This is a genomic window from Pseudomonas sp. ICMP 10191, from assembly GCF_001467335.1.
GTDB lineage: Bacteria > Pseudomonadota > Gammaproteobacteria > Pseudomonadales > Pseudomonadaceae > Aquipseudomonas > Aquipseudomonas cerasi.
The window spans coordinates 114034-161424 of the sequence record NZ_LKGW01000046.1; the positions used below are offsets into that span (position 1 = coordinate 114034).

General features: G+C 58.9%; 42 protein-coding genes and 2 tRNA genes (1 of these 44 only partly in view). 19 read left to right on the forward strand and 25 right to left on the reverse strand.

Annotated features, from left to right (window positions below; genetic code table 11):
* Nucleotides 1-684, forward strand: the 3' portion of a protein-coding gene (locus tag AO388_RS05510) for a shikimate 5-dehydrogenase (RefSeq protein WP_054081494.1). It extends 132 nt beyond the left edge of the window; the window shows 684 of its 816 coding nt (coding positions 133-816); the start codon falls outside the window, past its left edge; it ends in the stop codon at nucleotides 682-684.
* Between the two features lie 22 nt (nucleotides 685-706).
* Here the strand turns inward: AO388_RS05510 and AO388_RS05515 are convergent, their stop codons facing one another.
* A complete protein-coding gene (locus tag AO388_RS05515) occupies nucleotides 707-1381 on the reverse strand; it encodes a YceH family protein (RefSeq protein WP_054081493.1) in 675 nt (224 codons plus the stop codon).
* 153 nt (nucleotides 1382-1534) lie between these two features.
* Between AO388_RS05515 and AO388_RS05520 the strand changes: the two genes are divergently transcribed.
* The gene (locus AO388_RS05520) at nucleotides 1535-2044 is read left to right on the forward strand and encodes a DUF1993 domain-containing protein (RefSeq protein WP_003369297.1); all 510 of its coding nucleotides are present in this window, start codon (nucleotides 1535-1537) and stop codon (nucleotides 2042-2044) included.
* A 432-nt stretch (nucleotides 2045-2476) separates the two neighbouring features.
* Nucleotides 2477-3631: an MFS transporter gene (locus AO388_RS05525; protein WP_003434173.1), complete on the forward strand. Its 1155-nt coding sequence runs from the start codon at nucleotides 2477-2479 to the stop codon at nucleotides 3629-3631.
* Here the strand turns inward: AO388_RS05525 and nhaR are convergent.
* A complete protein-coding gene (nhaR, locus tag AO388_RS05530) occupies nucleotides 3628-4530 on the reverse strand; it encodes a transcriptional activator NhaR (RefSeq protein ID WP_003369301.1) in 903 nt (300 codons plus the stop codon). The two genes, AO388_RS05525 and nhaR, sit on opposite strands and share 4 nt — an antisense overlap.
* A 131-nt stretch (nucleotides 4531-4661) precedes the next feature.
* Here nhaR and AO388_RS05535 point away from each other — a divergent pair, with 131 nt between their 5' ends.
* Together AO388_RS05535 and AO388_RS05540 are read left to right on the forward strand one after the other, a co-directional pair.
* Complete coding sequence (locus tag AO388_RS05535) at nucleotides 4662-4904, forward strand: hypothetical protein (RefSeq protein WP_003369303.1); 243 nt, start codon at nucleotides 4662-4664, stop codon at nucleotides 4902-4904.
* Between the two features lie 34 nt (nucleotides 4905-4938).
* Nucleotides 4939-5697, forward strand: coding sequence for a TerC family protein (locus AO388_RS05540; protein WP_003369306.1), 759 nt, complete (start codon nucleotides 4939-4941; stop codon nucleotides 5695-5697).
* Nucleotides 5698-5817: 120 nt separating this feature from the next.
* Here AO388_RS05540 and AO388_RS05545 read toward each other — a convergent pair whose 3' ends face one another.
* Complete coding sequence (locus AO388_RS05545) at nucleotides 5818-6000, reverse strand: hypothetical protein (RefSeq protein WP_044309624.1); 183 nt, start codon at nucleotides 5998-6000, stop codon at nucleotides 5818-5820.
* A 220-nt stretch (nucleotides 6001-6220) separates the two neighbouring features.
* On the opposite strand from AO388_RS05545, the gene AO388_RS05550 reads away from it, so the two are divergent.
* A complete protein-coding gene (locus AO388_RS05550) occupies nucleotides 6221-6916 on the forward strand; it encodes a hypothetical protein (RefSeq protein ID WP_003434171.1) in 696 nt (231 codons plus the stop codon).
* Nucleotides 6917-6975: 59 nt separating this feature from the next.
* Here AO388_RS05550 and AO388_RS05555 read toward each other — a convergent pair whose 3' ends face one another.
* Nucleotides 6976-8259: an NAD(P)/FAD-dependent oxidoreductase gene (locus AO388_RS05555; protein WP_003369311.1), complete on the reverse strand. Its 1284-nt coding sequence runs from the start codon at nucleotides 8257-8259 to the stop codon at nucleotides 6976-6978.
* A 182-nt stretch (nucleotides 8260-8441) separates the two neighbouring features.
* Here AO388_RS05555 and AO388_RS05560 point away from each other — a divergent pair.
* Together AO388_RS05560 and AO388_RS05570 are read left to right on the forward strand one after the other, a co-directional pair.
* Nucleotides 8442-8518, forward strand: a tRNA-Val gene (locus AO388_RS05560).
* 660 nt (nucleotides 8519-9178) lie between these two features.
* A tRNA-Val gene (locus tag AO388_RS05570) sits at nucleotides 9179-9255 on the forward strand.
* 119 nt (nucleotides 9256-9374) lie between these two features.
* On the opposite strand, the gene AO388_RS05575 is transcribed toward AO388_RS05570, so the two are convergent.
* The 3 genes from AO388_RS05575 to AO388_RS05585 all read right to left on the reverse strand — a co-directional run bounded on the left by AO388_RS05575 (nucleotide 9375) and on the right by AO388_RS05585 (nucleotide 12305).
* Nucleotides 9375-10436, reverse strand: a complete 1062-nt coding sequence (locus tag AO388_RS05575) for an SDR family oxidoreductase (protein WP_003434169.1) — start codon at nucleotides 10434-10436, stop codon at nucleotides 9375-9377.
* Between the two features lie 89 nt (nucleotides 10437-10525).
* Nucleotides 10526-10924: an NUDIX hydrolase gene (locus AO388_RS05580; protein ID WP_003369317.1), complete on the reverse strand. Its 399-nt coding sequence runs from the start codon at nucleotides 10922-10924 to the stop codon at nucleotides 10526-10528.
* Between the two features lie 304 nt (nucleotides 10925-11228).
* Complete coding sequence (locus tag AO388_RS05585; protein WP_003434168.1) at nucleotides 11229-12305, reverse strand: NAD(P)-dependent alcohol dehydrogenase; 1077 nt, start codon at nucleotides 12303-12305, stop codon at nucleotides 11229-11231.
* Between the two features lie 230 nt (nucleotides 12306-12535).
* Here AO388_RS05585 and AO388_RS05590 point away from each other — a divergent pair, with 230 nt between their 5' ends.
* Complete coding sequence (locus tag AO388_RS05590; RefSeq protein WP_063613802.1) at nucleotides 12536-15445, forward strand: bifunctional diguanylate cyclase/phosphodiesterase; 2910 nt, start codon at nucleotides 12536-12538, stop codon at nucleotides 15443-15445.
* 168 nt (nucleotides 15446-15613) lie between these two features.
* Nucleotides 15614-16168 (forward strand): hypothetical protein, encoded by a 555-nt coding sequence (locus AO388_RS05595; protein WP_003434165.1) that lies wholly within the window; start codon nucleotides 15614-15616, stop codon nucleotides 16166-16168.
* A 101-nt stretch (nucleotides 16169-16269) separates the two neighbouring features.
* Here the strand turns inward: AO388_RS05595 and AO388_RS05600 are convergent, their stop codons facing one another.
* From AO388_RS05600 to AO388_RS05635, 8 genes are all read right to left on the reverse strand, one after another.
* Nucleotides 16270-17181 (reverse strand): carbohydrate kinase family protein, encoded by a 912-nt coding sequence (locus tag AO388_RS05600; RefSeq protein ID WP_058416165.1) that lies wholly within the window; start codon nucleotides 17179-17181, stop codon nucleotides 16270-16272.
* Between the two features lie 22 nt (nucleotides 17182-17203).
* Nucleotides 17204-18685, reverse strand: a complete 1482-nt coding sequence (gene xylB, locus AO388_RS05605; protein ID WP_058416166.1) for a xylulokinase — start codon at nucleotides 18683-18685, stop codon at nucleotides 17204-17206.
* 10 nt (nucleotides 18686-18695) lie between these two features.
* Nucleotides 18696-20177, reverse strand: coding sequence for a mannitol dehydrogenase family protein (locus AO388_RS05610; RefSeq protein ID WP_058416167.1), 1482 nt, complete (start codon nucleotides 20175-20177; stop codon nucleotides 18696-18698).
* A gap of 17 nt (nucleotides 20178-20194) precedes the next feature.
* Nucleotides 20195-21301, reverse strand: a complete 1107-nt coding sequence (locus tag AO388_RS05615) for an ABC transporter ATP-binding protein (RefSeq protein WP_003434157.1) — start codon at nucleotides 21299-21301, stop codon at nucleotides 20195-20197.
* A 30-nt stretch (nucleotides 21302-21331) separates the two neighbouring features.
* Nucleotides 21332-22165 (reverse strand): carbohydrate ABC transporter permease, encoded by an 834-nt coding sequence (locus AO388_RS05620; RefSeq protein WP_003369336.1) that lies wholly within the window; start codon nucleotides 22163-22165, stop codon nucleotides 21332-21334.
* 10 nt (nucleotides 22166-22175) lie between these two features.
* Nucleotides 22176-23108, reverse strand: coding sequence for a carbohydrate ABC transporter permease (locus AO388_RS05625; protein ID WP_003369337.1), 933 nt, complete (start codon nucleotides 23106-23108; stop codon nucleotides 22176-22178).
* An 87-nt stretch (nucleotides 23109-23195) separates the two neighbouring features.
* Nucleotides 23196-24518, reverse strand: coding sequence for an ABC transporter substrate-binding protein (locus AO388_RS05630; RefSeq protein ID WP_003434156.1), 1323 nt, complete (start codon nucleotides 24516-24518; stop codon nucleotides 23196-23198).
* Nucleotides 24519-24758: 240 nt separating this feature from the next.
* Entirely contained in the window at nucleotides 24759-25664 is a 906-nt protein-coding gene (locus AO388_RS05635) for an AraC family transcriptional regulator (RefSeq protein WP_003434154.1), read from the reverse strand.
* Between the two features lie 119 nt (nucleotides 25665-25783).
* On the opposite strand from AO388_RS05635, the gene cobF reads away from it, so the two are divergent.
* Nucleotides 25784-26542 carry a precorrin-6A synthase (deacetylating) gene (gene cobF / locus AO388_RS05640; RefSeq protein WP_058416176.1) on the forward strand — a complete coding sequence of 253 codons (759 nt, stop codon included), beginning with the start codon at nucleotides 25784-25786 and terminating at the stop codon, nucleotides 26540-26542.
* On the opposite strand, the gene AO388_RS05645 is transcribed toward cobF, so the two are convergent.
* Nucleotides 26539-27873 (reverse strand): glycosyltransferase, encoded by a 1335-nt coding sequence (locus tag AO388_RS05645; RefSeq protein WP_058416168.1) that lies wholly within the window; start codon nucleotides 27871-27873, stop codon nucleotides 26539-26541. The two genes, cobF and AO388_RS05645, sit on opposite strands and share 4 nt — an antisense overlap.
* Nucleotides 27866-28237: a response regulator gene (locus AO388_RS05650; protein WP_058416169.1), complete on the reverse strand. Its 372-nt coding sequence runs from the start codon at nucleotides 28235-28237 to the stop codon at nucleotides 27866-27868. The genes AO388_RS05645 and AO388_RS05650 overlap by 8 nt, the downstream gene beginning before the upstream one ends.
* Nucleotides 28238-28569: 332 nt before the next feature.
* Here AO388_RS05650 and AO388_RS05655 point away from each other — a divergent pair, with 332 nt between their 5' ends.
* The 5 genes from AO388_RS05655 to AO388_RS05675 all read left to right on the forward strand — a co-directional run bounded on the left by AO388_RS05655 (nucleotide 28570) and on the right by AO388_RS05675 (nucleotide 35224).
* Nucleotides 28570-32088 (forward strand): response regulator, encoded by a 3519-nt coding sequence (locus AO388_RS05655; protein ID WP_058416170.1) that lies wholly within the window; start codon nucleotides 28570-28572, stop codon nucleotides 32086-32088.
* Nucleotides 32089-32137: 49 nt separating this feature from the next.
* Nucleotides 32138-32959 (forward strand): CheR family methyltransferase, encoded by an 822-nt coding sequence (locus AO388_RS05660; RefSeq protein ID WP_046720287.1) that lies wholly within the window; start codon nucleotides 32138-32140, stop codon nucleotides 32957-32959.
* On the forward strand, nucleotides 32956-33570 hold the full coding sequence (locus AO388_RS05665) for a chemotaxis protein CheB (protein ID WP_003369357.1): 615 nt from the start codon (nucleotides 32956-32958) through the stop codon (nucleotides 33568-33570). Before AO388_RS05660 ends, AO388_RS05665 begins: the two co-directional genes overlap by 4 nt.
* The gene (locus AO388_RS05670; RefSeq protein WP_003434146.1) at nucleotides 33564-34745 is read left to right on the forward strand and encodes a hybrid sensor histidine kinase/response regulator; all 1182 of its coding nucleotides are present in this window, start codon (nucleotides 33564-33566) and stop codon (nucleotides 34743-34745) included. The genes AO388_RS05665 and AO388_RS05670 overlap by 7 nt, the downstream gene beginning before the upstream one ends.
* Nucleotides 34746-34846: 101 nt before the next feature.
* Entirely contained in the window at nucleotides 34847-35224 is a 378-nt protein-coding gene (locus tag AO388_RS05675) for a response regulator (protein WP_003318062.1), read from the forward strand.
* A 69-nt stretch (nucleotides 35225-35293) separates the two neighbouring features.
* Here the strand turns inward: AO388_RS05675 and AO388_RS05680 are convergent, their stop codons facing one another.
* Entirely contained in the window at nucleotides 35294-37318 is a 2025-nt protein-coding gene (locus tag AO388_RS05680) for a response regulator (protein WP_003369363.1), read from the reverse strand.
* Nucleotides 37315-38799 (reverse strand): ATPase domain-containing protein, encoded by a 1485-nt coding sequence (locus AO388_RS05685; protein WP_032609592.1) that lies wholly within the window; start codon nucleotides 38797-38799, stop codon nucleotides 37315-37317. Before AO388_RS05685 ends, AO388_RS05680 begins: the two co-directional genes overlap by 4 nt.
* Before the next feature lie 220 nt (nucleotides 38800-39019).
* On the opposite strand from AO388_RS05685, the gene AO388_RS05690 reads away from it, so the two are divergent.
* Nucleotides 39020-39832, forward strand: coding sequence for a crotonase/enoyl-CoA hydratase family protein (locus tag AO388_RS05690; RefSeq protein WP_003369367.1), 813 nt, complete (start codon nucleotides 39020-39022; stop codon nucleotides 39830-39832).
* Nucleotides 39833-39870: 38 nt separating this feature from the next.
* A complete protein-coding gene (nudC, locus tag AO388_RS05695; protein WP_003369368.1) occupies nucleotides 39871-40707 on the forward strand; it encodes an NAD(+) diphosphatase in 837 nt (278 codons plus the stop codon).
* On the opposite strand, the gene AO388_RS05700 is transcribed toward nudC, so the two are convergent.
* The 6 genes from AO388_RS05700 to AO388_RS05725 form a co-directional block, all read right to left on the reverse strand.
* Nucleotides 40675-41454, reverse strand: coding sequence for a TSUP family transporter (locus AO388_RS05700; RefSeq protein ID WP_003434141.1), 780 nt, complete (start codon nucleotides 41452-41454; stop codon nucleotides 40675-40677). The genes nudC and AO388_RS05700 overlap by 33 nt on opposite strands.
* A gap of 92 nt (nucleotides 41455-41546) precedes the next feature.
* The gene (locus AO388_RS05705; RefSeq protein WP_058416171.1) at nucleotides 41547-42695 is read right to left on the reverse strand and encodes a Gfo/Idh/MocA family protein; all 1149 of its coding nucleotides are present in this window, start codon (nucleotides 42693-42695) and stop codon (nucleotides 41547-41549) included.
* 103 nt (nucleotides 42696-42798) lie between these two features.
* Nucleotides 42799-43566 carry an SDR family oxidoreductase gene (locus AO388_RS05710; RefSeq protein ID WP_003434139.1) on the reverse strand — a complete coding sequence of 256 codons (768 nt, stop codon included), beginning with the start codon at nucleotides 43564-43566 and terminating at the stop codon, nucleotides 42799-42801.
* A gap of 27 nt (nucleotides 43567-43593) precedes the next feature.
* On the reverse strand, nucleotides 43594-44661 hold the full coding sequence (locus AO388_RS05715) for a phosphotransferase family protein (RefSeq protein WP_044308207.1): 1068 nt from the start codon (nucleotides 44659-44661) through the stop codon (nucleotides 43594-43596).
* Nucleotides 44662-44875: 214 nt separating this feature from the next.
* Nucleotides 44876-45193 carry an SCP2 sterol-binding domain-containing protein gene (locus tag AO388_RS05720; RefSeq protein WP_003369381.1) on the reverse strand — a complete coding sequence of 106 codons (318 nt, stop codon included), beginning with the start codon at nucleotides 45191-45193 and terminating at the stop codon, nucleotides 44876-44878.
* Between the two features lie 55 nt (nucleotides 45194-45248).
* The gene (locus AO388_RS05725) at nucleotides 45249-45959 is read right to left on the reverse strand and encodes a histidine phosphatase family protein (protein WP_003369383.1); all 711 of its coding nucleotides are present in this window, start codon (nucleotides 45957-45959) and stop codon (nucleotides 45249-45251) included.
* Between the two features lie 205 nt (nucleotides 45960-46164).
* Between AO388_RS05725 and sohB the strand changes: the two genes are divergently transcribed.
* Complete coding sequence (gene sohB, locus AO388_RS05730) at nucleotides 46165-47187, forward strand: protease SohB (protein ID WP_058416172.1); 1023 nt, start codon at nucleotides 46165-46167, stop codon at nucleotides 47185-47187.
* The last annotated feature ends 204 nt before the right edge of the window (nucleotides 47188-47391 follow it).

The window sequence follows — 47391 nt, forward strand, 5'->3', positions numbered from 1 at the left end:
CCCAAAGACCTCGCCGCCGCCGTGGCCGGCATACGCTCGCTGGGGATTCGTGGCAGCGCAGTTTCGATGCCCTTCAAGGAGGCCTGCATCGAGCTGGTCGACGAACTGGACGCCTCGGCTGCCGCTATCCAGTCGATCAATACCATCGTCAACACCGATGGGCATCTGAAGGCGTTCAACACCGATTACATCGCTGTCGCTCAACTGATGGAGAGCCATGCGGTGCCGCGCAGCGCGTTTGCCCTGCGTGGAAGCGGGGGAATGGCCAAGGCAGTCGCGTTCGCGCTGCGTGATGCGGGTTTCACCGAGGGGCTGATCGTGGCCCGTAACGAGCAGGCCGGCCGGCGTCTCGCAGAGGCGTGCGGCTTTCGCTGGCAAGCGGAGCTGGGCAGCGCGCGGCCACCCTTGCTGGTCAATGTCACTCCATTAGGGATGCAGGGCGCGCAAGCTGACGAGCTGTCGTTTGACCTGCAAGCCATCGACGCCGCTGAAACGGTTTTCGATGTGGTGGCTACCCCGGCCGACACGCCGCTGATCCAGGCTGCACGTCGCCTGGGCAAGCGTGTGGTGAGTGGTGATGAAGTGGCGGCGATCCAGGCACTGGAGCAGTTTGTGCTCTATACCGGGGTGCGCCCGACCGACGAGCAGTATCAGCAGGCGGCCGCCTTCGCCAGAGCCGGCTAGCCGGCAGGTCGGGCAGGGCGCGTTACTCCTCGGCGTGCTCCAGTCTGGCCAGTCGTTCTTCAAGGGCCGCGACCCGTGCCTCCAGCTCATCGATACGCGAGTTGGCCGCCGGACTTGCCGAAGGTCGCTCCGGTGTGTGCTGGCGGGCGGCAAGCAGCTCCTGCAGGGATTCCGGGTCGCCCAGCAGGTGCATGTAACGGTCTTCGCGCTGGCCCGACTGGCGCGGCACGAGCATCGCCAGACCTCTGGCGATCAGACGTTCCAGCTGGTGCACGACCTGCTCGCTGTCCTCGAAGTCGTGCATGCGGTTACTGCGGGTAAGCAGCTCGTTGACGGTCTGTGGCCCGCGCAGCAGCAACAGGCCAGTGAGTATCACCTGCGCCGGGACCAGCTCGAGCCCCTTGTCGACCCTGTGTTCCCAGCGATCGGCGCGACTGCCCATGACCAGCCGCGTCAGACCGCGGCCTTCCAGGGCTCGCAGGCTCTGGCCGACCTGACCCTGGGTGAGGTTCATGACCGGGTCACGACTGGTCTTCTGGTTGCAGGCAATCACCAGTGCATTGAGGGTCAGCGGATAGGTTTCCGGGTTGGTCGCCTGTTTCTCGATCAGGCAGCCCAGAATGCGCACTTCAACGCCGTTGAGTTGTAACGCCTCGGCATTCGGGGAGGATTCGGTGGAGGACGATTCGATGGACATGGCGCTTCCCTGAGTGATGGCGGTGGATCAGCGTAGGGCGTGGCGGACATTATTGCCAGTGTCTGCTGCACGGATCTGCAGGGGCGCTGAAAGTGTCACGGCGTTTGGCGTCATGTGGGTCTATAATTGCGCCTTTCTCAATCAGGATATGTCATGTCTATTTCCCTGTACGCCGCTTCCATTCCTGTCTTTCAGCAAATGCTCAACGCGCTGAGCGACGTTCTGACCAAAGCCGAAGCCTACGCGACCGAGAAGAAAATTCAGCCGCCAGCCCTGCTACAGGCACGTCTGTTCCCGGATATGCTGCCGTTCACCCGTCAGGTGCAGATCGCCGTCGATTTTGCCAAGGGTGCTTCCGCACGCCTGGCAGGCGTCGAGATCCCGCAATACGATGACACCGAAACCACCTTTGCCGAGTTGCAGGCTCTGCTTGCCAAGACACTCGCGTTCATCGGCAGCATCACCCCTGATCAGGTCGACGGCAAGGAAGGCATCGAAATCGTCCTGCGTCCCGGCACTGAAAAGGAAAAGCGCCTGAACGGTCAGGCCTATCTGCTCAGCTACGCCTTGCCGCAGTTTTTCTTTCACGTCACGACTGCCTACGATCTGCTGCGCCACAACGGCGTTGAAATCGGCAAGCGTGATTTCATGGGCAAGTTCTAAAACGCCCGAAATAAAGGGCTTACAGGCTTCTGCCCGAAGGGTGTGGGAGTGACCGGGGCGGCGATCCGTATTGCTCACGAAGTCGATGCATCGAGCGCCCTCTTTCCTGAGGGCTGTACCGGCCTCTTCGCGAGCAGGCCCGCTCCCACGGCCCTCGGCCAGAATCAAAAACGGGCTGGTTTACACCGACGCGTGCTCAGCGTATGGGTGCAGTTCGTTACGCTTTCACGGAGCTTTGGCGTGAGCTTCGGCTCTTACAGGATGCACTGTTTAGTCACTGCCTTGCCGGATTGAGAAGTTTCGACGCAGAGCCTCACGAAATGCACGCCAATGCGCAGCATTGGCGTGACACTCATCTTCAAGCCGCTTTAATTGTCCTCCCGCAGGCCGCGCTGTTGCAGCGGGCTGTATTGATGTTGTTCTGGAGTATTCATGTTGTTGCCCATCCTTCTGTTGTCAGCCGCCGGGTTCACCGTGCTGACTACAGAATTCGTTATCGTTGGCCTTTTGCCAGCCGTTGCCCGCGACCTGAATGTCACGGTCTCGCAGGCCGGGCTGCTGGTGACGTTGTTCGCGTTCACCGTCGCCGCCTTTGGTCCCTTTCTGACCGCCTACTTTTCGCGCTTCGAGCGCAAGCGCCTTTTTGTCAGCATCCTGGTACTGTTCGGCTTTGCAAATGTGCTGGCGGCGCTGGCGCCCAATATCGCCGTGATGGGTATCGCCCGGCTGATTCCCGCGTTGGGCTTGCCGGTGTTCTGGGCGCTGGCCAGCGAGACCGCCGTGGACATTGTCGGTCCTCAGTTTGCTGGGCGGGCGATTGCCAGGATCGGTTTCGGCATCGTTTGCGCCACGGTGTTCGGCATCCCCATCGGTACCCTGATCTCCGACGCGTTCGGCTGGCGCACGGCCTTTCTGGTGCTGGCCGGTCTGGCGTTCGCCAAGGCACTGTTGTTGACGGTCTATCTGCCGAAAACGGTTGCCCGGCCGAACCCGGTCTCGATCCTTGAACAGTTCGGCATCTTGCGCAGCCGGATGATGCAGGGGCACGTGCTGCTCTCGGTGCTGGTGTTCAGCGGCATGTTCACGGCCTATACCTACCTGGCGGACATGCTCGAGCGTCTTGCCGGTTTCGACGGCGCTCTGGTGGGCTGGTGTCTGATGGGCTTTGGTGCTGTCGGCTTGCTGGGCAACTCGCTGGGCGGGCGCATGGTCGACCGCCATCCGTTGATTGCCAGCCTGGTGTTCTGCGCTTTCATGGTCGTCGGCATGGTCGCGGTGGTGCCGAGCATTCATTCGGTGGTGGCCTTGCCACTCGCGCTTGCCGTTTGGGGCATTACCCAGGCGGCCTTGTTTCTGGTCAGTCATGTGCGGCTGATCAAGGCCGCGCCACAAGCACCTGCATTCGCGGCATCACTGAACATCGCCGGCGCCAACCTTGGCATTGGTATCGGCGCGTTGATCGGCGGCAGGGTCATTGATCACCTGGGGCTGGGCAACGTCGGTTTTGCCGCTGCGGGCATCATTGTGCTGGCGATTGTGCTGGCGCTGTTGTTGATCAAGCGTGATCCAGGGCCGCTCCCGGCTTAGCCTGCATCGGTAAACAGCTGGTTCCGAGCACTTTCGGCGATGGCGACAACGCCGGGGTGCCTGACCTTGCGCTCCACGGTAATGGCGTAGAACGATTCGGTCACCGCGTCAGTGTGGCCAACCACTTGTACGCCATACTGGTTCTGCACTTCGTCGGCGATCACGCTGGGCGCCACGAACACGCCGCTGCCGGATTTGCCGAACGCCTTCATCAGCGCGCTGTCATCGAATTCGCCAATGATGCGCGGCTGAATGCTCTGTTCGGCAAACCAGCGCATCAGTCGGCCTCGAACCACGGTTTCCTGGCCTGGAATCAGCAGCGGTGCGCCATGCATGCACTGTGGAAAATCCGTCCCGATACGCTCCGCCATTTCACGCGTGGCGAAAAAACTGACCCCGCATTCGCCCAGCTTCTGGCTATACCCCTTGATGTCCAGATGCGGCGGCATGGGGCTATCGGAAATCACCAGGTCGAGACGCTGAATGGCCAGGTCTGCCAGCAGTCGTTCCAGCTTGTCCTCGCGACAGGTGATGCGGATTGACTCTTCCAGCGTCATGGTCGGTGCGATCAGGCGGTAGACAATGGACTTGGGCACGACGTCGGCCACCCCGATGCGCAACAGCAATTGCTGTTCATCCGGTTGCGAACGCAGCAGGTTTTCCAGGTCATTGCCCAACTGAAACATTTGTTCGGCGTAGGGCAGGGCGAGGCGACCTGCTTCGGTCATTTCCAGTTGCCGACCGACGCGCTGAAACAGATCGACCCCCAGTGACGCCTCCAGCAGACTGATCTGCCCGCTGACGGTCTGCGCGGTCAGATTCAACTGTTCACAGGCGCGCACGATGCTGCCGGTCTTGGCCACGACCCAGAAGTAGTGAAGCTGGCGGTAATTGAGCATATTTTCTGCCGATTCGGTAAAACCGAAGTATATGCCTTATAAAATCGAATTTTCCTTATGTTTCAAGATGTCTAGAATTCGCTCCAATGCCGGGCTGAACAGGCCGCCCGGCTTCACCGACCGAGGAGCCCATGAACAAAGCCCTTTACGCTGTATTACTGAGCGGTTCGCTGCTGGTAGTGGCGGGATGCGATCAGCTAGAGTCTTCCACCAAGCAGGTGGTGAACGCCGCCGCCGACAGTGCAAAACAGGTGGTCGATGACACCCATAAAGCCGCGACCCAGGCACTGGACGAGGCCAGGCAGGAACTTTCGTTGCAGGAGCCACCACCAAACTCGGCTGAAACCGAAAACACGTCTGATAAAGAAATCTGACTTATAACTATTGGCGCAGGCAGGGCAGTGATCTATGGAATACCTATTGGAACTCGCAACAAGTCCGGCAGCCTGGATCGCACTGGCGACACTGGTGGTGATGGAAGTTGTACTGGGCATCGATAACCTGATTTTCATCTCGATTCTCACTAACAAGCTGCCTGAACATCAGCGCGAGAAGGCTCGCAAGCTGGGTATCGGCATGGCGCTGGTGATGCGTCTGGGCCTGCTCAGTACCGTTGCGTACATCGTGCAGCTGACAGAGCCGGTCTTCGAGGTATTTGGTCAGGCGTTCTCATGGAAAGACATGATCCTGATTGCCGGTGGTCTGTTCCTGGTCTGGAAGGCAACGACGGAAATTCACCACAGCATGGACGTCAAGACCGAGGAAGAGAAAGCCTTGGGTTCGGTGGTGGCGCTGAGCATGAGCGCGGCTATCGTGCAGATCCTGATGCTGGACCTGGTGTTCTCCATCGACAGTATCATCACTGCCGTGGGTATGACCGAGCACCTGCCGATCATGGTCATCGCGGTCATCTCTGCTGTCGTGGTGATGCTTGTCGCCGCCAACCCGCTGGCCAAGTTCATCAACGACAACCCGACGGTGGTCATGCTGGCCCTGGGCTTCCTGATCATGATCGGTATGACGCTGATCGCCGAAGGTTTCGGCGCCCATGTGCCCAAGGGTTATATCTATGCGGCCATGGCCTTCTCGGCAGCCGTTGAAGCCTTGAACATGCTGGTACGCAGGGCAAGACGCAAGAAAGCCGCTACTCAGGTGTCCACGCACTGATAGCTGGCGAAACTGTAAAAAAGGTCGGCCCTGGCAACAGGGTCGACCTTTCGCGTTCAAGGTGCTGGCAAATGCGCTGATGAGGGCAGATCAGCTAAACGCTGCTCACGCCCTTGTAAGTCAGTTGGCTGCTACAGCGGGAGCCTTGAGATGTTTTGCAAGGACTGGCCGCTTTGCCACGCGCGACTCGACGCTGCGTGGCTGGTGATGGCGACGGGATACGCGCATCACCCCCCACAGCATCGCACTGGCAACGGCAAGCCACGAGGCGATCAGCATCACGATTGTCAATTCCAGGCTCATAAGTGCCTCCACATTCCTGCTTTTTGTTGCGGTCTTGATAACTGACAGTCTAGTACGGGGCATGTTTCGGTTAATTGACCAGTGGCATCGGGCTATGAATTATTTTCGCCATTCCGCTGACCGGGGTGCTGCGCGCGGCTATACCCGGAACCCGGTCGGCTCTATCATCGGTGCTCAGGTCGGGTCGCGGGTTGCCCGATAACAGTTGAAGTGGGTGAACATGCTGTCGGTTTCTTTCAATACCGGTACTGCCGGTGCACTGCGTTCATGGTTGATTGCGGCCTTGCTGACGGGCCTTGCTGGTTGTTCGTCGATGGTTACGCCGGAGATGAAACGCCTTCCGGACCGGGTCGAGCTGACGTCGATTCCGTTCTTTCGGGGTAATGCCTATCAAAGCGGCCCGATGGTGCTGGCTAGCATGCTGGCCAACCAGCAGGTGCAGACAACGCCCGGTTTGCTCGACAAGCCGCTGCAACTGCCGGGTGCCGAGGACCGGCTCGAACAGAACATGCAGAAAGTCGCGCGTGAATACGGGTTCATGGTTTACCCGCTTGATGGCCAATTACAGGACCTGCTGACTCAGGTCTCGGCGGGTTATCCGGTCATGCTGCGTTTTGCCCAGGGCTCTGCGCTGTGGAAAGGGCCGCGTTATGCGGTGTTGATCGGCTATAACCGCATCAAGGAGACCGTGCTGCTCAACGCAGGCATGGATCGTCGCTATTCAATGAGTTTCAGCAGCTTCGCGTCGGCCTGGAAGGACGCGGGCAGTTGGGCGGTACTGATTCAGTCGCCCCGGCAGTTGCCGGCCAATGTCGATGCGCAGCGCTGGCTGCAGGCGGCCGAAGCGTTATCGACATCAGGACAGGAGCAGGCGGCGGGCGAGGCGAAAAGAACGCTGGCACGCGGCGTTAAATGAAATCAACGCGGCAGGAACAAAAACGGCACCGAGAAGGTGCCGTTTTACGTTCAGCAAATCTAGAAACCGAGTCGGTCACGCAGGCTGTAATACCATGCGCCCAGCGCGGTCAGCGGGGTGCGCAGCAGCTGTCCGCCGGGGAACGGGTAGTGGGGCAGGTCGGCGAACGCATCGAAGCGCTCTGCCTGACCGCGTAGCGCCTCGGCCAGTACCTTGCCGGCCAGGTGGGTGTAGGTCACACCGTGTCCGCTGCAGCCCTGCGAGTAATAGATGTTGTCGCCCAGTCGTCCGACCTGGGGCAGACGAGACAGGGTCAGCAGGAAGTTGCCGGTCCACGCGTAGTCGATCTTCACGTTCTTGAGCTGCGGGAACGCCTTGAGCATTTTCGGCCGGATGATGGCTTCGATATTGGCAGGATCTCTGGCACCGTACACCACGCCGCCGCCGAAGATCAGGCGCTTGTCGGCGCTGAGGCGGTAGTAATCCAGCAGGTAATTACAGTCTTCGACGCAGTAATCCTGCGGCAGAAGCGTCTTGGCCAGTTCATCGCTCAACGGCTCGGTGGTGATGACCTGAGTGCCGCACGGCATCGACTTGGCCGCCAGCTCCGGGACCAGATTGCCCAGGTAGGCATTGCCGGCCACGATAATGAACTTGGCCCGGACCCTGCCTTGCGCCGTATGCACCACAGGGTTTGCCCCGCGCTCGATACGAATGGCCGCTGATTGCTCGTAGATCGTGCCACCCAGTGTTTCAACGGCCGCCGCTTCACCCAGCGCCAGGTTGAGGGGATGAATATGTCCACCGGTCATATCCAGCAACCCGCCGATGTACTGATCACAAGCCACGACTTCATTGATCCGGCGCTTGTCCATCAACTCGAGGCCGGTGTGCCCATACCGCTCCCAGAGCCGCTGCTGGGCTTCGAGATGCGCCAGTTGCTTGCTGGTCAGCGCTGCGAATACACCACCATCTTTCAGGTCGCACTGAATGCCGTAACGGGAAACCCTATCGCGAATGATGGATGCGCCTTCGAAGGCCATCTGCCCGAGCAACTGCGCCTGGCGTGGCCCCACGGTTCGCTCGATGACATCGATGTCGCGGCTGTAGCTGTTGACGATCTGCCCGCCATTACGCCCTGATGCGCCGAAGCCGACCTTGGCCGCTTCCAGCACCGTGACCCGAAATCCGTTTTCCAGCAGGAACAGCGCGCTGGACAAGCCTGTGTAACCGGCTCCGATGACACACACGTCAGTTTCGACTTCGCCCTGCAGCGCGGGACGTTCCGGGGCAGCATTGGCTGAAGCCGCATAGAAGGACTGCGGGTAGGGCGTGTTTGCCATCCTGAGACTCCGTTTAATATTCTTGACGATGGCGGCAATCGTACCCGAGATATAAAAGCTCTGCCAGCAGCAGGCGAAAAGAGTCGTTGCCTGTAGTTTGGCAAAAAACGCTGTATTTCATAGGGTTAGCAAAAAAACAGATTGACAGGTATTCGCATATCCGTAGAATGCCGACCCACAGCAGGCACGTAGCTCAGTTGGTTAGAGCACCACCTTGACATGGTGGGGGTCGTTGGTTCGAGTCCAATCGCGCCTACCAGACAAAATCCGCTCTGCTGGGCGGTGTCAAAAGGGTCAGCCGAGAGGCTGGCCCTTTTTTGTGTTGCCAATGATCGAGTAAACGCGCGTGTTGCGCAGTCCTCCCTGAATGCTCATGCGATCCTGTCTAAGCGTGCCTTCGTACTCAAATCCGACCCGCTCGGCGAGTCTCTGGCTGGCTTTGTATCTACCTTGCATAGTTTCCAGTCCGGCGTCGGGGGCGGGCCCAGGATGTCTTGAATCATAATGACGATCCCGTCACTTCTCAGCCTTGCATAGCGATTCGTGATAGCGGGCCCGTCTTCGGAGGCAGCGTTGCTTTCATTGTCGCTCTGAACCGGGCCTGATCCGTTATCAACCACCAGTGCGGCCACGTCATCGTCCATGATTTTTTCTCCTGAGTGATGCATAGGTCGACGCCTATGACACTAGCAAGCGTTATTAGGGCTGGATGATGAGTGATACTGGTAAATATGCTAGGTAAGGTTTCAAAAGGTGGGTGAACACAAGAAGGCCGCACGATCAGCGTGCCGGTAAGGCGAAAGGAATCCGATGTCGCGTGATCACTGGCAGGAGCCTTAAAAAATTCACGTATTCAGAGAGTTACTGCAAAAAAGCGTTTGACAGGCAATCGAATATCCGTAGAATGCCGACCCACAGCAGGCACGTAGCTCAGTTGGTTAGAGCACCACCTTGACATGGTGGGGGTCGTTGGTTCGAGTCCAATCGCGCCTACCAAACAAAATCCGCTCTGCTGGGCGGTAAAAAAAGGGTCAACCGAAAGGTTGGCCCTTTTTTGTTGTGCTTGCGTTACCCGTAGAAAGTGCCAGCTCTCGTGCCAATGCGAGCATTGGCNTTCAGGGAATCAGGCGGTCACGACGCAGCTTTTCAAACACGTCGAAGAACGCATCGTCACTGGCCTGAAATGCCGTGAAGCCCAGTTTGCGGCTCTTCGACATGTCAGTGACTACTTCAATCGGACGGCCGAGATCGGCATCGCTGTGCCATGGCGAAATCAGGCGGTTGATGTCACTTTCCTTGAGCTGATGCTCGCGAACAATGTCATCCCAGATTGCTTGATCGTTGGCCATCTGCGTTTCCAGCGGGGCTGGCTCGCTCGGGAAATCGGCTGGCTGCAAGCCGAAGTATTCGGCGATCTGTCCCCACATCCAGCTCCAGCGGAACACATCGCCGTTGGTGATGTTGAACGCCTGATTGGCCGCTGCAGGTGTGGTCGCGGCCCACAGTTGCTGGCGGGCCAGCTGCCGCGCATCGGTCATGTCGGTCAGGCTGTCCCACTGCACACGGGAGCCCGGGAACACGAAAGGTCGGCCCGTGGCTTTACAGATCGAGGCGTAAACGGCCAGAGTCGTCGCCATGTTCATCGCGTTGCCGACGGCGACACCGGTCACGGTGTGCGGACGATGGACGCTCCAGGTAAAGCCATCCTTCTCTGCGGCAGCGAAGACTTCGTCTTCCTGAGCGTAGTAAAAGTTCTCGATATCGAGGCGCGCCTGCGATTCCCTGAACGGCGTTTGCGGCAGGGTGCCTTTGCCATACGCTTCAAACGGGCCGAGGTAATGCTTGAGGCCGGTCACCAGCGCGACATGCTTGACACTGCCTGCGGGCCGCACAGCGTCCAGCACGTTACGCACCATCGCGGCATTGACTCGGATGTTTTCTGCTTCAGTGGCCTGACGCGACCATGTCGTGATGAAAACGTGGGTGGGCTTTAAATCAGCCAGAGCCACACGTACGGACTCCGGGTTCTGCAGGTCTGCAGCAACCGGGATCACGCCGGGCCGCGCTGACGGGCTACGGGAGAGGGCGGCAACCTGCCAATCGTTTTCCAGTAACAACTGCGTGATTGCGCTGCCGACAATGCCACTTGCGCCAACAACCAGGGCGGTCTGAGTCATAGGGGTCTCCTGAGACGGGGAAGAAAGTAATGAACCGTCTGCTGTCTCAGAACAGAATCAGGCCATACCGTTCAACCCGATTGTCCCGATTACCCCGTCACGTGGCTCCGTGCACCGGAAACGTCTTCGGACTCGTTGGCATATGACTTGACGATGGTTTTGGTCGCACTGCTGGCTTTCAGGTCGTCAAGTTTCTGCGGCGCAAGCCATTTGCAGGCGGCAATTTCGTTCTGCGGCGATGGCTCGCTGGAGGCTGGAACCTGAGCGGTAAAAACGTAGTGGGCCACTTGATCCTTCTCGTACACATCGAGGTACAGAAGATCAAGGTCGGCAAGCCCGGTTTCCTCGCACAGTTCACGCACTGCGGCCTGGAAGGGCGTTTCACCCGCTTCAATCCTGCCGCCGGGCAATGCCCAGCGGGATTTCGGTTTGCGCACGTAAAGGACCTGGCCGTCACGTTTGCAGATGACTGTCGCGCGTTGTTTCATAATCCGTTCACCTGTTAAACGTCCGTTGACATGAGTATCTGCAAGGACTGCGTGAACTTGAGACTCAAAGACAGTCAGTGGTAGTCACCAAAATGTAATAAATAGTTCATTTTGGCGGGTGCGCCGCTCAGGTCTTAGCGTGAAACAGCCAGAGCGAGACGCACAGCAGGCGGGTTGCCGAGGTCTGCAACCCGTTTGCTGCATTAGAGTATGGACATCAGTGGGCGGTTAGCCGCGTTCGGTTCACCGGGGGCGACGTACGGCATGTCCGTGCGCTCAGCCTTCCCTGGCTGTTGGCTGCACGTCAGGCAGCGTTCGAGTCGGCAGCCGCTTCCTGCTTGAGGCTGTCCATGTCGATGACAAAGCGATACTTGACGTCGCCCTTTAGCATCCGCTCATAAGCCTCGTTGATGTCCTGCATGTTGATCATTTCGATGTCGGAAACGATGCCGTGCTCGGCGCAGAAATCCAGCATTTCCTGGGTTTCCTGAATGCCTCCGATCAACGAGCCAGCCAGGCTGCGACGTTTGAAGATCAGGTTGAACACCGCTGGTGACGGATGCGGTTCTGCCGGCGCGCCGACCAGTGTCATGGTGCCGTCGCGCTTGAGAAGAGACAGAAAGGCGTCCAGATCATGCGGCGCTGCGACCGTGTTGAGGATAAAGTCCAGGCTGTTGGCCTGAGCGGCCATCTGTGCCGCGTCTTTGGATACGACTACTTCGTCGGCGCCCAGGCGCAAGCCATCTTCTCGCTTGTTGGGGGAGGTCGTGAACAGCACAACATGTGCGCCCATGGCGTGGGCAATCTTGACGCCCATGTGGCCGAGACCGCCAAGCCCGACAATGCCGACTTTCTTGCCCGGGCCGACCTTCCAGTGGCGCAAGGGGGAATAGGTGGTGATACCCGCGCACAACAGCGGCGCTACGGCGGCCAGGTTGGCATCATGAGAGATGCGCAAGACGAACTTTTCCTTGACCACGATCTTGTCGGAGTAGCCGCCGAATGTGTTCTCGCCGCCAAATACCGGGCCATTGTAGGTGCCGGTGAAGCCGCTCTCGCAATATTGCTCGTCACCCTCGGCGCACGATGTACATTGCTGGCAGCTGTCGACCATGCAGCCGACGCCAGCCAGGTCGCCGACCTTGAATTGCTTGACGTCGGAGCCGACCGCCGTGACCCGACCGACGATTTCGTGACCCGGAACAGAAGGATAGAGTGTGTTGTGCCACTCATTGCGCGCAGTGTGCAGGTCCGAGTGGCACACGCCGCAGTAAAGGATGTCGATCTGAACATCGTCAGCGCCGGGCGAGCGACGTTCGAATTGATGGGGTTTGAGTATGTCTTGGGCAGATTGCGCTGCGTAGCTGTACGTCTTGACCATTACTGTCACCTGTTCAATTGAATAAATGTAACGCCGTACGACAGCATAGCCGAGCCTCGCTGCGCGGCAATGCACCTGAATCTGACACATGAGGGAGCCGTGTAGTGCCCTGCGTCACACAAGCGTCATAGGGGAATACAAGGGTCTGCCAAAAAGGTATGAACTTTGCAACAATGCCTGACACGCTTGTAATCTCTGGTCATTATTTTAAGGATGACCGCCGTCGGCTCATGCATCTGGGTGTTTCCATGACAGTCTCACTTCTGGCCACGGGCCTTTGCCCAAGCGTAGCGTGCACCTCACGTACTCCCGGCAGCGCCTCGGCAGCCAACCGCGACCGATTCTCCTGTCACGCGTCTATCGAAGCACTCATCAGCGCCGCACGCGAGCAGACAGCGGATATTGCCTGGGCTGCATACGCCGCTGGCGAACTGAAATGCCTGCTCGGACAGGGCGACAACACCGTTGTCTGGCCAGTACACATCGCGGCTGAAGACTTCGAAGCGTATTGCGCTCAATTGCAGCTGCATTGCCGGGTCGCAGGGCAGGGCGAGGGCGTGCTGGGCTGGGTGTTGGCACCGATGGCCGACAAAGACCACCCCCTGCTGGTGGATCTGGCCGCCAGACTGGGCTCGCTGTTGCAGACCGCCGCGTTGATCCGCGCGCAGAACACTCAGCGGGTTCTGTATGAAATCAGCCTGCTGGCCAGCTCCACGCTGGACCGCGGCGCTTTTCTGCAAGGCATTCATGAGCAATTGGGGGCGCTGATCGATGCCGAGAACTTCTACGTTGCGCTGTATGACCGGCAAAGCGGCAAGATCACGTACCCTTATTACATTGACCGTTTCGATGACGAAGCGATGGCTCACGAGACGTTCGAGTTTATCGACGCTGACCGGATGTCGCTGACCGGGTATGTCTTGAGCAGCGGGCAGCCTTTGTTTCTCGATGCCGCCTGCATCGAACTGGCCAAAGCCGAGAACCGCTTTTACTGCGTCGGACGTCTGCCCGAGTTCTGGATGGGCGCGCCCTTGAAAAATGCATCGGATGAAGTCTTCGGCATGGTCGCGATGCAGGTTTACGATGTGTCTCGTGTCTACAGTGCCCAGGATCGTGCATTGTTCGCCGTCGTGTCGCGCCATGTGGCGATGGCACTGGACCGGCAGTTGCGCCGAACTGACCTGGAACAGGTGGTAGCCCTGCGCACGCAACAACTTTCTGCAGCCAATGACGCGTTGCGTCAGGAAGTCAGGGATCGCGAGCGTGCCGAGCATCTGCAGAGTGCCCTGTTCCAGATTGCCGAGCTTTCCAGTCAGCCCGGCGACATGAACGAGCTTTTCCGCAGCCTGCACATGATCGTCGGCGAGCTGCTGGTGGCGCTCAATTTCTACATCGCGCTTTACGACAGCGCGACGGGCGAAGTGACCTTTCCGTATTACATTGACGAGTTCAAGCCCACGCCGCCGCGTTCACGACGCGGGCAGCGAGGGTTTACCGAGTATGTGATAGGCCAGCGGCGACCGTGCCTGATCGATTACGATGAAGCCCGCAGGCTGGAAAGCCTTGGCGAGATCGAGGTCCAGCGACAATCCGGTCGTTGTTCTTCATGGCTGGGCATTCCGCTGTTCGACGGCGGACAGGTTCGCGGCGTGCTGGTGGTGCAGAGTTATTCCAAGGACGTCAGCTATACCTTGCGCGATCAGGAACTGCTCACCTTTGTTTCTCGTCACATCGATACGGCACTGTCCCGGCGCAGCGCGGCAGACGCGATCCATACCGCCAATGTTTTGCTTGAAGCCAGGGTTCGAGACAGGACCCGTGAGCTGGATCGGGCCAACGCCAGACTGCAGCACGAAAACTCCCACGACTCGCTGACCGGGCTGCCCAATCGCAGCCATTTGCAATATCGCCTGAGGCATGCCTGGCAGGACTTCTGCCGCGATGGCCAGCAACTGATCGTCATGTTCATCGATCTGGATCGCTTCAAGATGATCAATGACAGCCTTGGCCATCACTGCGGCGACATCCTTCTGGTGCAGGCCGCCGAGCGTTTGCGCAGTTGCATGCGCGAAAAGGACCTGTTGGCGCGGCTGGGCGGTGACGAGTTCGCCGTGTTGAGCATCGACACGCCGTTGCAGACCGGCACGGAGATTGCCCAGCGAATACTGACGGCGTTCGAGCAGCCGTTCGTGATCGATGATCACACGGTTTTTTCTTCCTGCAGTATCGGTGTGGTGGGCGCCGACAGCCGCTTCCATCAGGAGCCGGCTGACCTGCTGCGCGATGCCGATACCGCCATGTACCGGGTCAAGAATGGCGGCCGGGACAGCTTCGCGGTGTTCAATCAGGCGTTGCGTCGCGAGGTATCGGATCAGGTCGAGCAGGAGGGCGCCTTGCGCACGGCGCTGAAACGTACGGATCAGTTGATTCCCTATTTTCAGCCGGTGATTTGCGTCAATAGCGGAAAGTTGCTGGCGTTCGAGGCGCTGATCCGCTGGTGCATGCCGGATGGGCGAGTCGTCGGGCCAGAGAGCTTTCTACCTGCGCTAGAGGGGCTGCGTCTGATTGGCCGTCTGGACTTTTACATGCTCAAGCGTGTGGTTGCCATTCTGGCGCAACCCGAAAACGGTCATTGGCCACCCGTGCATGTGAACTGTTCGAGTTACAGCATCACCCGTCCGGCATTCGCGGCGGAAGTGCTGGCGATGCTTGCCGAACACAATGTTGCGCCCGAGCGTCTGTGCCTGGAGCTCACCGAAGGCGCACTGGTGGCCGATCCCGAGCAGGCACGCCTGTCAATGAAGCTTCTGGCCGAGCACGGCATGTCGGTCATGCTCGATGATTTCGGCGCGGGCTTCTCTTCGCTCAGTTACGTGCACCAGTACCATTTCAGCGGATTGAAAATCGACAAGTCGTTTATCTTCGGCCTGGCTTCCAGTGTGCGCAGCCGCGCGATTGTGCGTGCCATCGTGCGCATGGCCGAATCCCTCGATCTGACCGTGGTTGCCGAAGGGGTCGAGGACCGTGAAACCCTTGAGCTGCTGCGTGAGATTGGCGCCACACAGGCGCAGGGCTACTACTTTTCCGAGCCGCTGCCGATTGAGCTGTTGAATATCAACACCGGCCGTGCGGCAGGCTGAAGCTCGGCCAATGCTTGCCGCAGGCGGCCGGATGCATCCGTTTTTTGACGCGATATGTATGCCCTGTTTTTATTTAATCTTTAAAAATCAACAGGTTAATTATTTGTAGGGCAGTTGGCACTGGACTTGCTGTTGAACCTGCGCAACAGGTTCATCAGGAGGTGAGAGATGATTATTGGCACGAGTGCGCTTGAGCAGCTTGTTTCCCGAGCTGTCGTCGGGCGCAAGACCGTAGACGAGGTGTCCCAGGACGCCTTCAGCTCGGTCGCTGCCGCTGGCCTGACATCAGGTTCGGCACCGGTTACCGCGCAGACCAGCAGTTCGACATCGCAGGACAGCAGGCAGGACAACAGTGGTTACAACGAATCCTTTGCACGGATGATGATCAACCTGAAATCCGCCGGTGATACGTCACTGTCGGAAAAGACGGCTGACCGTGACAATGGTGTCATCGGTTCAGTGGCTGGTACCACCAGCACCACTGACACGGCATCGACGGATTCGGTACAACAGAAATTCATGGACTCTCTGAAGCAGACAGCCGAAGAGAAAGTGCGCGAAAAGCTGACGGGCATCACCCAGAAAGACTACGACGCCATGGCACCTCAGGACCAACTGGCCATTGACCAGAAGGTTCAGGACGCGCTCAAGGACAAGCAGAACGACGTTGCGGATGACATCAACACCCGCATCAGAGGTATCAAGGCCGGTATGGTGGCCTGATGTTTGTTCGGCGACTTTGATGACCTTTTCGTGAACAAGCGAAGACTACCGTCCATACACCGCAGTTGATGCGGGTGTATGGAGGTAGTATTCAAGCCCTTTCACCCCAATTGATGCCTGTACGGCAAATCCGGCCCGACCTTTGTGCAGGTCAGCGCAGCCGCGCCGACGGCAAAATTCAGCATCTCGTCCAGTGTTTCCCGTGACAGCGTTGACAAGCCTTGCGGCGTATCGAGCTGGCGTTCACTGAGGAAGGTCAGCAGCGCGGCCTGAAAAGTATCCCCGGCCCCGACGGTATCGGCGGTGGNGCCGTGCTGACGGGTGAAGACGCTGGCGCCTTGCGTGCCGCGGGTGACGATGACCAGTTGTGTACGCTTGCCGAGCCAGCCTTCGGCAATCTTTTGTGGGTCGCTGTCCGGGTACAACAGGTGGAGGTCTTCGTCGCTGACCTTGATCAGGTGCGCTTGCTCGGCGAATGCTGCGACCTGGCTGCGCCAGCGCTGAATGTCCGGTGCCGGGTTGAGGCGCACATTGGGGTCCAGCGAGATCAGGCGGGTGCTGCTTTCACGGGCTACCAGCGCCAGCAGCGTGTCGGCAATCGGCTGCACCACCAGTGAAAACGAGCCGACGTGAATGCCGCGTACCTGCCCGTCGAGTTGCGGCAGGTGTTCCAGGCGTAACTGGCGGTCCGCGCAGCCATCGCCTCGAAAGCTGTAAGTCGGCGATCCATCGCTGCCCACGGCGACCATGGCCAGTGTAGTGGGTGCGTCGAATTCGATCAGGTGATCGGTATTCACGGTTTCCTTTTCCAGCACGGCACGCAGCCGACGACCCAGGTAATCGGTGGACAGCCCGGCCAGGAAGCTCGCTTCCACACCCAGGCGGCGCAGGCCGATCGCAACGTTGAACGGAGAGCCACCGGCAATCGCATCAAACCCCAATCTGTTCAGGGAACCGCTGTCATCAGCGCGGGTGAAAATGTCGAACAGTGCTTCGCCACAAACCAGAAACATAAGTGCTCCATGAAAAAACGGTTCAAACCTTGCGCAGTTGCGCCTGATAACGCTGATAGACCTGCTGATAGGCGGCCACATTATGCACCACGGGGTGCGTCTCACTGCTTTGATCGAGACTTACGCAGCGTTCGCACAGTTGCTGCAGGTCCTGAACCTTGCCGTTGGCGTGCGACCAGCACCAGGCCGCCTGAATGGCAGCGCCCAGCGCAGCGGCTTCCGAGTGGTCGGTGCAGATCACCGGGGTGTTCATGATGTCGGCTACGATCTGCCGCCACACGGCACTTTTCGAGCCTCCGCCGATCAGGCGGATCTTCTCGCTTTTGATACCGCTGTCGCGCAGCAGATCGAGACCGTAGCGAAGGCCGAAGGTGGTGCCTTCGACCACCGCGCGGGACAGGTTGGCCTGGGTCAGATTGGTGCTGTCCAGCCCGACGATGCTGCCGGTAGCGTCGGGCAGGGCGGGCACGCGTTCGCCATTCAGAAAGGGCAGCATCAGTACGCCTTCGGCACCGATCGGCGCCTGGGCGACCGCTTGGTTGAAGCCGGCGATGTCGAGGGCGAACAGCTCGCGAATGGCGGTCGTCGCGTTGGTCAGGTTCATCGTGCAGATCAGCGGCAACCAGCCGCCGGAGGATGAGCAGAAGGTCGCGACCGATTCATGCTCGCTGACCCGTGCCTCATCGGCATAGGCATACACAGTACCGGAAGAGCCGAGGCTCATGGTGATCAGCCCCGGCTGGATATTGCCCGTGCCAATCGCGCCCATCATGTTGTCGCCGCCACCACTGGACACCAGAGCGTCAGGGTTCAGGCTCAGCAATCGGGCAACTTCAGGACGCAGCACGCCGACCGGTTCGTGGGCTTGCAACAGCTGCGGAAGTGCCTTGCCCAACCGGCCGCTCGGGTCGATGTGCGCAAGCAATGGCAGGTCCCACTCGCGAGTGCGCACGTTGAAGTAGCCGGTGCCCGACGCGTCGCCAAACTCGGTGCAGCAGCGACCGGTCAGCCAATAGTTGAGGTAGTCGTGGGGCAGCAACACTTTGTCGATCCGCTCGAACAGCTGCGGGAACTGCTCCTTGGTCCACAACAGTTTGGACACGGTATAGCCTGGGGCGATGACCAGGCCAAGGCGTTGCAGCGACCCCTGCGCGCCTCCCAGGTCGTCCAGCAGGCGCTGGTTTTCCGGTGCCGACTCGGTGTCACACCACAGCTTGGCCGGGCGCAGTACCTCGCCGTGGGCATCGAGCAGCACCAGGCCGTGTTGCTGGCCTGACACACCGATGCCCTGGATCTGCTGTCCGGAAACGCCCGACGCTGCCAATGCCTCGCGGGTCGCCTGTTGCAGCGCGTCCAGCCATTGCTGCACGTCCTGTTCACGGCGGCCGTTATGGTCGCTGATCAGGCTGTGCGGCGCCGAGCCTTCACCCAGCACGTTGCCGCTTTCGGTATCGAGCACCAACACCTTGGTGCCCTGGGTCCCGCAATCGATTCCAAGAAACATGGGAAGTCCCTCAGGCCCTGGCGGTCAAAAGTTTTTCCAGTGTGCCACTCACACCCAGCGTGCGCAGATCATTGAGGTTCTGCTCGAAAGCCGCCACGAAGGCTGCGGATTTCGGAATGGCCGAGCCAAATATTTCTTCCACCGCCAACAAGCGCTCGGCAATGAGCGCGTCATCAGCCACCAGCGCCTGGCAGAACTCGGCACGCGGGTCAGGAATCCTGTAGGTCGTGCCGTTCTCGTCAACACCCTTCAGGTACAGCGCCCATGCGGCGACTACCAGTGAGGCACGTTCGAGATTGCCCTGATCGACGATCAGACGATTGATCGTCGGAATGGTGAACTTGGGAAATTTCGACGAACCGTCCGAGCAGACCCGTTCCAGCTGGTCGGCAATCGCCTGGTTGGAAAAACGCTCGATCAGGGTGTCTTTGTAACCTTCCAGGTCGATGCCTGGCACCGACGCCAGTTGCGGGGTGACATCAAGGTCCATGTAGGCGCGGATATAGCTCACGAACAGCGGGTCATTCATGGTTTCGTGTACAAAACGATAACCTTTGAGGAAGCCCAGGTAGGTCAGTGCCAGATGACTGCCGTTGAGCAGTTTGATTTTCATCTCTTCATAGGGCGTCACGTCATCGGTGAATTGCACGCCGACTTTCTCCCATGCCGGGCGACCATTGACGAACTTGTCTTCCAGCACCCACTGCACGAACGGTTCGCAGACCACCGGCCAGGCGTCGTCGATGTGTTTATCGTCTGCCAGTTGCAGACGGTGGGCTGCGCTGGTCATCGGTGTGATACGGTCGACCATCGCGTTGGGAAAGCTGACGTTTGCCTTGATCCAGTCGTGCAGCTCTGCATCGCGCAACGTGGCAAATGCCAGCAATGCCTTGCGTGTCACTGCGCCGTTGTGTGGCAGGTTATCGCAGGACATCAGGGTAAAGGCCGGCGTGCCTTGCGCCCGGCGCCGCGCCAGCGCGGCGCAGAGGAAGCCGAATACCGTCTTTGGCTGATCCGGATTCGCCAGGTCGTGCTGGATCTGCGGTAGATGGGCCATGAACTGACCGTTGCTGTCGTCGATGCAGTAACCGCCTTCGGTGATGGTCAGCGAGACGATGCGTATGTCCGGGCTGGCAAGCTTGTCGATCAGCGCCTGCGGACTGTCACCGGCCAGCAGCATGCCGCTGATCGAGGCAATGATGCGGGTTTGGGTATCGGGTGTGTCACCCAGTTCATAGAGCGTGTACAGGTAGTCCTGTTGTGCCAGAGCGTCGCGCACGGCCTTGTCTTCAGGACGCAGGCCCACGCCGCAGATGCTCCACTCGAAGCCTTCGCCGCTGTTCATCAGCGCATCGGTGTAAAACGCCTGATGCGCACGATGGAAGCCGCCGACGCCGATATGGGCAATGCCCTGGCGAGTGCTGTCGACGGTGTAGGCGGGCAGGGCAATGTCGGCGTCCAGTCGGGACAGATTGTTTTTATTCAGTTTCATGAAGGGCTCTCCAGAACTCAGGCGGCGGCAGTCTGCAAGGCTTTGGCAATCACCAGACCTTGAGCGTCGAACAGGTGGCAGTGGGCACTGTCGAGATGCAGGTTCAGCGTTTCGCCGTACTGGCTGGCCAGATCACCACGAATACGCATGGTCAGCGCCTCGCCCGAACGGGTGCGCACGTGACAGTACGTGTCGCTGCCAAGACGTTCGCTGACATCGGCAATCACCTGCAACTGGCAATCCTCACTCTGGGCAAGGTTCAGGTGTTCCGGGCGGATGCCCAGCGTCACAGCGGCGCCAACGCTTTGTCCTGCGCCATTGACCGGCAGGCTGATACGCGTTCCGGCATCCAGCTCGACTTCGCAACTGCTGCTGTCCGCCCGGCTGATCCTGCCCTTGAGGAAGCCCATTTTCGGCGTGCCGAGGAAGCCGGCAACGAACAGGTTGGCCGGGTGGTGATACAACTCGAGCGGCGAGCCGACCTGCTCGACCTTGCCGCCATTGAGGACGACAACCTTGTCGGCCAGGGTCATGGCTTCCACCTGATCATGCGTCACGTAGATCATGGTGGCCTGCAACTCTTTATGCAGGCGCGACAACTCCAGGCGGGTCTGCACGCGCAGCGCGGCGTCGAGGTTGGACAGCGGCTCGTCGAACAGGAAAATCTTCGGGTTGCGCACAATGGCCCGGCCAATCGCGACACGCTGACGTTGTCCGCCGGACAGCTGCTTGGGCTTGCGCTCCAGCAGTGGTCCGAGCTCCAGAATACGTGCGGCTTCATCGACCTTCTTCTTGATCTCGGCCTTGTCACCGCCCGCCAGGTCCAGCGCAAACGACAGGTTCTTGCCGACGGTCATGTGCGGATACAGCGCATAGGTCTGGAACACCATGGCCAGGTCACGCTTGGCCGGGGTCACCTGAGTGATGTCCCGGCCATCGAGCTCGATGGTTCCCGATGTCACTTCCTCGAGCCCGGCGATCAGCCGCAGCAGGGTGGATTTGCCGCAGCCCGAAGGCCCGACGAAGACCACGAACTCGCGGTCTTTCACGTCCAGGTCAATGCCCTTGATGATCTGGTGACCGTCAAAGCCTTTTTGCAGATTGCGGATGCTCAGATTAGCCATGTTGGACTCCTTCTTGTTCTTTGGGCCGGGCTATTTGACAGCGCCGAACGACAGGCCGCGAACCAGTTGTTTCTGACTGATCCAGCCGAAAATCAGAATGGGCGCACAGGCCAGGGTCGAGACCGCTGACAGCTTGGCCCAGAACAACCCTTCGGGGCTGGAGTAGGAAGCGATCAAGGCAGTCAACGGGGCCGCGGCGGACGAGGTGAGGTTCAGAGACCAGAACGCTTCGTTCCAGCACAGGATCAGCGACAGCAACGCGGTGGACGCCAGGCCGCCCTTGCAGATCGGCATCAGCACGCGAAAGATTTCCTGGCGGGTGCTGGCCCCGTCCAGCCGCGAGGCCTCGAGGATCTCGCCGGGGATATCCTTGAAGTAGGTGTAAATCATCCAGACCACGATCGGCAGGTTGATCAGCGTATAGATGATGATCAGTGCCAGACGCGAATCCAGCAGGCCAAAGGTCTTGGCCAGCAGATAGATCGGCATCAGCACGCCCACCGGCGGCAGCATCTTGGTAGACAGCATCCACAGTAGCGTGCCTTTGGTGCGCTTGGTCTCGAAAAACGCCATGGAATATGCCGCAGGAATCGCGATCAGCATCGCCAGTACCGTCGCGCTGAAGGAAATCAGCACCGAGTTCCAGGCAAAATGGAAGTAATCGCTGCGCTCCTGAATGTGCAGGTAGTTTTCCAGCGTTGGGGTGAAGAACAGCTGTGGCGGTGTCGCGAACGCATCGATCTCGGTTTTGAAGCTGGTCAGGACCATCCAGAAGATCGGAAAGAACACCAGCGCAGCGATGATCCAGGACAGGGCCCCGAGCAGCAGGCTTTGCAGACGGCGTGATTGTTTGAGGGTCATCATGGCAAGGTCCTCATGACTTGTCGGTGAGGTTTTTGCCGATCATCCGGATCAGGATGATCGCCGCGATGTTGGCTATGACCACTGCAATCAAGCCGCCCGCCGAGGCCATGCCGACGTCGAACTGCAGCAGCGCCTGGATGTAGATCAGGTAAGCCAGGTTGGTCGAGGCAAAGCCCGGCCCGCCATTGGTCGTGGTGAAGATTTCAGCGAATACCGAAAGCAGGAAGATCGTTTCGATCATTACCACCACGGCAATCGGACGTGCCAGGTGCGGCAGGGTCAGGTGCCAGAAGATTGCCAGGGGACCTGCGCCGTCCAGCCGCGCCGCTTCTTTCTGCTCTTGATCGAGCGACTGCATGGCGGTCATCAGGATCAGGATCGCGAACGGCAGCCATTGCCAGGAGACGATGATAATGATCGACAGCATCGGGTAATGGGCGAACCAGTCGATGGGTTGCGCGCCGAAGAACTTCCAGACCGCCGCGAGTACGCCGGACACCGGGTGGAAAATCAGGTTTTTCCAGATCAGCGCACTGACCGTGGGCATGATGAAGAACGGCGAGATCAACAGCACACGGACGATGCCACGACCGAAAAACTCACTGGCTTCCAGCAGCGCCGAAATCAGCACGCCGAAGATCACGCTGATCGCCAGCACACTGCCGACCAGCAGCAAGGTATTGCCGGCACCCGGCAAAAAGCCGCTGTCGGTCACGAAGTACTGGAAGTTTTCCAGGCCGACGAATTCGTTTTCGCCAGGGGAGAGCAGGTTGTAGCGGATCAGCGAGAAATAAATGGTCATGCCCAGCGGCACGATCATCCACACCAACAGAAGCGCCACCGAAGGACTGACCAGAAACCAGCCCGGCTTGAATCGACGGCTTTTGAGCGGTTGCTGTTCGCCGGACAAGTCCGTGCGTTCAGGGGAGGCTGAGGTATTCATGGGGAGCTCCGAACCGGATTGCACCAGAGTTGTTGCGCAGTTGAGCGGCAGGGCGAAAGCATCGGCTTTCGCCCTGGTGCGTGACGGTTACTTTTTCGGGTAACCCGCTCGTTTCATGTCGCGCGCGGTAGCGGTTTGCGCATTCTGCAAGGCTTGATCCACAGTGGACTGACCTATGAGTGCTGCGGAGAACTGCTGACCGACGCTGGTGCCGATGGCCTGGAACTCGGGAATGGTGACCAGTTGAATGCCGACGTAAGGCACGGGCTTGAGGGTTGGCGACTTGGGATCGACCTTCTTCAACGACTCAAGCGTGATGTTGGCAAACGGCGCTGCCTTTTTGTACTCGTCGGTGTAGGTCGAGGCGCGGGTGCCCGGCGGTACGTTGGACACGCCGTCGGTATCGGCAACCAGTTTGGCGTACTCTTTCGAGGTGGCCCACTGGGTGAACTCGGCAGCGTCCTTGGTGTTCTTGGCGCTGGTCGGGATCGCCAGCGACCACGAGTACAGCCACGACGAGCCCTTGTCGGTCACCTCATGCGGGGCGTAGGTGAAGCCGACGCTGTCGGCCACTTTGCTCTGCTTCTTGTCGGTCACGAACGAACCGGCAACGCTGGCGTCGACCCAGATGGCGCACTTGCCGCTGTTGAACAGCGCAAGGTTCTCGTTGAAACCGTTGCTGGAGGCGCCCGGCGGCCCGGACTGCTTCATGGTGTTGACGTAGAAGTTCAGCGCATTCTTCCACTCTGGCTGATCGAACTGTGGCGTCCACTTCTCATCGAACCAGCGTCCGCCAAAGGCGTTGGCCAGCGTGGTGATCAGCGCCATGTTCTCGCCCCAGCCAGCCTTGCCGCGCAGGCAGAGACCGTACTGTTCCTTGGATTTGTCGGTCAGTTTGCCGGCGAACTCGGCGATCTGCGTCCAGGTAGGGCGCTCTGGCATGGTCAGGCCGGCCGCCTTGAACAGGTCGGTGCGGTAGTAAGTGATCGAAGCTTCAGCATAGAACGGCAGGGCGAACAGTTTGCCGTCCACCGACAGGCCGTCACGCACGGAAGGGAACACATCGTCCAGCTCGTAACTGGCAGGCAGGTCTTTCATTTCCTGCAACCAGCCTTTCTGACCCCAGAGTGAGGCTTCGTACATGCCGATGGTCAGCACGTCGAACTGGCCGCCCTTGGTGGCGATGTCGGTGGTCAGTCGTTGGCGCAGCACGTTCTCTTCCAGCACGACCCAGTTGAGCTTGATGTCGGGGTGCTTTTCTTCGAAGGTCTTGGAGAGGCGCTGCATGCGAATCATGTCACTGTTGTTGACCGTGGCGATGGTCACGGTCCCCGCTGTGGCACTGCCACTGAACACGAAACAGGTACTGAGGACGGAACTGGCGAGCAGAAGTTTTGCTGAGTTCTTCATTGATCACTCCTCTTCCACGCCCAAAGGACTGTAGAAGGATGGTTATTGTTTTTTTCTCTTCCGGAGGTGAGGAAGATGTGCACTGATTACACCGGCGTTCGGTTTGAAAGACAAATCCTGCGCCGCACTCTGACTGATACTTTTTTGCACTCGGGTGCGAAAAGCCAACAGCGCCGAATCGCCCATAGGACGGCTTCGACGCATCTTCAGCGTAGACGATGAGGGCGAGAGCGGGGCGAATCAGTACAGGTTTTGTTCGGTCAGACGCTGAACGGCGAGGCGGCGGTAGTGCGACGGGGTCATGCCCTTGAGTTGCTGAAAGCGCCGATTGAAATTGGAAATATTGTTGAATCCGGACTCGAAGCACACATCGGTGACCGGTTTGTCGCCGTCGGCAAGCAGTTCACACGATTTGCTGATGCGCAGCCGATTGACGAACTCCACGAAGCAGCGCCCGGTAGCCTGTTTGAACACCCGGGAAAAATAGGTCGGCTTCATGCCCAGATACTCGGCGACTTCCTCCAGCGGCAGCTCGCGGCCATAGTGGGTGAATATATAATCCACCGCCCGGTTGGTGCGATCCACACTGTGCTCGTCCGCCGTGTGGGCCACCGCCGTGCCTGACAGCAGCTGGTAGTCGTCGCTGGCGGCCAGCAGCTCGAGCAGGATGAAGAAGTGGCCCAGGCGAGTGATGCCTCGTGAGTCGGCGATCTTCTGCATTTGCTTCATGGCCTGACGAATCGTGCGTTTGCAGCGAAATTCGATGCCGTAGCGGGCGCGCTCCAGTAAAGGCGTCAGGGTCTTGAGTTCGGCAAACACCTGATTGCCGCTTTCCAGCAGCTCGTCGGTAAAGTTGACCAGCATGTCGCGCTTGGGCACCACCTCGCCATCGTCGATCTGGCTGATCCAGTTATGCGGCAGGTTGGGGCCGGTGAGAAACAGGCTGGCAGGATTGAAATTGCCGATGTAGTCGCCGACAAACACCTTGCCAGAGCTGGCGACAATCAGGTGCAGCTCATATTCCTTGTGGAAGTGCCAGCGCACCAGCGGGCAGGGGAAACCATGCTCGCGGTAGATGATCGACAGACCGTTGTGGTCGTCCATCAATTCGTAGGAAGGGTCGGCGATTCTTGTTGTTTTATTCATTGGCGATGTCATGTTCATCCGTTGCCAAAAGAGTAATGTGCCTGATTTTTCAGTTCAATGCCCGGTCGTTGGCAAAAATCACCTACGATCAGGCCCCTGCACAGTGGAGGCGTTGCCCGATGAAACAGATCCTGCTGATCGGTATGGGGGCCGGTGATCCCGAGCAGATCACCCTGCAGGCTGTCGCGGCACTGAACCGTGCAGAGGTGATCTTTATCCTCGACAAGGGGTACGTCGACGATCAGTTGCTGAGGCTGCGCAAAGAGCTCTGTCAGCGCTACATCAGTCATGAACGCTACCGTCTGGTGCAAGTTCAGGATCCTCGACGTGAAGATGATCCGCAGGCCTACGAGCGCGGCATCGAGGGGTGGCACGAACAGCGCGCAATACTCTTCGAGCGGTTGTTGGCCGATGAGCTTGGTGTGGATCAGGTCGGCGCTTTTCTGGTCTGGGGCGACCCGTCGCTCTACGACAGCACAATGCGCATCCTTGATCAGGTCCTGGCGCGGCGCAACGAGGTATTCGAGTATCAGGTGATTCCCGGTATCACCAGCGTCCAGAGCCTGGTCGCGCGGCACCGGATCCCGCTCAATCGCATCGGCGAGTCGATTCTTATCACCACCGGCCGACGCCTGGCGACAGCTCCGCTGGAGCACCTCGGCAACGTCGTGGTGATGCTCGACGCGCACTGCACATTCGAGCGTTATGTGGGGCAGGGGCTGGACATCTATTGGGGCGCGTATCTGGGCACGCCGGACGAGATACTGGTGTCGGGCCGGCTCGATGAGGTCTGCGAGCAAATCAGGCGGCTGCGCAGCGAGGCACGCGAGCGCAAGGGGTGGATCATGGACACCTATTTGCTACGCAAACCGGCCTAAGCCGGTTTTTCATCCTTGTTGCGATTCTTCGCTTCGATCCACTGCGCCATGTATTTGGTGCTCTTGTGGTGATGATGCCGCAGCATGGCGCCGGTGAAGTTCGCCAGACGATGCTCCGCGAGTCCGTTGCGAAGGGTTTCGATGCGCTCAATTAGGCTCGCACAGTGCTGCCTATGCTGGAAGCGCGCCTGCAGTACCGCGTGACCCGCATGTTGCGCTTCAAGCCAGAGGTTCTGCTCCTGATACAGCCTGACCGCAGCGTCAGCGATGTCGGCCGGCTTATCGGCAATGATGCCGGGCCACGGCAGCCCGCCGCTCATGGCTTCCGCACCCACCGGGGTGGTGACTGATGGCGTTCCGCAGAGCATCGCGTCCATCAGCTTGCCTTTGATACCAGCCCCGAAACGCAATGGCGCGAGGCACACTCGCGCATTGGACATGACCTCCAGCGCATCCTCGGCCCAGTGCTTCACATGAAAGCCCTGAGCGGCGTTGTGCAGCGCCGCGGCCTTGGGTGGCGTATAGGCACCGTAGATGTGCAGCTGGGCTTCGGGCAGTTGTTGACGGATCAGCGGCCAGATAGTGGTTTTCATCCACAGCACCGCATCCCAGTTGGGCGCATGACGGAAGTTGCCGATACTGAGGAAGTGTGCACGCTGTGCAAAAGGCCGGAAGCTGTCGGGCGCGCCGTCGATCATCAGCGGACACCAGTGCAGCAGCGTCTCGGGCAGGCCGAAAGGGCCGCTCAGCAGTGCAATTTCGACATCGGACGTCATCAGGTTGAGGTCGCAGCGATATAGCGAAGCGATTTCGCGCTGCGCCAGATCACTGGACGCTATCTGCCGGAAAAGCTGCGGCGCTGAAATGTCCACACTGCCCGGCGCAGCCTCGGGGCAATCGCTGTTCAGCGCGTCCTTCAACAACTGATGGCGGGCGTGGCGCAGGCTCTGGAAATCCGAGGTCTCCAGAATTCGCAGCGCGTCAGGACACTGCTGCTCGACACGCCAGCCGAACTGCTCTTCGATCATGAACTGATCGAAGAGCACCACGTCAGGCTGCAATTCGCTGACAAACACGTCAAAACTGCTGTCGTTGAGCGCAATGTGCACTTCGTGGATGCCCAGGCCGAGCAGATCGGCGCGGTGCTCGCCTTCAGTGGCAGGGCTGGCAAAGGTGATCTGCCAATCCTGCTCCAGAAAGCATTGAATCAATTGCATCATGTGCCCGCTCGCGGCCGAGGAGCGCGGTTCTGGCCACACGTAGCCGATGATCAATAGGCGGGTGCTGACAGGCTTGTCGGTACGATTGAAGACTGCGTCGATGTCAGTCAAGGCTGTTCCCGAGAATGCTTTTTACCTTGTCACGCAACTGGTCGATGGAGAACGGCTTGCCGATCGAGTACATGCCTGGCGGCACGTCGATATTTTCGGAGTAACCGCTGGCGAACAGCACCGGCAATTGCGGGCGAAGTTCGATGACCTTTTTGGCCAGTGCGGTGCCCTTCATGTCAGGCAGCCCCTGGTCAGTCATCAACAAGTCGATGTGATTGGAATCGTCTGCAACAAAGGTCAGTGCCGACGTAGCGTCCTCGGCTTCCAGTACCTTGTATTCCAGCTCCTCGAGCACGTCGACAATCAGCATGCGCACAATGGCGTCGTCTTCGACCACGAGAATGGTGCGGGCTGTGTCGGGCATGGTTGACTCCTTAAACCTGAATAATGGCGATGGTGCAGACAGTGTGGAATTTTACGCATCCTTTCCCGTCAACTCAGGGTAACCGAGCGAGGGCCTGTCCGCTGTTGATACAGTCCCTGTATCAGTAAATAAAAACCGGGTGGAAGTTCAATCGAGGCACAAATACCGTAAATCGACAGGGCGGCTCACGGGTTGGCGTCATTAATGAATACAGGCGTGAGCTTATCGCGCATTTATGTGTGAAATTTCAATCCTCTATGTCAGAAATAAGAGTGTTTTTCGTAGGTTTACGGCAAACTCTACGGTTTTGATCCACTCGTCAGGGATATTTCATGAATCGGACGTCTGTTGTCGATGAACAACGCTTTCGAAAATTGCTGGGGCGTAACGTTGGCTTGCCCCTGGGCGTCGGTGTATTGAGCGCAGTTTTCTTCATTCTGCTGATCAGTTATCTGCTCACTGCAATACAGTGGGTCGAGCACACTGACCGGGTGATCAACAACACCAACCGCTCAATGAAACTGTCGATAGACATGGAAACCGGCATGCGCGGTTTCCTGCTCACCGGTGATCAGCATTTTCTCGATCCCTATGAAGTCGCCAAGCCGCTGTTGCTCGCCGAGTTGCAGGGGCTGGAGGAACTGGTAGAAGACAACCCCACGCAACTGGATCGGTTCAGGCGTCTGGCCACGTTGCAGCAGGAGTGGAATGCGTTCGCCCAGGAGATGATTACGTTGCGGCGCACCAACGCCGATTATCAGACGCCGGTGCTGGCCGGACGTGGCAAGCGAATTACCGATCAGATCCGCACCGAATACGATCAGGCCGTGGAAATGGAGCAGCAACTGCGCCTGACCCGCAATGCGGAAGTCACGCGCAGTACCATTCTTTCCGTCACCCTTTATCTGATATTCGTGGTGATTGTCAGCGCAATTCTGGCCTATATCGGTCGCCGGGATCTGATGTCGCTGTCGAACACTTACAGCGAAAACCTCAGACTGCAGGAAGTCAATGCCGAGCGACTGCAGAAGGTGGCCTGGCTGCGCAATGGTCAGAGCGAGCTGGCCGAGCAGGTCCTGGGGCAATTGACGCTGAACATGCTGGGCCGGAATATCCTCCAGTTTCTGACCCAACACCTGGGCGCGTCGGTGGCCGCTGTCTACATCCGCCAGGACCACGGCGGCCTCACGCGAGTTGCCTCGTATGGTTTCTCCCGCGAACAGGAGCAGCAGGATCAGACCATTCACAGTGACGAAGGCATTGTGGGGCAGGCAGCCCAGCAGGACCGCATCATTACGCTGGATGAACTGCCGGATAACTACTTCAAGGTCGCCTCCGGCCTGGGCGATGGCTCGCCGCGCAGCGTGGTGGTGGTGCCGACCAGCAATGACGATCAGGTCAACGGCGTGATCGAACTGGGCTTTCTGCGCACCCTGACCGAGCGCGATATCGAGTTTCTTGAGCTGGTGGCGGACAACATCGGTACGTCCATCGAAGCCGCCCGTTATCGCCAGCGTCTGCAGGAGGTGCTGGCCGAGACCCAGCAGCTCAACGAAGAACTTCAGGTGCAGCAGGAAGAACTGCGTACGGCCAACGAAGAGCTGGAGGAGCAATCGCGCATCCTCAAGGAGTCCCAGGTCCATCTGGAGACCCAGCAGGCTGAGCTGGAGCAGACCAACGAGCAACTCGCCGACCAGAGTCAGGCACTGGCCGAGCAGCGCGATGCGCTGGATCGCAACAATGAAGAACTGAATATTGCTCAGGCCGAGTTGCAGGCGCGGGCAGACGAACTGCAGCGCGCCAGCAAGTACAAGTCCGAGTTCCTCGCCAATATGTCCCACGAGCTGCGCACGCCGCTCAACAGCTCACTGATCCTCGCCAAACTGCTGGCGGAGAACCCGGGCGAGAACCTGACCGCCGAACAGGTCAAGTTTGCCGAGTCGATCTATTCGGCGGGCAATGACCTGCTGAATCTGATCAACGACATTCTGGATATTTCCAAGGTCGAGGCCGGCAAGCTGGAAGTGCGCCCGGAAAACAGCAGCGTACCCCGACTGGTCGAAGGTCTGCGGACGCTCTTTCAGCCGCTGGCCGCCGAAAAGAAGCTCGCGTTTACCGTCGACATCCAGGCCGGTGCGCCTACCATGCTGTTCACGGATCGCCAGCGTCTTGAGCAGATCCTCAAGAACCTGCTGTCCAACGCGATCAAGTTCACTGAAACCGGCTCGGTCAGCATGGTGGTTTCGCGTCATCCGGGCGCGGGTATCGCGTTCATCGTGCGTGATTCGGGCATCGGCATCGCCGAGGAGCACCAGCAGGGCATTTTTGAAGCGTTCCGTCAGGCAGACGGCACCACCAACCGACGTTATGGCGGCACCGGATTGGGTCTGTCGATTTCGCGTGATCTGGCGGCATTGCTGGGCGGATCGATCAGTGTGACCAGCGCACCGGGGCAGGGCAGTATTTTCAGCCTCGTGCTGCCGGAGCAATACGTCGAACAAGACGGCCGCGAGCCGGACAGCGATCTGCTCATCTCACCAGCGCCTGCTGCGCTGCCGCTGTCTGTGGCTGCGCTTCCGGTCATCCCGCAGCCGGTACAGGCACCCGTGCCGATGGATACGCCGGTGCCGGTATTTGCCGACGACCGGGACAAGGCGCCCTTCGAGCGTCGTTGCATCCTGGTGATCGAAGACGAAGTGCGATTCGCCCAGATTCTCTACGACCTGGCCCACGAGCTGGGCTACGACTGTCTGGTCGCGCATGCTGCTGACGATGGCTTCAACCTGGCGTCCCGCTACACGCCTGACGCCATTCTGCTGGACATGCGCCTGCCGGATCATTCGGGCCTGACCGTGCTGCAGCGTCTCAAGGAACTGGCGCCCACCCGGCACATTCCCGTACACGTGATCTCGGTCGAGGATCGCCAGGAAGCCGCCTTGCATATGGGTGCGATTGGCTACGCGGTCAAGCCGACCACACGTGAAGAGCTCAAGGACGTGTTCGCCAAGCTGGAAGCCAAGCTGACGCAAAAGGTCAAACGTATCCTTTTGGTCGAAGACGATGCGTTGCAGCGTGATAGCATCGCGCGCCTGATCGGTGATGACGATATTGAAATCACTGCGGTAGGCTTTGCCCAGGAGGCGCTGGACCTGCTGCGCGACCATGTCTATGACTGCATGATCATTGATCTCAAGCTTCCGGACATGCTCGGCAATGAATTGCTCAAGCGCATGTCGATGGAAGACATCTGCGCCTTCCCGCCGGTGATTGTCTATACCGGCCGCAACATGACCCGCGATGAAGAAGCCGAGCTGATGAAGTATTCGCGCTCGATCATTATCAAGGGTGCGCGCTCGCCTGAAAGGCTGCTCGATGAGGTCACGCTGTTCCTGCACAAGGTCGAGTCGCAACTGTCCAACGAACGGCAAAAGATGCTCAAGACCGCACGTAGCCGTGACAAGGTCTTCGAGGCGCGCAAGATCCTCGTGGTCGACGACGATGTGCGCAATATCTTTGCGCTGACCAGCGCCCTTGAACATAAGGGTGCGGTCGTGGAAATCGCCCGCAATGGTCTGGAGGCGATTGCCAGGCTCAATGAGGTGGAAGACATCGATCTGGTCCTGATGGACGTGATGATGCCTGAAATGGATGGTTTTGAAGCGACCATCGAGATCCGCAAGGACCCGCGCTGGCGCAAGCTGCCGATCATCGCCGTCACGGCCAAGGCCATGAAGGATGATCAGGAGCGTTGTCTGCAGGCGGGTTCCAACGATTACTTGGCCAAGCCCATTGATCTGGATCGTCTGTTTTCGCTGATTCGCGTCTGGCTGCCGAAGATGGAGCGTATCTGAATGAGGCTTCAGCGGAGGGGCGTCTGCAATGGCAAGCCCGGGCGGCACCATGCAGCTTGATCGAAGCATGGACATCGAGTTGCGCCTGCTGATCGAGGCGATTTACCTTCAATACAGCTACGACTTTCGTGACTACTCCGGCGCTTCGGTCAAGCGCCGCGTGATCCATGCGTTGCGCCAGTTCGATTGTGCAACCATCTCCGCGCTGCAGGAACGTGTGATCCACGACCCTGCGGCGTTCATGCAATTGCTGCAGATTCTCACTATCCCGGTCAGTGAGATGTTCCGTGATCCCTCGCACTTCCTGGCAATCCGTAATGAGGTCGTACCGGTGCTGCGTACCTACCCGTCACTCAAGGTATGGATTGCCGGCTGCAGCACGGGCGAGGAGGTTTATTCCACGGCTATTCTGTTGCGTGAAGAGGGGCTGCTGGAGCGAACCATCATTTACGCGACCGATATCAATCCCAGCTCGCTGGAGAAGGCCAAGCAGGGCATCTTTTCCATGGACAACGTGCGGGCCTACGCCGAGAACTATCGAAAGGCGGGAGGGCAGCGCGATTTTGCCGAGTACTACACGTCCGCCTATGACTACGCGATCTTCGACAAGACGCTGTGCGAGAACGTCACGTTTGCCGATCACAGTCTGGCCACAGATAGTGTGTTCTCCGAAACGCAATTTATTTCGTGTCGTAACGTACTGATTTATTTCAACAAAAAGCTCCAGGATCGAGCGTTCGGGCTGTTTCATGACTCGCTGTGTCATCGTGGTTTTCTGGCGTTGGGCAGCAAGGAGACGCTGGAATTCTCAGCGTACGGGGGCGCTTTCGAGGCGCTGGTGAAACCCGAGCGGATTTACCGGAAATCATGAAAACCACGTTTGGCGATGACGCCTTGAGTCACTCGTTGCCCGTGGTCGATGCCATTGTGGTCGGCGCATCGGCCGGCGGCGTGGAAGCCTTGCTGAAAATATTCAGCGGCCTGCGCAAGGGTTTTGCGTTGCCTATCCTGATGGTTCTGCATTTGCCTGATGACCGGCATAGCCAGTTGGCCAATGTGTTTCAGAACCGTCTGGCGATTCCGGTCAAGGAAGCCGACGACAAGGAGAGCATAGTGCCCGGCACTTTGTATGTTGCGCCAGCGGGCTATCACGTCTCGGTGGAGTCCGACTTTTCCCTGTCGTTGAGTCAGGAGGACAAAGTGTTTTATTCAAGGCCCAGTATCGACATTCTGTTCGGTTCGGCTGCTGATGCCTATGGGTCGCGACTGGCCGGGGTGCTGTTGACCGGTGCCAATAATGACGGTGCGAACGGGTTGCTGCAGATCAAGACGTACGGTGGTTTCACGGTGATTCAGGACCCCTCGCAGGCCCAGGCTTCTACCATGCCTGAAGCTGGCCTGGCGCTGCACTCGCCCGATTACCTCCTTTCCCTGAACGATATTGGCCGCTTGCTGGTCGAGCTGGAACGAACCGCATGTTAAGTGAAATTCAGGCAAAACTGCTTATCGTCGATGATTTGCCGGAAAACCTGCTGGCGCTCGAAGCGCTGATCAAGCGCGGTGATCGAATCGTCTACAAGGCGCTGTCTGCCGATGAGGCGCTGTCACTGCTGCTGCAGCACGAATTCGCCATGGCCATCCTCGACGTGCAGATGCCCGGGATGAACGGCTTCGAGCTGGCCGAGATGATGCGCAGCACGGAAAAGACCAAAAGCATTCCAATCGTCTTCGTCAGTGCCGCCGGACGTGAGCTGAATTACGCCTTCAAGGGTTATGAAAGCGGTGCCGTGGACTTCCTGCACAAGCCGCTGGATATTCACGCGGTGAAGAGCAAGGTCAATGTGTTCGTCGATCTTTACCGGCAGCGCAAGGCCATGAAGATACAAGTCGAGGAACTTGAGCGCAGTCGCCAGGAGCAGGAGGCCTTGCTCAAGCGTCTGCAGTCGACCCAGAGCGAGCTGGAGCATGCGATTCGTATGCGTGATGACTTCATGTCCATCGTCTCTCACGAGGTGCGCACGCCGCTCAACGGCCTGATTCTGGAGACCCAGCTGCGCAAGCTGCACCTGGCCAAGGACAACGCAGCGGCGTTTACCATGGAAAAGTTACGCGCCATGGTCGATCGCGATGAGCGGCAGATTCAGAGCCTTATCCGCCTGATCGAAGACATGCTCGATGTATCGAGGATTCGTACCGGTAAGCTGTCGATCAGGCCGAGTCCGTTCGACCTGAGCGAGCTGGTCACTCAACTGCTGGAAAGTTTTGCCGCGCAGATCGCCGCCGCCAATTCCACGATCACCCGGTTCGCCGAGCAGCCGGTAATAGGCGTCTGGGATGAGTTCCGCATTGAGCAGGTGGTTGCCAACCTGTTGACCAACGCGCTGCGCTACGGCGCGCGAAAGCCGATAGAAGTGCATGTGTACAGCAAGGACAGCGAGGCCTTCATTGAAGTGAGGGATCAAGGTATTGGCATTACGGCCGAAAACCAGAAGCGCATCTTTCAGCAGTTCGAGCGGGTGTCGACTAATCACGCTGTTGCCGGGCTGGGTCTTGGGCTGTTCATTTCCGATCAGATCGTCATGGCTCACGGCGGTCGCATCGAAGTGGAGAGTGAAGAGGGCAAGGGTTCGGTGTTTCGTATCTGTCTGCCTCTGTAAGGTCGCCGCCTCCGGCGATCAAGTTTAATCACACGTTGGCGCAACCTCCCACGCGTGCCGTGGTCGTAATGGCAGCTATTTATAAGATCAAAGGCAGTTCAATGAGCGCTGATGCAGAAAACGTCGTACTAATCGTCGAAGACGAGCCCCTGATCCTGATGCTTCTGGCCGATTATCTGTCGGGTGAGGGTTATCGTGTCCTGAAAGCCGAGAACGGCGAGCAGGCTTTCGAGATTCTGGCGACCAAACCCCATCTCGACCTGATGATCACCGATTATCGGCTGCCGGGCGGCGTCTCGGGCGTACAGATTGCCGAGCCTGCGATCATGCTGCGGCCCGAGTTGAAGGTGATTTTCATCAGCGGCTACCCGGCAGAGATACTCGATTCGGGCAGCCCCATCGCGCTGAAGGCGCCTATTCTCGCCAAGCCCTTCACCATGGACACCCTGCACACCCAGATCCAGAAACTACTGGCTTGAGCGGCCTGCCTGCCCGACGAGTGAGCGGGCAATCCGATAAATCTGCGCTGCCTGAAGCCTGAGTCTTGCTCAGGCTTCTATCATTTCCCGTACTTTTGACGTCAGGTGATCGAACGCAAAGGGTTTGGTGATCAATTGCATTCCTGTGTCCAGAAAGCCCCCGCGCACCGCCGCATGTTCTGCATAACCGGTGATGAACAACACCTTGAGTTCCGGTCGCAGTTGCCTCGCGATGTCCGCCAGTTGCCTGCCGTTCATGCCTGGCAGGCCTACATCGCTGATCAATAGATCGATACGCCGTCCGGATTCCAGTATGGGTACTGCGTCCGCTGCCTCGCCAGCCTCGATAAAGGTGTAGCCCAGCTCGCCAAGCACTTCACTGACCAGCGCGCGCACGGCAGGGTCGTCCTCAACGATCAGTACCGTCTCGCCGTTCTCGGCGTAAACGGCATTGCTCTGGAAGCTTTGCTCGGCCTCATCCGCCAGTCCCTGAAAGCGCGGCAGAAACAGTTGTACGGTAGTGCCGACGCCGACTTCGCTCTTGATCAGGACGTGGCCATGCGATTGCTTGCTGAAGCCGTAGATCATCGAAAGACCCAGCCCCGTGCCCTGGCCGATGGGTTTGGTGGTGAAGAACGGGTCGAACGCTCGACTGATGACGGTTTCAGGCATGCCACAGCCATTGTCGCTGACGCTCAGTACGACGTAGTCACCCGGCAGCAGGTTCTCATGGGCATTGGTGAAGGATCTGTCCAGTTGCTGGTTGAACGTCTCGACCACCAGCGTGCCGCCGTCAGGCATGGCGTCGCGGGCGTTGAGTACCAGATTGAGCAGGGCGCTCTCCAACTGATTGGGGTCGGCCTCTGCGGTCCACAGATCGTGTGCCAGGCGCAGCTGCAAATGAATGCTCTCGTTAACGCTGCGTTGTAGCAGTTCATCCATGGCGTTGACCAGATGATTCATTTCGACCGGCTTGGAGTCCAGCGACTGACGCCGTGAGAAGGCCAGCAGACGATGGGTCAGGGCGGCGGCGCGGTTTGCCGAGGTGACCCCCAGATCGATCAGGCCGTTCAGGTCCTCGACACGCCCACGCGCCAGCCGGCGTCTTATCAACTCGAGGCTGCCGATGATCCCTGTCAGCATGTTGTTGAAGTCATGGGCAATCCCGCCGGTCAACTGGCCGACTGCCTCCATTTTCTGTGACTGGCGCAGAATTTCCTCTTTGTGACGTAGCTGCGAGGTTCGCTCTTCAACCTGTTGCTCGAGCGTTTCATTGAGGCGGCGCAATTGCGACTCGGCCTGCTTGCGCTCGGTGATGTCGGATGTCACGCCCGCCAGTGAGCCGACCAGGCCGTTCTTGCCGCGCGTGGCACGGGCGCGCACATCCACCCAGTTGAGTGAGCCGTCCGGCCAGATATTCCGGTATTCGATGATCAGATCGACACCGGTGTCCAGGCTGCGCTGCAACGCCGATTGCATTCGGGGCTGGTCTTCGAAATAAACGGCGGCCAGCCAGTCGTCGTAACCGAAGGTGTTCTGCTCGTCGCGGCCGTAGTGACTTTTGGTGATGTCCGAACAGGTCAGTTTGAGATATTCGGCCTCCAGAACCCATGAGCCCAGCCTGCCGGCCTTCAGGGCATTCTGCAGGCGGCCTTCACTTTCGTGCAGATCCTCCATGCGCGCGCGAGCTTCATACTGGCGTCTACGGCCGCGCACCGCTGTCATCACCAGACTCACCAACGTCACCGGATGGAAAGGGCGCTCGAGAAAGGTCACGTTGCCCAATAGATTACCCATGCGCGCAGAGGGGTTGTGATCAGGTCCGTGGGTCAGCAAGACGATAGGCAAGTCCGACCAGGGCGGCTGACGGCCAAGCAGCTCCAGCAATGGGGTCATATCAGTGTTGCGCAGTGCCTCGTCGGCGATGATCGCCAGACCGGCACCGGCCCCCAGCTCTCTGACCAGTTCGGGCACGTCACGGGCGACCGTCGCGGGGTAACCTGCTTCGTCGAGAATACGCATGGCGATCTGACTGTCCCGCCCGCGTGGGGCGAGAATGATCGCGCGCTCTGATAACAGACCTGGGGTACTCACAGGTCGTCATCCTCAAGCAGCGGTTTCTTGTCGCCCATGTACGACGGCACACCGCGCAGTACACCCTGAAAGGCCTCCAGCGGTTCGCCTATTTTCAATCCGCTGGAACTGATGCGGTACTCACGGATTGTGGATTCGTGAGTGCCGGTGCGTTTCTTGATGACCGATATCGCACGGCGTACCTGACCCAATGCTTCAAAGTAACGCAACAGAATCACACTGTCGGCAAGGTAGGTGATGTCTACTGGCGAGCGCATATCGCCGACCAGTCCGTGCTGCGCAACGGTCATGAAGGTCGAGGCGCCCTGGCGATTGAGGTAGAGCAGCAGCTCGTGCATGTGCAGAACCAGCGCGCTTTCTTCAGGCATTGCAGCCTGGTAACCGTTGATACTGTCGATGACAACGGTCTTTATCTGCTTTTTATCGACTGCACGCCGCACACGGTGTGCGAACTCGCCAGGGGACAGCTCTGCGGCGTCGATCTGCTCTACCACCAGATTGCCGGTTTCCTGCAGTGCACGCAGGTCGATCCCCAGCTTGAGCATGCGCTCGAACAGCAGGCCCATTTCCTCATCGAATATGAACAGACCGACGCGCTCGCCGCGTGCGACCGCCTGCACGGCGAAAACCAGCGAGATGAGCGATTTCCCGGTCCCGGCCGGGCCAAGAATCAGGGTGCTGGAGCCACCTTCGATGCCGCCTCCGAGCAGGTTATCCAGCTCCTGGATTCCGCTGCTCAATTGAGTGCGCGAGTAATTGGAACGGTGTTCGGCGGCTACCAGGCGAGGAAAGACGTGTATGCCATTCTCGGCAATGGTGAAGTCGTGAAAACCACCGCGATACTTCTGACCGCGGTACTTGACGATTTTGAGACGCCTGCGCTCGGCACCGTAAGTAGGTGTCAGTGCCTCAAGGCGAATCACCCCGTGGGCAACGCTGTGCACGGTCTTGTCGAGTGCCTCGGTGGTCAGGTCATCGAGCAGCAGCACTGTCGCGTTGTAGCGGGTGAAATAATGCTTGATGGCCAGAATCTGGCGCCTGTAGCGCAACGAACTCTGCGCCAGAAGACGGATTTCCGAGAGGCTGTCGATGACGACGCGAGTAGGTTTGACACGCTCGACCACCTCGAATATCTGCCGCGTCGCCTCACCCAGCTCCAGGTCAGAGGAGTAGAGCAGGCTTTGATGATGATCCGCATCGAGCAGGCTTTCAGGCGGTGTCAGTTCAAAGATATTGATATGTTCGTCGAGCTGCCATCCGTGCGAGGCTGCACCCGAGCGCAACTCGCTTTCAGTCTCGGACAGAGTGATATACAACGAGATTTCGCCCGCTGCCGCCCCGGCCTGCAGAAAATGCAGCGCCACGGTTGTCTTGCCGGTTCCGGGTTCTCCCTCAAGAAGAAACACATGACTGCGTGAAAGACCTCCTGCAAGGATGTCATCCAGGCCTTCAATGCCGGTTGCCGCTTTTGACGTATTCAAGTATCGCCCTCTGATAACCGTACAGGTTTTGTTAATGCCTCATTACTGGACCGTCAGGTACTGCGACCGTTCCCCCTATTTGAGGGGAACATCCATATCCAATATAGCCGGGCGGGTAGTTTTCGGGTCCTGCAAATGTCACTTCAGTCCGGTTACGATGTGTCTGTTGCAGTTGTTATAGTCCTGCGCCTGAACACCCACCTGCTTGAGGGATCACGTCGTGACCGATTATCAAAGTTTCCGGGTCGAGCTGGGCGACAGCGTTGCTCACGTACAAATCAACCGGCCTGAAAAACTCAACGCGATGAACGAGTCGTTCTGGACGGAGATAATCGACATCTTCGACTGGATAGAGCGTACCGACGAGGTGCGCGTTGTGGTGCTCAGCGGTGCAGGCAAGCACTTTTCGTCCGGCATCGATCTGGCATTGCTGGCTTCGGTCGCCAGCCAGTTGGGTAAGGACGCAGGGCGCAATGCACGTCTGTTGCGGCGCAAGATCCGCGACATGCAAGCCTCGTTCACGGCCGTGGACAATTGCCGCAAACCGGTTCTTGCCGCCATTCAAGGCTACTGCCTGGGCGGTGCCATCGACCTGATTTCTGCGTGTGACATGCGATATGCGGCGGCTGACGCGCAGTTCGCCATTCGCGAGATCGACATGGGCATGGCCGCCGATGTCGGCACGCTGCAACGCCTGCCGAGGATCATCGGTGATGGTGTGCTGCGCGAACTGGCCTACACCGGGCGTAGCGTCGGCGCTGAAGAGGCGCAACGGATTGGGTTGGTCAATCGCACCTTCGAGGACACTGAAGGTCTGTTGCAGGGTGTTCTGGCGGTGGCTCGGGAAATAGCCGGCAAATCGCCCATCGCCATCGAAGGCACCAAGCAAATGATCAGCTACATGCGCGATCACAGAGTGGAAGACGGCCTCGAACACGTTGCCATCTGGAACGCAGCCATGCTGCAATCACCTGACCTGAAGCTGGCGATGGCTGCGCAGATGAGCAAGCAGAAGCCGGTCTTCGATAATTGATACATGACAAGGCTCGAGTCTGAGCGAAGGAGTTTCTAATGTCGCGCCCGGAGCGTTGGACAACTGCAGTTCTGGATGTCGAGGCCCCTGGCGGTTTGGCTGTGGTTCAGGGTGATCAGGGTTTTTTGCTGGATGCCAATGGGGTGATGTTCCCCAGAGGCTGGCTGAACGGGCTGGACCTGCCGGTGCAGAGTGAGCACGGCATAGGCTATTTCGAGGGTGAGCCTGTCTACCTTCTGGTGCTCGAACGCTCGGTTGCCGTCGAGGGCTGCGCCTGGCAAGGCTTGCGTCAATTCATGCTGGAAGGCGACTTCGCTGTTTTCCAGATGCTCGGCTACGCCGCGCAAGTCAGCACATGGGCCAGGGAACACCGTTTCTGCGGTGCCTGCGGTCGTGCGACGGTGCAGATTCGCGGCGAACGTGCGATGTTCTGCGAGCATGACAACCTGCGGCTGTACCCGCGTATTTCGCCCAGCATGATTGTGCTGGTCACCCGTGGCGATGAAATCCTGCTGGCGCGCTCACCGCGGTTCGTCACCGGTATGTACAGCGCACTGGCCGGGTTCGTGGAGCCGGGTGAATCTGCCGAAGACTGCGTGCATCGCGAGGTGATGGAAGAGGTGCAGGTGCGTATCAAGAACCTGAAGTACCGCGGCAGCCAGTGCTGGCCGTTCCCGCACTCGATGATGCTCGGGTTCCATGCCGAATACGAAAGCGGTGAAATCGTGCCCCAGGCAGAAGAGATTGAAGACGCACGCTGGTTTCATGTCGATGACCTGCCGCCGTTGCCGGCCAATCGGTCGATTGCCCGCTACCTGATCGAGGCGTATCTGGCCGAGCGCTCAGGCGCCCCCGAACCAGTGTTGCCAGGCTAGGCGCACGGTCAGGCCCAGAACCACGGTGATGAACACCGGGCGGATGAATTTGGCACCGCCCTTGATCGCGGTGCCTGCACCGAAGTAGGCACCGAGCATCACCGCAAGGCCCATGCTCAGGCCGATGATGTAATCCACCTGGCCGGAAAACATGAATACCGAGAGCGCCACGGCATTGCTGACGAAGTTCATGCTGCGCGCCACGCCGCTGGCCTTGACCAGATCAACCGGGTAGAGCAGCAGGGTGCTGACTGTCCAGAACGCGCCGGTACCCGGTCCGGCAACACCGTCGTAGAAACCCAGGCTCACTCCCTGGGGAAGCTGCCATTTCCTTTTGATCGGTGCGTTGCTGTCCAGAGGGGCCTTGGGCGTGCCGCCAAACAACAAATACAGTCCGCAACCGAACACGATCACCGGCAACATCTGGTTCAGCCATTCGGCTGGCAGGTAATGGGCAATCACAGCGCCTAGCGCGGCACCGATCGCAGTGCCGACCACGGCATGCAGCCATTGGCGCGGATCGAACAGTTTGCGACGGTAGAAGGTGAAGCTGGCCGTCGCTGAACCAAAGGTCGAACTGAGCTTGTTGGTGCCCAGCACCAGATGCGGCGGCAGGCCGGCGGTCATCAGCGCCGGGGTGGTCAGCAGTCCGCCGCCACCGGCGATGGCGTCTATGAATCCCGCTATGAAAGCAACCACGGCAAGAATGGCGAGGGTGGTCAGGTCGACGCTGAGTTCAAAGGGCATGGTGGCAGGGGGCTTATGGCGAGGACGGCAAGGGGGCAGAATGGCTGCCCGAACGTGGCTCATTCTACCCCTTGTGCAACGCTTGCAGGAAGTCAGATGTCGGCGAGCGCGACCCAGCGCTGCTCGGCTGCGGCCACGCGAATGGCCGTCGCCAGGCGCTCGATCTGCCACGCTTCCTCGAAGTCCGGGCCACGCCTGTGCTGACCGCATACGGCCTGGATGAGCGCTTGTACTTCGAGCGCCTTGAGCTCGTTGTAACCCAACTGGTGACCAGGGGCCGGGCAGAACGCGGCGTAACCCGGTTGTGCAGGGCCGGCCAGCAGTCGCTGAAAACCATCGCGTCCGGCTGTGCCTGTGCGGTAGAGGTGCAGCTCGTTGAGCCGCTCTTGATCGAACGCCAGCGTGCCCTTGGTGCCGCTGATCTCGAAACTCAGGTGGTTTTTGTAGCCGTGTTTGAGCCAGCTGCTGCTGAACGTCCCGCGCGCACCACTGGCAAAGCGCAGTAGCGCGTGGGTCTGATCGTCCACTGCAATGGCGCGCATCTGTTGGCTGCCGCTGTTCGCCGGGCGTTCACGGTGCACGGTGCTGGAGTCGGCGCAGACTGATTCGATGTCGCCCAGCAAATGACGCGCCATCGCCAGCAAGTGGCTGCCCAGATCTGCCAGCGCACCGCCCGCGTGCGCCGCTTCACAGCGCCACGACCAGGGGGACGCCGGATCGCCCATGAAATCCTCACTGAACTCACCCTGAAAGCTGACGATCTCGCCCAGTTCGCCGGCTTCGATCATTTCCCTGGCGAGTCCGATCATCGGGTTGTGCTGGTAGTTGTAGCCAACCTGGGTGACGACACCCGCAGCCTTGGCACTGCGGCGCATTTCATCGGCCTGGGCGAGATTCACGGCCAGCGGTTTTTCGCAATACACCGCCTTGCCTGCGGCGATGGCGGCCATGGCCATGGGGAAGTGCAGGTGATTGGGGGTAGTAATCGCCACGATCTTTACGTGCGGATCATTGATCAATTGCTGCCAGTCAGCGTGGCTGCGGTCGAAGCCCCAGGCGCTTGCGCATCGCTCGGCGCGTGCACTGTCGGCGTCCGCCAGCGCGGAGAGTCGTATACGTGCAGGCAGGTCAAGCGCAGCGTTGGCGTTGCCAAACGCCAGCGCATGAGCGCGGCCCATGAAGCCGGTGCCGATCAGTCCGATACCCAGTTGCGCAGGCGATGTGGAAAGGGATTCCCGCATGACATTCTCCAAAAAGGATTGTTGTTATGCGGAAAATATATTCCAATTATTTTAATTTTGGAAAATTAATTCATTTTCTTTTTTTCTGCGGGCCAAGTGGGCTTCAGGATAAAAAGCCGCCGTCGACGTTCAGTGCGACGCCAGTGGTATAGCTGGAGGCCTCGCTGGCAAGGTAAAGCACCGCGCCGGCCATCTCGCTGGGAGCGGCAACGCGTTTCAGCGGGATCTGCGACAGCGCCATGTTGAGGATCGCGTCATTCTTGACCAGTGCCGATGCGAACTTGGTGTCGGTCAAACCGGGAAGCAGGGCGTTGCAACGGATGCCGAACTCAGCGCACTCCTTGGCAAACACCTTGGTCATGTTGACCACGGCTGCCTTGGTCATCGAATAGACGCCTTGATAGGCGCCCGGCGATACCGCGTTGATGGACGCCACGTTGATGATGCTGCCGCCGCCGTTTTCGCGCATCAGCTTGCCAGCTTCCACGGACATGAAAAAGTAACCGCGAATATTGACGTCGACGGTCTTCTGGAAGGCCCCGGGATCCGTATCCAGCACGTTGCAAAACTGCGGATTGGTGGCGGCGTTGTTGACCAATACATCCAAGCGCCCGAACTGCTGACGAATCTGCGTAAATGCATGGGTTATCTGTTCCAGCTCACCGATGTGGCAGGCAATGGCTGTTGCCTTGCCACCCTCGCTGACGATGGCGTCCGCTACCGCCTGGCAACCCTCGAGTCGGCGACTCGAGACGATAACGTGCGCGCCTTGCTGGGCCAGTAGCCGGGCAATGGCTTCACCGATTCCTCGGCTGGCACCTGAAACGAAGGCAACCTTGCCATCAAGGTCGAAGAGCTGGGTTCTGGACATGTCATTTCCTTGTCTTGGCGCTGGCGGTCAGAGGCTGGATTTTTCGATTACGCTCAGGCTCATCTGCTCCAGCAGCCTGTTCATGTGAATGAATTGGGCAAAGCGCTTGTCCTGGGTCTGGCCATGGAAAAAGCGGTAATAGATCTGTTGCACGATACCGGCCAGACGGAACAGGCCGTAGGTGTAGTAGAAATCGAAATTGTCGATGCGCACGCCGGCGCGCTCGGCGTAATAGTCGACAAAAGCCTGGCGGGTCAGCATCCCCGGCGCATTGCTCGGCTGGCGGCGCATCAGTTGCACCGGAGCCGGATCGTCAGCCTGTATCCAGTAGGCGAGGGTGTTGCCCAGGTCCATGAGCGGATCGCCGAGCGTGGTCAGCTCCCAGTCCAGCACGCCGATGATGTGCATCGGGTTGGCGGGGTCGAGGATCACATTGTCGAAACGGTAGTCGTTGTGCACGATGCTTGAGGTGGGGGAGTCGGCAGGCATTTTGGCGACCAGCCAGCGTTTGACCTGCTCCCACGCCGGAGCGTCCGGGGTCAGTGCTTTCTCATAGCGCTCGCACCAGCCAGAAATCTGCCGTTGCACATAGCCTTGCGGCTTGCCGAGGTCACCCAGGCCACAGGCCTGATAATCGACGCGATGCAGGTCTACCAGTTTGTCGATGAAGTTTTTGCACAGCTGTTCGGTCTGTCGGGCATCCAGCGCCAGTTCCGGCGGCAGGTCGGAGCGCAGGATAACCCCTTTGACGCGCTGCATGACGTAGAACTCCGAGCCGATCAGTGACTCGTCCGTACAGTGCAGATAAGCCTCGGGACAGTAGGGAAAGGCTTCCTTGAGCTGATTGAGAATACGGTACTCGCGGCCCATGTCATGGGCCGAACGCGCCTTGTGTCCGAAGGGTGGACGACGCAGTACCAGTTCCCGCTCAGGGTACTGAAGCAGATAGGTCAGGTTCGATGCACCGCCCGGAAACTGACTGATCGCCGGCGTGCCGTGAAGATCCGCCATGTGCGCCTTCAAATACGCGTCGATTCGGAAGGCGTCCAGTTCTTCGCCGCTGCGAACCTCGGTGGACTGGTCAGTCAGTGCCATACGTATCCCTTGTGTTTATTATGGTCAGCGCAAACTATTGACTAATCTAATGATCGTCCAATCCGCGATCAAGCGCATGGGCGCTTTATAGGCTAGCGTGTTGCCGGGCAATCAGTAGCTCTGATCGCTGTTCTACAGAAAGGTGCGTGCATAAAAAAACCGAAGCCGGCGGGGCTTCGGTCTCAGGTAGTCCAGTCTGCCGTGTGCGGCAGGTTTATACCGGGAACAGTTCGCTGAGCTTCATGGCCAGCATCATGTCGCCTTCGGCACGCAGCTTGCCACCCATGAACGCCTGCATGCCATCGGTCTCGCCGCTGACGATGCCCTTGAGGGTCTGGCTGTCCATGACCAGGGTCACGTTGGCGTCAGGGTTTTCGCCTTCCTCCAGTTGGCAGGTGCTGTCCTTGACGATCAGCGCGTAGTGTTTGTCTTCGTCGGTGATGTTGAAGCCGAAGACCAGGTCCAGACCGGCAGCAGCAGCTGGGTTGAACTTGTCTTTCATTGTCTGTACGGCGTCTGCTACTGAGGTCATGAGGTGATCCTTTTAGAGTGAGTGCCAGCGTCCGACAGGACGCGATTGGCCGGGCTCAGCGATAGGTGATGAGCTCCGGCGCCTTCAGCAGTTGCAAATGTGTGTAACCGTTGAAGGAAGCCAGGGTCACGTCGTTGCCTTTGAATTTAAGCTGATGCAACGACGTATTGACGATGTGCCAGTGAAGCTCCAGTGCCTTCAATGCAGGCATTCCGGTAATAAGATGCAGCAGGGCAGTAATGGTGCCGCCGGAGGTGAATACCGCGATACGCTCATGCGGGCCGGCAGCCTGGAGAATCCGCTTCAGGCCTGCTTCGACGCGGGCCACGAACGCCTGCCAGCTTTGCAGGCCCGGTGTGTCGTGATTGCCACTCAGCCAGCGCCCGGTAATCAGGTTGAACAGGCGCTGGAACCCTGCAGGGTTTGCGGCAACGTCGCGCAGAATATCCAGCGCCTGTGGTTCGTCTTCGAGCATCGCCGGTATCAACGCCTTGATCACGCCTTCGGCATCGAATTCATCGAACGCGCTGTCCAGTTGCACGGCAGGCGTATCGAGGCCTGCTTCGGTGTACTGGCCCAGCACATGCTGGGCGGTGTCTTTCTGGCGCATGAGTTCACCGGACACGCAGCGATCGAAGCTCAGGCCCTGCTCGGCAAGGTAGGCACCCAATACCTGAGACTGACGAATACCCACGGGCGACAGCACGTCGTAATTGTCTGCACCAAATGAGGCCTGGCCATGTCGTATCAGGTAGATGCTGCCCACGTCCGTTTCTTCTCGGTACGTTGAAGGTTCGCCGAGGTTATGAGGGATGCCGGGGGACTGTCAATGAAAAAACATACGCTCGTTTGAAATCATCGTTTTAATGGTTTGTAACGGGTCATTGGCTGGTGCACTGCACAGGGCGTCGGTATGCTGCATTCATCATAGCCCTTGATTGGTAAGGGCCTGACACTAATGAGGGATATTCGTGGATTTCGTTGTCGATTACGCAAGTTTTCTGGCCAAGACCGTGACGCTGGTGATCGCCATCGTTGTGGTACTGGTTGCCATTGCGTCCATGCGTGGCAAAGGCCGTCGCAAGTCTTCCGGTCAATTGCAGGTCACCCGGCTCAATGATTTCTACAAGGGCCTGCGCGAACGGCTTGAGCAATCATTGCTCGACAAGGAGCGCCTCAAGACGCTGCGCAAGGAGCAGGGCAAGGCGCTGAAGAAAGAGAAACAGCAGGCCGAGCCCAAGGCTCGCGTCTACGTGCTGGATTTCGACGGTGACATCAAGGCATCGGCCACTGAAAGCATGCGTCATGAAATCACCGCGTTGCTGACCCTGGCCACCGACAAGGATGAAGTGGTCCTGCGCCTGGAAAGCGGCGGCGGCATGGTCCACAGCTACGGCTTGGCGTCCTCGCAACTGGCACGCATTCGTCAGGCGGGCATCCCGCTGACCGTGTGCATCGACAAGGTCGCGGCCAGCGGCGGCTACATGATGGCGTGCATAGGCAACAAGATCATCAGCGCACCGTTCGCCATCCTCGGGTCCATTGGTGTGGTGGCGCAACTGCCCAACGTCAATCGCCTGTTGAAGAAGCACGACATCGATTTCGAAGTGCTGACCGCGGGTGAATACAAGCGCACCCTGACCGTGTTTGGCGAAAACACTGAGAAGGGCCGCGAGAAATTCCAGCAGGACCTGGACATCACCCACGACCTGTTCAAGAACTTCGTTGCCAGCTACCGCCCGCAATTGTCCATCGACGAAGTAGCAACGGGCGAGGTATGGCTGGGCATGGCGGCGGTCGACAAGCTGCTGGTCGATGAACTCAAGACCAGTGACGAGTACCTGGCCGAGCGAGCCAAGGATGCAGACGTGTTCCACCTGCACTACGTGCAACGCAAGAGCCTGCAAGAGCGCATGGGGATGGCGGCAGCCACCTCAGCGGATCAACTGGCCACCAAGTGGTGGGGACGTTTGACTCAGCAGCGGTTCTGGTAGGTGTGAATGGCAAGGTGGCCTGAGTCGAGCCTCAAGTTACCCGATATCACAGAGCCGCTGTGTGACGCAGAGCGTCACGAACTGCATGCCGACGCGGAGCGTCGGCACGATCGTCATTAGTATCTAAGCCGTGCTTTAGCCACTTGCTTTAAAGTGCTTTTCAACCACGATGGCACTGACGACGCAGAGTGCGACGTTAGTGAC

Coding starts and splice junctions, on each gene's coding strand:
- AO388_RS05660 (WP_046720287.1), top strand. CDS start 32,138: ATGCAGCTTGATCGAAGCATGGACATCGAGTTGCGCCTGCTGATCGAG.
- AO388_RS05705 (WP_058416171.1), bottom strand. CDS start 42,695: ATGCGGGAATCCCTTTCCACATCGCCTGCGCAACTGGGTATCGGACTG.
- AO388_RS05610 (WP_058416167.1), bottom strand. CDS start 20,177: ATGAAACTGAATAAAAACAATCTGTCCCGACTGGACGCCGACATTGCC.
- AO388_RS05675 (WP_003318062.1), top strand. CDS start 34,847: ATGAGCGCTGATGCAGAAAACGTCGTACTAATCGTCGAAGACGAGCCC.
- AO388_RS05630 (WP_003434156.1), bottom strand. CDS start 24,518: ATGAAGAACTCAGCAAAACTTCTGCTCGCCAGTTCCGTCCTCAGTACC.
- AO388_RS05535 (WP_003369303.1), top strand. CDS start 4,662: ATGAACAAAGCCCTTTACGCTGTATTACTGAGCGGTTCGCTGCTGGTA.
- AO388_RS05575 (WP_003434169.1), bottom strand. CDS start 10,436: ATGACTCAGACCGCCCTGGTTGTTGGCGCAAGTGGCATTGTCGGCAGC.
- AO388_RS05620 (WP_003369336.1), bottom strand. CDS start 22,165: ATGATGACCCTCAAACAATCACGCCGTCTGCAAAGCCTGCTGCTCGGG.
- AO388_RS05540 (WP_003369306.1), top strand. CDS start 4,939: ATGGAATACCTATTGGAACTCGCAACAAGTCCGGCAGCCTGGATCGCA.
- AO388_RS05515 (WP_054081493.1), bottom strand. CDS start 1,381: ATGTCCATCGAATCGTCCTCCACCGAATCCTCCCCGAATGCCGAGGCG.
- AO388_RS05720 (WP_003369381.1), bottom strand. CDS start 45,193: ATGACCTCAGTAGCAGACGCCGTACAGACAATGAAAGACAAGTTCAAC.
- AO388_RS05580 (WP_003369317.1), bottom strand. CDS start 10,924: ATGAAACAACGCGCGACAGTCATCTGCAAACGTGACGGCCAGGTCCTT.
- AO388_RS05615 (WP_003434157.1), bottom strand. CDS start 21,301: ATGGCTAATCTGAGCATCCGCAATCTGCAAAAAGGCTTTGACGGTCAC.
- AO388_RS05650 (WP_058416169.1), bottom strand. CDS start 28,237: ATGCCCGACACAGCCCGCACCATTCTCGTGGTCGAAGACGACGCCATT.
- AO388_RS05665 (WP_003369357.1), top strand. CDS start 32,956: ATGAAAACCACGTTTGGCGATGACGCCTTGAGTCACTCGTTGCCCGTG.
- AO388_RS05555 (WP_003369311.1), bottom strand. CDS start 8,259: ATGGCAAACACGCCCTACCCGCAGTCCTTCTATGCGGCTTCAGCCAAT.
- AO388_RS05545 (WP_044309624.1), bottom strand. CDS start 6,000: ATGAGCCTGGAATTGACAATCGTGATGCTGATCGCCTCGTGGCTTGCC.
- AO388_RS05520 (WP_003369297.1), top strand. CDS start 1,535: ATGTCTATTTCCCTGTACGCCGCTTCCATTCCTGTCTTTCAGCAAATG.
- AO388_RS05710 (WP_003434139.1), bottom strand. CDS start 43,566: ATGTCCAGAACCCAGCTCTTCGACCTTGATGGCAAGGTTGCCTTCGTT.
- AO388_RS05635 (WP_003434154.1), bottom strand. CDS start 25,664: ATGAATAAAACAACAAGAATCGCCGACCCTTCCTACGAATTGATGGAC.
- AO388_RS05595 (WP_003434165.1), top strand. CDS start 15,614: ATGATTATTGGCACGAGTGCGCTTGAGCAGCTTGTTTCCCGAGCTGTC.
- AO388_RS05670 (WP_003434146.1), top strand. CDS start 33,564: ATGTTAAGTGAAATTCAGGCAAAACTGCTTATCGTCGATGATTTGCCG.
- AO388_RS05590 (WP_063613802.1), top strand. CDS start 12,536: ATGCATCTGGGTGTTTCCATGACAGTCTCACTTCTGGCCACGGGCCTT.
- AO388_RS05585 (WP_003434168.1), bottom strand. CDS start 12,305: ATGGTCAAGACGTACAGCTACGCAGCGCAATCTGCCCAAGACATACTC.
- AO388_RS05700 (WP_003434141.1), bottom strand. CDS start 41,454: ATGCCCTTTGAACTCAGCGTCGACCTGACCACCCTCGCCATTCTTGCC.
- AO388_RS05625 (WP_003369337.1), bottom strand. CDS start 23,108: ATGAATACCTCAGCCTCCCCTGAACGCACGGACTTGTCCGGCGAACAG.
- cobF (WP_058416176.1), top strand. CDS start 25,784: ATGAAACAGATCCTGCTGATCGGTATGGGGGCCGGTGATCCCGAGCAG.
- AO388_RS05550 (WP_003434171.1), top strand. CDS start 6,221: ATGCTGTCGGTTTCTTTCAATACCGGTACTGCCGGTGCACTGCGTTCA.
- AO388_RS05525 (WP_003434173.1), top strand. CDS start 2,477: ATGTTGTTGCCCATCCTTCTGTTGTCAGCCGCCGGGTTCACCGTGCTG.
- xylB (WP_058416166.1), bottom strand. CDS start 18,685: ATGTTTCTTGGAATCGATTGCGGGACCCAGGGCACCAAGGTGTTGGTG.
- nudC (WP_003369368.1), top strand. CDS start 39,871: ATGTCGCGCCCGGAGCGTTGGACAACTGCAGTTCTGGATGTCGAGGCC.
- AO388_RS05655 (WP_058416170.1), top strand. CDS start 28,570: ATGAATCGGACGTCTGTTGTCGATGAACAACGCTTTCGAAAATTGCTG.
- AO388_RS05715 (WP_044308207.1), bottom strand. CDS start 44,661: ATGGCACTGACTGACCAGTCCACCGAGGTTCGCAGCGGCGAAGAACTG.
- nhaR (WP_003369301.1), bottom strand. CDS start 4,530: ATGCTCAATTACCGCCAGCTTCACTACTTCTGGGTCGTGGCCAAGACC.